This is a genomic window from Bacillus sp. AFS059628, assembly GCF_002571225.1.
Classification (GTDB): Bacteria; Bacillota; Bacilli; order Bacillales; family Bacillaceae_G; genus Bacillus_A.
This window is the reverse complement of record NZ_NVEC01000058.1, coordinates 57,672-112,637: the sequence shown is the minus strand read 5'-3', so window position 1 is coordinate 112,637 and position 54,966 is coordinate 57,672. Positions and strand designations below refer to the sequence as shown.

Genomic DNA, 54,966 nt, shown 5'->3' with positions numbered 1-54,966 from the left:
TTTACGGGCAGTTGATCTCCCGCCTCCCTTCTTTGATACAGTCGAATTTTGAGGTGGGAGTCTTACTGCCCGTTAATGCGGGGTAAAATGAACTTTTTTATATTTTTATCATTCCAAACAAAAGTTAATTATAACACGATTTTTCCTTTATTTGTCCAACTGCCCAAAATTCACTATAATAAAATGAGGTTACATGAATATAAGTATGAAAACACTTAAGTCTAAGCTCGTTTTCAGCTATACTTTAGTATGTACAGTACATAAAAAGATTAGAAATTTATTTGGAGGTGCTAACTATGGCAAAAGATAGTTCTTTTGACATCGTTTCGAAAGTAGAATTACCTGAAGTAACAAACGCAATTAACACTGCATTAAAGGAAATCCAAAACCGATATGACTTTAAAGGAAGCAAAAGTGATATTAAATTAGAAAAAGAAGTACTTGTTTTAACTTCTGACGACGAGTTTAAATTAGAACAAGTAAAAGACGTTCTTATTTCTAAACTTGTAAAACGTAACGTTCCAATTAAGAACTTAGATTATGGAAAAATTGAAGCGGCAGCTGGTAACACTGTTCGCCAACGTGCAACACTTCAACAAGGTATCGATAAAGATAACGCAAAAAAAATTAACAACATCATTAAAGAAATGAAGTTAAAGGTAAAAACACAAGTACAAGATGACCAAGTACGTGTTACAGCGAAAAGCCGTGATGACTTACAAGCAGTTATCGCTGCAGTTCGTAGTGCTGATTTACCGATTGACGTACAATTCATTAACTACCGCTAAAAAGAAAAACATCNNGGATGTTTTTCTTTTTAGCGTGTAAAAGTCTAAGCTTACGGGCAATCGGATAATTAGAATAAGGGTTTAATTATTATGCATAAATGAAGAAGGCCTTTTTAAAAATCGAGGCAACAGCCTCCTCCCCAATCAAATGTAACAAATTATGAGTATAAGAATATTTTCCACCCTTTCCTGTAATGTAAAATTAGTAAAGAATTTGTTTTATGAAAAATGTTAATTAAAAAGAGTTAGAAGTGGTTATTTGAAGAAATTAATACTATGTTTTTTATTAACTACATTCTGTCTATATATTACAGGGTGTTCTAATAATATAACTACACCTGAGGATACATCTAAAACTTCAACACCTGCGAATTGTAAATACATCAACAAAGCTTGGTATAAGAAACCTACGAACTGTAATAATTGATGATATAAGTCATAAAAAAAGACACCATAAGGTGTTTTTTTTATAGAAAATAATAAGATGTTCATCAGAAATTATGAGTGATTTTTTTATTTTGTTGTTCAAAATATTTTTCTTTAACTATTTTTATCAGATCTTCTTTTTCTGTTAGTTCAAAGATAAATAATGCTTTTTTCATATTATCAGCTATATCTTCTTCATTACATTGTTTCAGCTTTAGCATGTTCCAAGCTTTCCCATAGTATAATTCGCCTAATAAATATAAAGTATTTAGATTAATAGCTAATTTAATACCCATATCATTGTATTTTATTGCCTCTTCATGTTGATTTACATGACCTAACATTTTCCCTAAATTAAAAATGATTTTTAATTTAACCTCTTTATCTCTAGGGAAATCTAACGTATTAAAATTAGTTAAACATCTTCTTAATATAGTAATACTCTTTTCATATTCTTTATTTGCCCAATGAAATATAGCCATCGACTGCATAATATCTATTTCTCTTTCTGATAAAAAATCACCATTCGTTACAGTTAGTTTTAGTGCATTATTTAAAAGATTTAAAGCAGTTTTTATTGATTTATTCACATAAAATATAGCAATCGCTTCATGCCATATTAGAAATTGTTTATCTTCTTTTAACTGGAAATTATTTTCGTTTTTCTCTTGTTTCACTATTTCATAAAGTTCATTATATTGTTTTTGTTTTGTACAATCTCTCATTACACATTTTACATTTTCTACATATTTTAGTTTTTTGTTTTGAGTTAGTGCGAAAATATGATTTGGTTCAATACCAAGTCTTTCAGATAATTGATATAACAATATGCTAGATGGATAAATCATACCTTTTTCTATTTTGCTTATTTGACTTTGCGAACATATTCCATGACACAATTCAGATTGTGATATATTCTTTTTCATTCTAAGTTCTTTAATGGTAATACCCAAATCGTAAAATTCCATTTTTCCTCCTCAAATATAGCCCTCAATGAGTAACAGAATATTTTTCACCCTTTAATGTAATGTAAAATTAGTATATTTACAATTATTGTTTCCCCTATCGGTCTTTTCACTTTTTTACTCAGCTGCCTTTCGAGGTGTGAGCCTTACTTCACAGAAAAACAAGCTAGGGAGAAAGTTTTCTCCTTAGCCTGTTTCCCTCGAGATTTCGCACTTATTAAGAGCAACACCAAATTGCTTTATCAAATGATTTTTTAGGAATGTATACTTGATCATTTTCGATTTTATATTTTATATCGTTTCTCTTCAGAACTGCCGTATCAACAGAATGAACACTATCGCCCCACCGAACAAATTCCCCATCATCACGGTTGTCCCAAAAATAAAGTGAAACTTTAATCAGCCCTCACCAATCGGACNNATGGGCAGCCCGACCCCCACCTAACGTCTTTGCTTTCGCTGCATTTGGAGGCGGGGGTCTTACTGCCCATTAAAGTGGGATAAAAACACATAAGCATATAGCGAACCACTTCTTTTTTCGCAAATACCTCACCACCTTAAACTAAAGAAGAACTACTAAAAAAATGCTACTCATTTCCGTCTCTTTTTAACCGCAAGTAAAAATGCAATAAACAATACGTTCACACCGACGATTAAAGAAATAAATAGCCAATTCACACCTGTTTCTCCGTTAACTTTATACACATTTGACTCTTCACGTTTTAAAACAAGATAAAACTTTCCTTTTTCTTCTCTTATAATTTCATCTTCTAACAATCCTCTTAACTCTTGTTTTTCGCCAATTGCACTTACAGGTAAAGCAACTTTTTGTGTTTCTTTCGTATTATTAATCGCTACTACTGTCACTTCATCTTTATACTTTCTCTTTAGTACACTCATTCCATCTTTATCGTATAGAAGCTCAAACGTACCGCGGCGTAAAGATGGTCTCGCTTGTCTAAGCTCACCGAGTTTCGTTATGTGTTGCATAAACTTTTCATCTGATTTAAAGTCCATTAATCGTCTATTATCTGGCGTACCTCCTCCATCCAATGCAATTTCAGTTCCGTAATAAAAATTCGGAATACCTGGTGTTGTTAATAAATATGTAAGAGCTAGTTTCAAACGAGATGGTGGATAATTCATATTCTCTTTTGCAATACGAGCAAATCTTTTTGTATCTTGATCATCTAAAAATGTAGCGGCTGCTCCGTCTTTTTTACTCACATCATATAAAGGTTTCACCGATACGTCCGCTTTAGAAAACGCTCCTACTATTTTTTCGTTGTATTCACTATCTTCTTTTATCATAATACGAAAATCTTTCTTTATCGCTTGCATATCTTTTTGCGCATTATCCCAAAAGGAACGCGGCTTTTTTTCATTATGTATTACATAACTTGCATCTAAATCAACTTCTTTTATCCACCATTTCATTGCATCAATTACCTGTTGTTCATTCTCTCCAAGCGGAAATTGAAGTACAACTTTTATTCCTTTTGCGTGAGCTGCTTGTACAAGTTCTTTCACATCATTTTCTGTTCCGAAATGTTCATTTACCTTTTGAAAATTGCGTACGTCTAATCCATCGTACTTTCCACTTTCAAAAAGCGGAGAAAGCATAACAGCGGTAAAGCCCATTTCTTTTATGTAATCCAGTCTTTTTATAATCCCTCTTATATCTCCGCCCTGATATCCTTCTAAATTACCAACTTCTAACTGTTTGTCATTTTTCGGTTCTCCATTATTAAAGCGATCAATCATAATAGAATATATAACTTCGTCTCGCCACTCTCTTTTTTCATTTGCAAACGTATGTATTGGTACAAATAAAACGACAGCTAAACAAAAACAAATGAACAGTTTCCTAGTATGTATTTTCCCCACACGCATCCCCCATGTTTTTTAATTGTAAGAATATTATACCAATTATCCAAACGAATCGCATACGTTGATTTCATTCTTCTCAAATTATCACATGTTAGATTTTCTAACATTAATCAAGAAATTTTCTGAATTTTTAGTTGATTTTTCTTTTTATTTCGAATATGATATGAAACATAACGAATAGATGTTATTTTTTCTAACATTATAGGAGGAGAGAAAATGAATACGGGAGATACTGTTTTTATGTTTGTAACGACGGTAATGGTCATGTTAATGACACCAGGATTGGCACTTTTTTATGGGGGCATGGTTCGCAGTAAAAACGTACTTAGTACGACAATGCATAGTTACAGCGCAATGGCTATCGTTTCGATTCAATGGATTGTAATTGGTTATTCTTTATCATTTGGACCAGATTTACACGGACTAATTGGCACACTCGATTGGTTCGGTTTAAACGGAGTTACCTACGCACCAAATCCAGACTACTCATCCACTATTCCTCACAATTTATTTATGATGTTCCAGCTTATGTTTGCTATTTTAACTCCCGCTTTAATTTCAGGTGCATTCGCCGAAAGAATGCGATTTTCAGCTTTCCTTATCTTCATCCTTCTATGGACAACAATCGTATACAATCCTGTCGCTCATTGGGTATGGGGCGTTGGCGGATGGCTAAGAGAACTTGGCGCGTTAGACTTCGCTGGTGGTAATGTCGTTCATATTACATCTGGTGTCGCTGGCCTTGTATTAGCTATTTTCCTCGGAAAACGAAAAAATATAAACGGTCCTTCTCCTCACCATTTACCATTTACGATGCTAGGTGCAGGTTTACTATGGTTCGGCTGGTTCGGTTTTAACGTCGGTAGCGCATTATCTTTAAATGACGTAGCTTTAACCGCATTTATTAATACAAATATAGCCGCTGCTGCCTCCGCATTAACTTGGATGCTTTCAGAATGGTTCTTCCAATCAAAGCCGACTGCGATGGGAGCTGCTTGCGGAGTCGTTTCCGGTTTAGTCGCTATTACGCCAGCTTGCGGGTTTGTTACACCTTTCTCCGCTCTTCTTATCGGAGCAATCGGCGGCGTATTATGCTTCGGAGCGGTCTTTTTCTTAAAAACAAAATTCGGATACGACGACACACTCGATGCATTCGGATGCCACGGCATCGGCGGAACTTGGGGCGGCATTGCGACAGGACTATTTGCAACTACTACTGTAAATGCTGATGGCGCGAACGGATTATTTTACGGAAACGCCGCTTTACTGTTTAAACAAGTTGTAGCAATCGGCGCAACATATGCATTCACGATCATCATGACGTACGCCATTATTAAAGCGATCAACGTCTTCCTCCCTGTTCGGGTTGATGAGCATGAAGAACATATGGGACTTGATATTTCGATGCACGGGGAGAAAGCTTATGAATATACGGAGCGAGCGAACTAAAAAAGAGATGCAATCTATTAGTAGTAGATTGCATCTCTTTTTATTGTAGTTGTCGCCTCAACATACCCTATCTGGTATTCCGGCGATTATTCGGATATATCGACGATTTTTCAAATATATCGATTTACCAACGAATTACGACATGACGAAAATGAAAAATACCCCGGCGTGATTTTACATAAAAAAGACGACCGGTTCACAGTCGTCTTTTCCTATTTATTTCGGAGCATTTCCCACATATTGCGTAATATCAACATTTAACGCTTGCGCTAAACGCATACCGTATTCTTGATCCGCACGGAAAAAGTTACAAACAGCTAGTAATTTCGTACGTTCATTTACGTCTTTTAAGTCATTTGTTAAGTTTGCAATTAAGTTGTCTTGCTCTTCTTTAGAGAATGAACGGTAACGCTCACCTGCTTGTTTAAAGTCATTTGGTTTGTCAATTTTTTCACGAGATACGTAGCCTTCTACTTTCATAGTTGAATCGCGGTAAGCTTTGTCTTCAACTGGATTTTCAGCATGACGGCTCGGTTCGTAGTTGATTGTAGATGGGTTTTGATTGATTTGCATGGCACCATCACGTTGTTGGTTATGAACAGCTGCGTATGGGCAATTTACAGGAATTTGTAAATAGTTCGCACCAAGACGGTAACGCTGCGTATCTGGGTAAGAGAATAAACGACCTTGTAATAATTTATCTTCAGATGGTTCAATACCATTTACAGTTGCACTTGGAGAGAATGCCACTTGCTCTACTTCCGCGAAGAAGTTTTTCGGATTACGATTCAACGTCATTGTCCCTACTTCAATTAATGGGAAGCGATCTTCTGGCCATACTTTCGTTGGGTCTAATGGATCGAAATCTAAAGAATCCGTTTCTTCTAGTTGCATCACTTGTACGTGTAAATCCCACTTTGGATAATTTCCTTTTTCGATTGCATCGAACAAGTCACGAGTTGCATGGTTGAAGTCTTTTCCTTGTACTTCTTGCACTTCTTTTGCACTTAAGTTACGTACACCTTGCTGTGGTTTCCAGTGATATTTAATATAGACGATTTTACCTTCTGCATTAATCCATTTAAATGAATGGACACCGAAACCTTCCATTTCACGATAACTCGCTGGTGTACCGTAATCAGAAAATACCCACGTCATCATATGTGTAGATTCCGGACTTAACGTCATGAAATCCCAATAACGATCTGGCGTTTGAATGTTTGTATCAGGTGCTGGTTTTAAAGAATGCACCATATCAGGGAATTTAATTGCATCACGAATGAAGAAGACGGGTAAATGGTTCCCTACGATATCGTAATTTCCTTCTTCTGTATAAAATTTAACAGCGAACCCACGTGGGTCACGAGCTGTTTCTGGAGAACCTTGACCATGAATAACCGTTGAGAAACGAACAAATACAGGCGTTTCAGTTCCTTCATTTTGTAAAAATGCTGCTTTCGTATATTGCTTCATGCTGTTTTTCGTTACGAATACACCGTGAGCACCTGCACCACGCGCATGCACAACACGCTCCGGAATACGTTCACGATCAAAGTGCGCAAGTTTTTCTACTAAATGATAGTCTTCTAATAATACCGGTCCACGGCGACCAGCTGCACGAGAGTTTTGGTTATCTCCAACTGGAGCACCTTGATTTGTTGTTAAGCGATTATTTGGATTCATTTAGGGGGATCCTCCTCTTTATCTCATAGTAATTATTATTTATTTAAAATTATTATAAATTAATTATTATTCAAAACTAGTTTCTTGTCAACTATTTCTTTCATTTTTTTGGAAACAATTTCAGTTAAGCAATCAATAAATACAGATTGCGAATTTGGCATATTTGGTCTGAAATATGATACGTTTAATTCATCAGTTACAACTTTACACTCGTAATCATTGTCATATAAAACTTCTAAATGCTCTGCGACAAAGCCAACTGGGCAATATACGAAAGATTCATATCCACGGTCTTCAAATAAATCTCTCGTTAAATCTTGCACATCCGGACCAATCCATGGATCAGGTGTATTTCCGGCACTTTGCCAACCAATTGTATAGTTTTGAATCTTTGCAGCTGCTGCAATTAAATCCGCTGTATGCTGTAATTGTTCTACATAAGGGTCACCTGCCGCAATAATTTTTTCTGGCAAACTATGTGCTGAAAAAATTACGACTGCTTTCTCTTTATCTTCAATCTTTGTAAATGTTTCTTTTATTTGATCTGCCCAATACGAAATAAATTTCGGCTCATCGTACCATCGTTCAATTGGTTCAATAACTGGACCACCGATTTCTTCCGAGAGACGAATCGCACGGTCATTATACGCTTTAATGCTAAATGTAGAATAGTGCGGTGCTAATACGATACTAATCGCCTGCTCAATTCCGTCTTTCTTCATTTCTTCTACCGCATCTTCTATAAATGGGGCAATATGTTTTAAGCCTAAGTAACAAGTAAATTCATACTCTGTAAATATATTATTCATAGAATCTGTTAATTTATGCGCTTGCTCTTTCGTAATTTTTGCAAGTGGTGAAATTCCGCCAATCGCTTTATAGCGCCCGATTAAGTCTTGGAGTGCCTCTTCAGAAGGTTTACGACCGTGGCGAATATGTGTGTAGTACGCTTCTACATCATCTAATGATTCTGGCGTTCCATACGCCATTACGAGTAAACCTATTTTTTTCTTTGTCATCTATATAACACCTCAATTTTATAAATGAGAATCTTTTTCAAGAACATTTGTTTCCAATTATAACAACTAATAATAAGTACGTCAAAATAATTATTCTAAATAAGTATTTTTTCTAATATGATTTTGAATTTTATTTGACAATTTATTTAATAAAAAGCGACTTACGTAAAAGTAAGTCGCTTTTGTCCTATTCTTTAATGTTTACTCCATACTCTTTAAACCAAACATGAATTTGCGCTAAATGAGCTAAAAGTTGAGGGCCTGTCATTAATTGACCGAACCAAGGTGATTGAAATGCACTGCCGCCTGACTCAATTAATCCGCTTAGCTGCTCTTTATCAAACAGTTCGTGTAAAATTGATCCTTTATCCGTTAATAAATCTTGCAGCCATACTGTTACTGCTTTCGTATAGTGCGGATTATGTGTTTTCGGATACGGGCTCTTCTTTCTATATAAGATGTCATCTGGAAGTAATCCTTCTAACGCTTTACGCAATAGACCTTTTTCGCGATTTTTATACATTTTCATTTCCCAAGGAATATTCCACGCATATTCGACAAGTCGGTGATCCGCAAATGGAACGCGTACCTCTAAGCTTGCCCCCATGCTCATACGGTCTTTTCTGTCTAATAATGTTGTCATAAACCATACCATGTTCAAGTAAAATAACTGTCGTCTCTTTGCTTCAATTGGGCTTTCTCCCTCTAAAATAGGAACTTCTTGAATGGATTCTTCATAGCGCTGCTGTACATATTGTTGTAGGTTTAATTTATTTCTCCACTCTTTCTTTAACAGTTGTTCACGTGCTTTTGTAGAGCGCATCCACGGAAATGCACTCGATTGCAAATCATCTTCTCTATAAAACCACGGATAACCACCAAATATTTCATCTGCACATTCCCCCGATAAACCGACGACAAAATCTTGTTTAATTTCACGACAAAACCATAATAATGACGAATCAATATCTGCCATACCAGGCAAATCACGAACGAGTACAGCTTCTGTTAAATACTGTGCTAATTGTTCATTTGAAATGACGCATCGATGATGAATCGTTTGAAACGTCTCCGTCATCAAATGAATAAATGGTGCATCTGAATTTGGCTGGAACGCATTCGCTTTAAAGTATTTGTCATTATCTTCATAATCAACAGAGTATGTGTGTAATTGTCCTTTTCCTGACTTTGCGTATTCTTTCGCAGCTATCGCTGTAATGGCGCTCGAATCTACACCACCTGATAGAAAAGTGCACAGTGGTACATCAGAAACGAGCTGCCTTGTAATCGCATCTTGTAATAAAAAGCGTGTTTTCTCTACGGTTTCTTCAAAGGAGTCTTCGTGCTTTTTGCTTTCTACATTCCAATATCTCCATATGCATAAACCGTTCTTTGAAAATGTCATCGCATGACCTGGACGTAACTCTTTTATACCGGCATAAATACCGTGACCAGGGGTTCTAGATGGTCCAAGTCCAAATATTTCGGATAACCCTTCTAACGTTACTTCCGCCTTCACATCTGGATGCGCCAGTATCGCTTTTAATTCTGAACCAAATAGTAATCGCCTACTATCGTATTTATAAAATAGCGGTTTTACACCTAATCGATCTCGCGCGATAAACACTTGTTCTTTCTGTTCATCCCATACGGCAAACGCATATATACCGTTTAAATGATCGACACATTCTTCTTTCCATTCCATATACGACGCTAATAATACTTCCGTATCAGAATGACCTTTGAACGTATATCCTCTTCTTAATAATTCCTTTCGAATATCTTCCGTATTATACAGTTCACCGTTATAGCAAATTGCATAATTCGTTTCATCTTTTAAACAAGTCATCGGTTGTTTCCCACCCTCAGGATCAACAACGATTAACCGTTTATGTCCAAATGCAACATTACCTTTAATCCAAACTTTATTATCATCTGGACCACGCTTCGCTAACGTCTCAGCCATTTTTGTAACGACGTCCCGTTCTCCTTCTAATGAGCGTTTATAATCCACCCATCCTGTAATCCCGCACATATAAATCATCCTTCCATCTTATTTCTTTTCTTGAACGTGCAGTAATCTCCACCCTAAGAGTGCGGATTAAAAAATGAAAAACTTAACGATAACCTACTATCCTCATACGGAATAGCATTTTCACTCAGTAAAACGTGTTTTATTGTATGCCCACCTATGTCTAGATGTGTCTAGTTATAAAGAACGCATGAACTGTCTATAACAGAAATAACTACTTTTCATAAAGGAGAAATCATGTATGATACAACGTAACCATATTTTATATAACCAGCCCCGCGCTCATACAGTCGGTAATGTAGAATATATAAACAATGAATGGGTATTCTTTGATGATGAAAATGATGAAGCATTTTTATTAGAAGATATTGCCGGTGATGGCTTTGAAATTTTATATAACAACAACTGGCTACCAGCTCGTTTCTATGAACAAGATGTATTACAAATCGCCAACGAACAGCACCACCTGCAAAACGGGGAAATGATACGCATTCGAAAAAAATTACTTCTTAGTTATACGGAATGGCTTGAGGAGTTACCTGACTCTGTCTTTACATTATTAACGGAATCATTGCAATCCCTTCATTACTCTTTATATGATTGCATGTATTGTCATAATTATTTATCTTTCTTACCGAAAGAGGAGGCATGCGAAGGAGTAAATATTCTTTTATTTGATAACGAAGAGATGATTTGTACATTGCAGCACCATTTCGTTCGTCACGCTACGTCAAATAAAAATATGTTTCGTTTTACGAAAGTAAACGGAGAAGAGTTGCATATTGATGCGCCATAAAGTGAAACTTTAATTAGCAAGGCAATCCCACTGATTATTAGTCTTCAACAATCGGGTATTTACGGGATAAAGTAAAAAACCACCTTATCTCCCAAGTCTTTGAGATTATAAGGTGGTTTTATTTATTATTAGAACACTTTCCAACCAATTGGTAATTTTAATCCAAGGTAAAATACTGCTACTAGTGCAACAATAAATAATCCCCAAAATGCCCCTGTTGCTTTGTTCTTGCTCATTTTCACAAGAACCATTTCCATTCCAGCGATAACTAAAATACCAGCTAGCATTTTTAGACCGTACCACATGTGCATGCTACCTGTTGCTGTCTTCATAATACTCATGTACAACATGAAACCTGTCACAATAATGATAATGTACATAAGACGAAGCCCCATATGTACACCCTTACCTTTTCTTCCTGCTGAATAAAGTGAATACGCAACAAAGAATAAAATTAAACCTAACGCCCATGCTGTAATATGCATATGTACCATCGTATCCCTTACCTCCTCTTTTCACACTTTTTCACTCTATATGATAACATGTTCATTTATTTTCAGGAAATGTTTCGCTTTTTTACATTTAAATGATATAATATTTAGAGTATTTACAAACTTCTTGTAATAACAAAAGGGGGAACAATCATGATTCAAACTAAGGATATTATCGAACTTACAGACACATACGGAGCAAATAACTATCACCCACTTCCGATCGTTATTTCTAAAGCAGAAGGCGTTTGGGTAGAAGATCCTGAAGGAAACCGCTATATGGACTTATTAAGTGCATATTCTGCAGTAAACCAAGGTCATCGTCACCCAAAAATTATTAACGCTTTAATTGACCAAGCTAATCGTGTTACGTTAACTTCTCGTGCTTTCCATAGCGATCAATTAGGTCCTTGGTACGAAAAAGTTGCGAAACTAACTAATAAAGAAATGGTACTTCCAATGAATACAGGTGCAGAGGCTGTTGAGACTGCAATTAAAACAGCTCGCCGCTGGGCTTATGATGTGAAGAAAGTAGAAGCAAACCGTGCTGAAATTATCGTTTGTGAAGATAACTTCCACGGACGTACAATGGGTGCTGTTTCTATGTCTTCAAACGAAGAGTACAAGCGTGGATTCGGTCCAATGCTTCCTGGTATCGTTGTAATTCCTTACGGTGATTTAGAAGCGTTAAAAGCTGCTATTACACCAAACACAGCTGCATTCATTTTAGAGCCTATTCAAGGTGAAGCAGGAATTAACATCCCACCAGCTGGTTTCTTAAAAGAAGCTCTTGAAGTATGTAAAAAAGAAAACGTTTTATTTGTAGCAGATGAAATCCAAACTGGCTTAGGTCGTACTGGTAAAGTATTTGCTTGTGACTGGGACGGTGTAACTCCTGACATGTACATACTTGGTAAAGCGCTTGGTGGCGGCGTATTCCCAATCTCTTGCGTAGCAGCAAACCGCGACATTTTAGGCGTATTCGAGCCAGGTTCTCACGGTTCTACATTCGGTGGTAACCCACTTGCATGTGCTGTTTCTATCGCAGCTCTTGAAGTGTTAGAAGAAGAGAAATTAACAGAGCGTTCTCTTCAATTAGGAGAAAAATTAGTTGGGCAATTAAAAGAGATTGATAACCCAATGATTACTGAGGTTCGCGGTAAAGGTTTATTTATCGGTATCGAATTAAACGAACCAGCTCGTCCTTACTGTGAACAACTAAAAGCAGCTGGTCTGTTATGTAAAGAAACACACGAAAACGTAATTCGTATCGCACCACCTCTAGTAATCTCTGAAGAAGATTTAGAGTGGGCATTCCAAAAAATTAAAGCTGTATTATCGTAATAATAGAGAGGTTGTCCTACACGTTAGGACAACCTCTTTCTTTTTATATTGATTTATATTAAAATAAGTTTGTAATTTTCTGTATTTTAATTCCACAAAGGAGGTACGATATGTTATTGAGATATGGCAAACATATTAACTATTTAGCTACATCTTTTCTTTTAGTTACATTCTTTGGCTTCCTACTTTCCGTAACATCGCTTAGTCACTACTCAACTCCCACTACATTCACACTACTGAAAGCATCATTTTGGACTACTGTTATTCTTACTATCATTGGTTTTGGACGAGAAAAAAGCGCACTTACGGTTATACTATTTGGCATTTGTACACTTGCATTAATTGGTCTTTATACCTTTTCCGTTATCGATTACCTCTATCACCCAAGACCATAGAAAAGAGCTATCTATTAATAAGATAGCCCTTTTCTTCATTTCACTACATTTCGCAAAGTACCAATTCCTTCTACTGTAACGACCACTTCATCACCCGCATGCAAAAACTTCGGTGGTGTGAAACCTTTGCCGACTCCAGCCGGCGTTCCTGTTGCGATAATATCTCCTGGTTCTAACGTCATACCTTTACTTATCGTTGAAATAATTTCTTCTAGTGAAAAAATCATTTTATTTGTATTTGAAGTTTGTCTTATCTCTCCATTTACTACCGTTTCAATGTGTAACGCATTTGGCGTTTCAACCATTGATTTATGAATTAAATACGGTCCCATCGGACAAAATGTATCGAAACTTTTTCCAAGGAAAAATTGTTTATGCTTCCTTTGAATGTCGCGAGCAGTTATGTCATTTATAATGGTGTAACCAAAAACATGCTCAAGCGCTTTTTCTTTTTTTATTTGTTTCCCTCGCTTACCGATGATGATAGCTAGTTCGCCTTCATAGTCTAGTTCATTCGTTGCGTGGGGATGACTATTAATTTTTTCATCCATTCCAATAACTGTCGTTGGCGCTTTCGTGAAGATCATTATATTTTCTGGAATTGACTCTTCTCCGCCCATTTCTATCGCATGCTCACGATAATTTTTTCCAACGCACAAAATATTCTTCCTTGGCCTTGGAATTGGTGCTAATATTTTCACCTCAGTTAACGGGTAATACGCCGTTCCTTCATTTTCCTTTGCCCAATTTACAATATCACATATTTTTTCAAAACATTCGGTTCCTTTTTCAATACACTCTAACATTGTGATTGGAACTGTAACCTTTTCCCCTTTTTGCCTTTGCGCTTCTCTTAAGTGCAATACCTTCTCTTCCTCTTCATCCACAATACCTACAAATACCTTTTCATCTTTTTTCGCCGTTACAAAACGCAATATTTCCACTCTCCATCCTAAAACTCATACCCTTTAATTGTATTCGCATCCGTAAGAAAAAAACCTTCTCATACACGCTAATTTTTACAATATTCTTCTCATATCCTATTCGTTACTCCTATGCATTTGGCATAAAATGTAGAAATTTTACTTTTTTTAGCGAAGGCATTTCTTTTTTATGGTTTTTTTGTATAATATGTACTACATATATACTAAAAATTTCATTTAGAGATGGAGCCGATTTCAATGTTTGAGCAAGCGATTGAAAAAAAACGTGAAAAAATGATTTATTTTGCTGAACGCTATGGAATGACTTCTCAAAAAACAGTGGATTGTAGCCAGGAACTGGACAAGCTCTTAAATGTAATTTGGCATGTACATACGGATTTTCACCCTAATCAAACACTCGAAACACACACGCAATAACGTGTGTGTTTCTTTTATTTCAAAAAAACACACATTTTATTGAAAACGCCCATACAATAGTAGAAAAGAAAATTTTAAAAACGAAAGGTGTTTTGTATGCCAGCTATGGTCGGACATATTCGTATCGTCAATATTGGATCAAGTGGTATTTTTCATATTGGAGATGTATTTGCGATTAGGCCTATTAGTTATTCACGCGCTTTCGCTGGGGCCGGCTCTTTTAATGTTGGAGATAACGTTTCTGTCTACAATTATCAAAGTGCAACGACTGTTAATGATTCAGATGTCGTTGATCAAGCGATAATTGGTTCAACTTAAAGGGGGCGATTGTATTGAATTTTTATGTAAACCAAAGCATCATCATTAACAGCATTAAAATTGATAGCATTACAACCTCTTCTGTATTTCAAATTGGTACTGCTGGAAGTATTAAAGCTCTATCTAAATTCTCGAATACTGGCGGATTTACAGAGCCCCTTCGTCCATTGCAGGCGAAAGGACAAATTATTTCTATCAAACCATCAACTAGTTCTTCTTAAGACATCCTTGTCATAAATATATAGCAGGAATGTATTTACCCTCCCTATTGAAAAGGAGGTTTCACAAAATGAATCAAGATATATATACTTACTTACACCAACTTCAACAAGCTCTTCAAATACAACAAGCATCCATCCTGAATTTAGAGGATCAAGTGCGCCAACTACAAGAAGAGCTTAACGAATTAAAAAATCGCCCCTCCTCTTCTGTAGGAAAAGTGGAATACAAATTCGATCAATTAAAAGTAGAAAATTTAAATGGTACTTTAAATATTGGTTTAAACCCATTTTCAGCAAAAGGGCAACAAATCGAGGATTTTCAAGTTGATACAGAAACTTTGAAGGTCAATCCTGAAACTGAAACAAACCCAGACTTTTACCAAGGCATCCTTCAAGAAATGCATCGTTACTTAGATGAAGAAGCATATAGCCGAATTCTCCATTTTGAACAAGAAGAGAGAACACCGCTCGATGAAATGTATCGACAAATGATGGTGGATGACATAAAAAAACAAATGGAGCATAGACTTCCTTATTATTTATCACAAGCGCAGTCATATGAAGGGATTTCAACAGATCCAGATTACTTACGAGATATCATTATTCAAGCAATGAAACAAGATATCGATAAAGCCTTTCTATCTTTTATTCAACACATACCGGGCAATTTCCGAAAGGAGTAAGTATGTATGAATGTTAACGTTGTAAATCGTGAATTGAAAGTCGGACAGATTAAAATGAACGGTGTATCGTCGTCCGCACTCTTTTTAATTGGAGATGCAAATCTCCTCATACTATCTTCTATTCTTGATACACCATTTGAAACTGTTACAGAGGGTCCGTTTGTACCGTTAGTTACAGATGTCCCTCCTACTCCAGGTTAAGGAGACTGAGAAATTATGTTACATCATGTATCTATTGTCGAAAATGTTTCTATTATTTCTTTAGGTATTGCTGCCGTATTTCAAGTTGGAGACGCAAATCAAATGGAATTAAAAAGTAGAGCTCTTGCTGTTCACCGAGAAATTCCTTGTTATATAAAAGACGAAGGTCGCTTAGATGCATTTGAAATCTTTACCGATGAATACATTACAATCCCGAAACGAACGACAGATGTAAAATTAAACATTATAAATGAGTGTCCTTTTATTGAAGTGAATAACGTTGAATTGCGCACACTTTTAAACTCTGGTGGATTTCAAATTGGAAATGTTGATTATGTTTTTAATAACTCTCGTATTATGCAAATTCGCCAATATATTACGGATGAACCTTCCGCTCAATAATTCATATAGTAATTACAAAGTTTAGTAAAGTAGGTGGATGGTATGCCTTCTGTTGTTGGAAATCTCGTCGTTCAAAACAGTAATGGTTCTTTCAATTTAGGAGATTTTTATAACGTGTCTCCGAAAGAAAATACGAAAGCTTATAATGGTTCCGGAGCTTCCAATGTTGGATTTGTCGTGAATACGTTTAACGGTGTTAGTGCAACAAATACGTTTGATTCTGATGTGGCCGATCAAGATCAAATTGGAACAGCGTAAAAAAAGTAGGAGAATATCTCCTACTTTTTTCTTTTACCTCATTCAAGTTTATCAAAAACTCCACTGTTTACTGTTTCATTTTATTTAAATGATAACCCATTCTCCTCCAAAGCCTTTCTAAGCTTCGGCATAGACGCAGGTCCCATACCATGTAGTTTTAAAATTTCTTTTTCACTATACTTTGAGAGTTCTTCTATCGTGTGAATTCCATGGTGCTCTAGCGCATTTCGTGCTGGTGATGAAAGAAGTGAAAGAAATCCTGTTTTTGGTTTCTTTTCTTTCTCACAAGTTGGGCAAGTTGGACAATCGCTACTTTTGTAGTATTCATGTCCTTTTTCACACGTTCTTAACGTTTTTTCCGTCACCATTTTCAAATCCCTCTATTCTTCAATTTTTACAACATGGTTGCCATCAAAGAAGTATAAGCATTTCTCTTTCACAGGATGTTGCAAGCTTTTTTCAAGTGCCTTTGCATATAAAGAAAGCTGCACTTTATATCGATCTTCTAAAATTGGTTTCGCCTGATCGAATCCGCCTGGGAACTTCCCTTCAATCGTATCCGTTTTAAAATCGATTAAAGTGATGCCGTCTTCCTCTTCAATCATGCAGTCAATAACCCCTTGGACAAGAATCGATTCTCCGCTCTTCCCTTGCCAATCTTGATATGCTTCGTCTGCTGCAAGCATCATCGTAAATGGCACTTCACGCTCAACGCTTTTCGCCGCTAATACCCTTTTACCTAAGTCACTGTCAAAGAATGAAATTACTTTTTCAATCGCTATTTCTTCCGCCTGCTCGAATGTTAATAATTCCTTATTTACCATTCCAGCAATTTGCTCTTGAAGAACTTCAATCGTAATCGGCTTCTTCAAATCAACATGCTGCATAACAGCGTGAACTGCGGTTCCACGCTCTGCGTACGTTAATCCCTTTTTCTCCATAAAACGAGGACGCGTTTTAATTGGTGCACGTAATTTTTTAATAAAGGCATTATCGCTACCTTCTTCAGATTGATAATTTCTCTTTATTTCTGTAACAGACTGTTTCGCACGATGAGATGTTGCTTCCTCATATCCGTACTTCCACATTAATCTGTCATACACTTCTTCTTTTCGTTCACTTTGCAGGGGAACAGCTTTTTTCTCACGAAGCGCTTCTAATAATTCTTGTTTCTCTTCTTGAACCGGTTCTGGCGCGAGTAACGTGTTACCGTCAACAACTTCTACTTTCCAGCTCGTGTCGTACCCATAAATTTCAGCCGGAATACTACCTTGTCCTAATTCAAGAAGCATCTCACTATCACGATGTCTATATAATGAAGGTGCAATCCAGTCTAAATAACAAGACGCTCCGGCACGTATATGGTCTGGTAATAACCATTCACTATGCTCTCTCGCATCAAGCCATTTTTCCATTTCCTTATTTGCATCCTTTACTGTACCGATTAAAATTAACTTTTCTTTTGCACGAGTTAACGCTACGTATAATACGCGCATTTCTTCCGCAATTAATTCCATCTTCATTTTACGTTTAATCGCAAGTTGCGATAATGTCGTATATTTAATACGTTTACGAGGATCAATAAATTGTGAACCGAAACCGAAGTCTTTATGCAGTAAGAAACGTTTCATTAAGTCTTGTGTATTAAAACGACGACCTAGCCCAGCTACGAATACGACTGGGAACTCTAGTCCTTTACTTTTATGAATCGTCATAATACGAACGACGTCTTCTTGTTCACCTAAAGCTCTCGCTGTACCCATATCATCACCGCGTTCTAAAATACGTTCAATAAAACGCAAGAAGCGGAATAATCCTCTAAACGATGTTGCTTCATATTGTCTTGCACGGTCATATAGTACGCGTAAATTTGCCTGTCTTTGCTTTCCAGCTGGTAAACCGCCAACGAAATCGTAATAACCTGTCTCACCGTACACTTTCCAAATTAAATCAGAAAGTGACTGTTGGCGTGCAAATTCACGCCATCCTTGTAGTAAGTTATAGAACCACTCTAATTTATCATGTAGTTCTCGTTCTTCTTCAAGCGGTGCTCCTTTTAAGAATGAGCTCATCACTTCATAAAACGAGCCTTTTTTCCCGTGAGCACGAAGCGTTGCAAGTTCTTCATCATTTAATCCAACGATTGGTGAACGAAGCACTGCTGCAAGCGGAATATCTTGCATCGGATTATCGATCACGCGGAATACGTTCATCATTATATTTACTTCTGTCGCTTCAAAGTAACCAGTCGCAAGATCAGCGTATACTGGAATTCCTTGCAACTTTAACTCTTCCATAATTTGCGGCGCCCACGGCATAGAGCGAAGCAAAATAACGAAGTCACGGTATTGTACAGGGCGCATACTATCCGTTTTACGGTCATACACTTCATAACCTGAATCAACCATCGCTTTAATACGCTGCGCCATAAGTCGAGCTTCCAGCTGTGCTTTTTCTACTTCGGCACCTTCTTCACCTTCTGGCACTTCTTCTTCCGTTTGCTGAATACATAGTAGTTCAGCCGCTACATCTTCACCTTCTGGATAGCTAGCACCTAACTTTAATTCAGCGTCAGCATCGTAGTCAATTTCTCCGACTTCTTCGCCCATAATTTGTTTGAAGATAAAGTTCGTACCTGCTAATACTTCATGACGACTACGGAAGTTTTTCGCTAAATCAATCTTCATTCCGCCGCCTAATCCTTCTTGTGTGAAGCGTTTATACTTTCCTAAGAATAATCCTGGTTCTGCTAGTCGGAAACGATAAATCGACTGCTTTACGTCACCTACCATGAATAAGTTTCCTTCACTCTCAGAATCTTTCGTTACGAATTTAATAATCGATTCTTGCACGAAATTCGTATCTTGATATTCATCAACTAATACTTCAGCAAATTTATTACGATATTGAAGCGCTACTGCAGATGGCTTCATTTCACCATTTTCACTTTGTTCACTTAAAATTTGTAAACAGAAATGCTCTAAATCTGTGAAATCGACCATTCCTTTATCTCGCTTCATTGCTTGGAAACGCTCGGTAAATACTTTTACAAGTTGAACAAGCTTCTCTAATACAGGATGCATATCTTGAAAATCTCGTAAGAAACTTTCAGGTTTGCGGCTAAATAGCTCTTCTTGTAATTTCTTCACTTCATCTTTCGCTTTATTACGAAGAGAATCTACTTGTTTTACAACATCTTCATTGTAATCACTTTTCTTAATACGCTTTAACGTTTGCCACGATACGTTTTGCATCGCTTCATACACACTTGTCCACGATTCACGAGCAGCTGATGATAGCGTTCCAAGTAAGGCTAAATCTGCTTGCAGTGTTTCAACGCGAGGCGCTGGACCGTCAGGAAGCATTGCGAGGTCCGTCGCTTTACGAATATGCTGTTCCGCTGTTTCAAGCTGGAATCTTACATCTTCTAATAAATAAGAAGCGTACACTAAATCTTCAATTGTCTTTCCTTCCACGTCGTATGCTTCTACTAATTTATCGAGCCATTTTTCCGGATTTGGATGTGCCCTTGATTCTGTATGAAGTGCTAAAATCATACGCTGTAAATCATCATCGCTACGGTCACTCGTATAACGGTCAACGAGTTCAAAGAATATCGTATTATCTTCAATTCCATACTCTTCTTCTAATATGTCATCTAGCACTTCTTCTTTTAACAATTCATTTTCCGTTTGATTCGCAATGCGGAAACGAGGATCAACATCAAGCATGTAATAGTATCCTCTAATTACTTGTAAACAAAAGGAATGGATCGTCGAAATAGAAGCTTTATTTAATAGGCTCAGCTGCTTTCTAATATGCTGAGAGCCTGGCTCATCAATTAATACTTTTTCTAACGCTTCCCCAATTCTGTTTTTCATCTCTTGCGCCGCTGCATTCGTAAATGTTACAACGAGCAGGCGGTCGACATCGACTGGATTTTCTTCATTTATAATCTTTTTAATAATACGTTCAACCAATACTGCTGTTTTCCCTGAACCAGCTGCTGCCGCGACTAAAATATCACGTCCGTTCGCTACAACGGCTTTCCACTGGTCATCTGTCCACTGACTACCTTCTGGTTTTTTAGGCCAATTTTCTATCATTCTCCGCCAACCTCCTCTCTAATTTTCTCCATCGCTTCGCTATCTTTCATATCTTTTAGCGTACGGAATTGGTTATCTTCAAGTGATTCATCGAACTGACAAACAGATTTGAAGTTACAGAACGTACACGCCGCTTTATTCCCTTTTTTATAAGGAGCAATATCGATCACGCCTTCTGTAATATCTTTTCCGATGTTTTCAAACGTATGGTGTACATATTTTTGCAGTACGTTAAACTCTTGTTCACTTGCAATGCTCGAACGCGCACTAAAGCTACCGTCTTTTTTCAGACCAGCAGAAATAATATCAGAGCTTCCTGTTGAAAGTTTGTTATCCATTAAACGAACAACGTCAGTGTCTCCTAGTACGAGTCCTTTCATTTTAAATTTCTTTAAAATCTCTTTCTCAATTTCCGCTTCAGATGCGTCACCTTTCACCTCAACGATCGGGTTATGAATATGGAAGTACAGCACACCAGCCGGTGATGCCGTGCCGCCTTTTTTCATCCACGTATGTGCATTTGAAGTAACAACATCTAAATACGTTAACATTTGAAGTGCTAATCCGTAGTACACTTCCGTTAAATCTAACGCTTTTGAGCTCGATTTATAATCAATAATACGGAGGTATGTCCCGTTTGCATCTTCTGCCTTATCAACACGGTCAATACGGCCAACTACTTCCATCTTCACACCATTTGGTAATGAGAATTCCATCGGCGGAAGCGATCCTGTACCGCCCATACCGAACGGTACTTCTAAATCAACTGGTACGAAACCACTTGATTTCGCGTGCTCACGAAGAATGATTGACGTACGGAAAATGATTTGTTGAAGTTTTTGTTTTAAATAGAAATGACGGTTTGAACTTAATAAAATTTGTCTTTGTAATAACGGTGCAATCTCTTCTATTACTAAAACAGAAAGATGCTCACACTCTTTTATCGATAAATCCGCCCAAGTACGGTTTTCACGTAACAACCTGTCCGCAATTCTCTTCAACGCTGCATGGAATAATTCTCCGATATCTGGCGCATCCAGTTTGAAAATGTCGCGCTCTCTTAACGATAAACCGTGCTGCGCGAAATGAGCGTACGCACAACGGTTAAATAATTCCATACGAGAAACGCTTCCTTTTATTTTATCTCCGTATAAATCTCTACTTACAGCTGTACTTAGCTTTTGCGCACGATTTCGGTAGAATAAGCTTGATAATACGCGGCTACTTTTTTGTTTCCATTCATCTGAAGTAACGTAGAAATTATAGACATCCCACCAAAAATCTAAATTCCCTTCAAATCCGTATCGCTTCCACGTCTGTAGTTGCTGCATTACATATGACAACGTTACTTCTGGCGTTGCTACATATGAAATTTGTTCCGAACGTGATAAATCATTTACGTCATTTGTAATAAATGTATCTTTCACATCAGGGAACATTCTCTTTATTTTCTTAATAAAGCTAGAAGCAAGTAACGTTTTTCCTTCCTCATCTGCAAGCGGGCATGAAATGTATAATTTCTCAGTTGCTCTCGTTACCATTTGATACATAACGAACTGTTCTTCTAATAAAGTTTGTCTCGTCGTTGGTGCTAATTCGATACCTGCTGCACTAAGAACGTCTCTTTCCTCATCAGAAAGCATCCCTTCATCCATCGGTGCCGCTGGAATCACACCTTCATTTACGCCAATAACAAATGTTGCTTTCACATTTGATAATCTTGAACGATCAATATTCGCAATTAACACTTGATCTAATGACGGCGGAATGTTGGCAAATTGAAGTGCCTCAAGACCTGTCGACATAACGTCGGTGAACATAGAAAGTGACATTTTTTCTTCGCCAAGCATCTCAACGAACGTATCAAGAAGACTCATTACTTCTTCCCATACTTGCTCGTGATCTGTCGCGAATAAGAAATCTCCGCTCTCTTCTGCACGAATACGTAATGCTTCTAGTTTTTTCGGAACGTCCAGCTCTTCTAAAAATAAGTAAACAGCTTCGCACATTTGCATAACTGTTCCCGCGCGCTTCAGTCTTTTTTGCATACGAATAACAGGCGTCCTTACAACGTCACGCAATCGATTTATTTTCTCTTCCATTTCACGTTCACTGTCTGTAATCATCCCGTCCGTATCGTCAAGAGAACGATAGCGGCGATACATCCATGGATCTTCAGAAGTCCATCTCTTTCCTTGTACACCGTACGCTAAACAGTAGTTTTCAAATTCATCCATCTCTTCGCGCATCGTTTCTTTTCTTACGTCTAATGGATATAAAAGTTCTGTTTTTACGCAGCGAAACACTGCATCATAACGCCAATTCCCGCTAATAATCTCGAGTGCAGAACGAATGCATTCTACTAGCGGATGATGTGACATCGGGCGTTTTTCATCGATGAAATGCGGGATATTATAATCTGTAAATAACGTTCGCATTACATCGTAATAACTTTCTCCGTTACGAAGAAGAACCGCAATATCTCGGTAACGATAGTCTTCATCTGCCACAAGCCTACGAATTTCACGAGCAACGCCTTCTACTTCCGCTCGTAAATTCGCGGCTGTATGAATCGTTACACTTGCTTCTCCATGAAACTTTTCATTTGGTCGTGCTTCGTAGTGCGCTTCTAAATGCGCTAATGATTGCGAATGAAAACGTGGCTGTTCCATAAGTGGAATTGTTTTTTCAATTTCTATCTTCTCTTCACGCGCTACTTGTTTTATTTTTTCATACGTTAACGTCGTTTCATAAAATAAATCTAGTTCATTTACTGGCTGCGCTAACGTTTTTTCATCTAGTGTTAACGTGATTGTCACTCTCGCACCGCAAATCATAAGCTGTCTTACAATTTCTAGTTCTTGCGGTGAGAAGGAATGAAATCCATCTATATAAATTTCAGCTCCATTTACATATTCAGACTGCGGAAGCTTTTCCACTAGTAATTGCAAATAGTCTTCTGAATCTAAATATTTTCCGATTAAAGCACGCTCGAAATCATCATATAGTAGTTGTAAATCATACACTTTATTCGCTAATAGTTTTTGTTCGGCACTGCTACTATGTGCATCTAATTGTTGCCACATTTCATATACGTTAGATGGCGTCACATTGTAACGTTTAAACTCCGCAATCATACTGCCAAGATGTTCAAAGAAACCGTTTTGCTCCGCTGCTTTTTGGAACACCGACAATCCATCTTTACGAGATTCTACAATTTTACGAAGTAACATATGTACGCCCGCTTCATCAATGTGAAGACGACTCGCTCCACCAACTTCTTGCAGCACCTTCCACGCTAATCGTGAAAAACTAAAAACTTGTGCCCGAATAGAACCTCTTACATCCTCACTACTAATTAATGCCTGCTGCGTTTGGAATGTCATCTGTTCTGGCACAAGATATAATATTGTTTCCCCTCTTGGACGTTGCTTTAACTCTTCTTGCACTTCGTGTAAACAAAGTGTACTTTTTCCACTTCCCGCTCTACCAATCACAAATCGAAGTGACATGTAACCCCACCTTTCACTTACATAACGAACGTTAGTTTGCTACTATAATTGTATTATAGGACACGAAAAAAGACAAACGGAGTAGTTTGCCTTTTTCTATACTTCTACCTATTATATCAACCTTTTGAAAAATTCGTTTGCACCTCTTGAATTGGCCAATATCGTAAATCAACTTTACCGACAACTGTATCAGCTTTTACAAATCCAAAATGTCTACTATCCCAGCTCCCGAGGCGGTTATCACCTACTACAAAAATATATCCAGGTGGCACCGTTTTTTCCTTCGTTAACTCTTCTAACGTAAAGTCACCTGTTAGTTGTCGTCCATTTATCTCTTTCTTATATCTCTCTAAATAAGGTTCATCCACGAATTGTCCGTTTATATATAGTTTATCATGCTTATATTCAATTTGATCTCCAGGTAAACCAATAATTCGTTTTACGTAGTCCTCTTTTTTATTCGCATGAAACACAACAACATCAAACCTATTCAAGTCCCCCACTTGATAACTCACCTTATTTACAACGAGCATATTGCCATCTTGCAATGTCGGCATCATTGACTTACCCTCTACAACGTACGTTGAAAAGAAAAACGTTCGAAAAAATACAGCTAATAATATACCAATTAAAATTGTTCGTATCCACTCTATGCCTTCTTTTTTCAAAGTTTTCTTCATCCGCTTCTCCCCTTATCCTTTAATAATGAAGCTTTCCTTTACAAAGAAGACTATTCTTAATGCAGTTCTAATTTTACTTCGATTTTCTTACCGACATACCATAAAATAAAAATACCAATTGCTACAATGACTGATTTCAACGGATTATGAATAAATGACATTAAATCATGACCGATATACGTTAAAATAAAAATCATCACAAGCTTTCCGAACGCGAGCGCAAGGCCAAACTGTTTTACACTAATGCGAGATAAACCAGCGACAACATTTATAAGCGCAGACGGTGTAAACGGAAAACAAAAGATGACGAAAATCGGCGCGAATCCTTTCCTTTCAATCCATCCCATTGCCTTCCGTACTCTCTCATGCTTATTTACAAAAGAAAAGAAACGACTGCGGCCAAAATGGCGGATAATGAAAAAGACAAGTAAAGCACCCATTACTGATCCAAGCCAAGAATAAAGAAAACCGAGCCAAAATCCAAATGCAACAGCATTCGCCAGTACAAATACGATGAGTGGCAATGCTGGAATCAACGCTTCTATCATCGGTAAACCAATACCAAGAAGTGGTCCGAATGCTTTATAACTTTCAACAATATGATCCATATTTTCTGGTGAAAAGTACTCTTTGATTGTCTGAAAATCCATTCTACACTTTACCCCTTTACTCTAAGTACTACCTCTACTGTATCATTGCCTATATGAAAGAGGAAATGGTAGATACGACATATGGAGATGTAATTATTAAGTTTCCATATCTCCCATTAGAATTCCTTCATTATTATGCTATGATAATCTATCAATATTCGACAGGAGGTTTCGCATTTTTAGAAGTGACCCTTGCACATTCCTCAGTCAGTGAAATTATATCGGCGATTTCTCGAATATATCGACTTACCGAAAAAAACTGAAAAACAAAAAAGATGGGGGGGTGCCCCATCTTCTTAAACTTCGCCTTCTTTCACAAAATATACTTTCTCGTATGCTGGTTTTAATTTAGATTGTTCAATTTTATCAATCTCTTTAAAACAAGGGCTCCCTTGCTTTTTCCTACGATCTTCATATTCAGTACGCAATTTTGCCGTACGATTTAGTTGATTTTCAAAACTACTTTTTGATATTTCTAATTTCACAGCAAAGCCATTTATAAATCTAACAATAACATTTCCATCTTTTGACTCTTTATTACTTTCAATATAAAAATGAGACAACCAAGCACACTCTTTTCTAGAGTATGAATAAGTGGGGAAAAAATAAAGTTGATCTGTCGGACTAATCGCAATCGGTGCTTTATGTGTAATATGAGTTAACTCTTTCGTTCCTTCTTTTCTGCCTAAGAAACTAGAACCATGCTTACGACAACTTCTTTCTATAATATCTAGGGGCTTTTGAAATACGAAAAAGGAATCTCCCATTTCAACAACTCGTGTAACAATTTTCTTCTCACTTAGAATAACAGGAAGTAAGGCCATTGTATTTTTATTTACCACATAGTTTTCGACATAGCGTTCTACTTTACTTTCCATATTCTACTGTCTCCTTTTTTCCATTTATATTAGCAGCTGCATATATAATTTTAGCATCTATGAAAAGGAAATGGCTTACAGATTACGCTTTTTTACAATACTTTATCATTTGTCAAATATCTTTCAAATTATCAAATAAAAATATAGCAATTTAAAAAGAAATGAGCTATACAAAATGTCTTTATACTACCTATAAATATTTACAACTACTTCCTCATTTCGCATCATTACAACAATTAACTTTGCTATAATGAAAAGGAAAATCCAATATATGGAGGTCCACTATGGAAGAAAAAGAAATGCAACCAACGATTCAAATGAAAAATAGTAGCATTGTGATCGTGAAAAACTCAGCTAGCATTATATTCGGACTTTTTTTCATTCTACTATTCTTCGCAAAGCCTTTTCGAAAATCAAAATGCTCTGAATGTAAGAAATGCGCGAAAAAAAGAGTTGAAAAAGAAGAGTAAAAGGCCTTCCATTTTGGAAAGCCTTTTACTCTTCTTCCTATTTTCTTCCGAGTGCCCTTATATCCCCTTTTTAATATTACTACATACAAAAAACATGATTAAAAATGATCCACTATGTTAAAAAGTACTTGTACGTGTTACCCATTTTTATTAAGAACTTCAACTTTATACATCACTAGCAACTTTTTAATTCGTTAAATCTGCAATATAGATTTTGTATAGAATTCCATTTCAAAACACAAAATATGTAAGTGATTATTTATGATTACATTAGTTTTTTATCTAATTCCAAAAAGGAGCTGTATAATATGGAGAAAAAAAGTCTATTAAGACAACAGATTAATAGCGTCCCATCAGATGCTCTGAATACCCCTAGTAAAGAGCAAGAACAAATGTTAGAAACGTCATCTCAAAACGAACAAAATTCTAACAACAATACTAATAAAAAAGATATTACTCAAAGCCTATATGGCGTAGATTTACCCATTTCGGATGTAGACAGAACAACAAATAAACAATGAATTGTAAAGAAAAAAATTAAGAACAAATAAAGTGAAACTTTAATCGGTCCTCAACAATTGGGCGTTAACAGACAGTTGGTCTCCCGCCGAATTTTGAGAGGAGAAGCCAACTGCCCGTTAATGCGCATGATAAAAGGACGACCATTATTTTCACAGTTATAAGGACGTAATTTTTCTTCAATGAAATGAAAACGAATTGTTACTTCAATCGTACGTAGAAAATGATCCTGCAGAACTAATTCTTCTATAGAAACTGATACGCGTTCACCCCGATGATTTTCGAATACCTCCATCATAAGAAATCTCTTCTTTTCCATCAATTTTGACATAAAAAAAGAGATGGAAAGACTTGCTCCACAACATAAAAAAAGGATGGCAGCAGCCATCCTTTTTTCTATCATCAACTATAAAATTATAGTTTGATTACGTTTTTAGCTTGAGGTCCACGGTTACCGTCTTCGATTTCGAAGCTAACTTTTTGACCTTCTTCTAGAGATTTGAAACCGTCAGTTTCGATTGCAGAGAAGTGTACGAATACGTCGTTTCCGCCTGGAACTTCGATGAAACCGAATCCTTTTTCGTTGTTAAACCATTTTACTTGTCCTGTTACTGCCATAATTATTTCCTCCTAAGAAAATACACATTTTATTTTTTTAGTTTTCCTATCTAAAAAAAGAATCCACACATTATCAAATACGAAACATAAACTAGTTCTCACATACTTTTTCTCGTTCGTTTTCGGCACTTGATAACATATGGATTGCTTAATTTAACTATTCAACTGACATTATCATAGCACATTAAAATAAAATGTACAATCTTTTTTGAAAATAACTGACAAATTAAATTGATTGTACATTCGTAAATATTCGATTTTAACACGTGCAGCATTTACTATAAAATGAACACATACATTATTTGAATGCGATTACATCCCTTGTTCTGAGGTGGTACAATATACTCAAGCGGTCGCGATATTGGAGGGAATTATATGTCAAACTATACAAACGAAGAAAAGCTTACAGGGGGAAACGTCTCAAATGTACACCGTTCTGCAAATACTGTTCGGCGAGAATTAAAGCCTGGCAGCGCACGAATTCATCAATTATTACAGCACTTAGAAAAGAAAGGATTTCATCAAGCTCCAAAGTTTTTAGGGGTAGATGAAAAAGATAGAGAGATTTTATCCTTTATTGAAGGAGAAGCTGGAAATTATCCGTTAAAAGAATATATGCGGTCTAACGATGTTTTAAAAGAAATCGCAAGGATGCTTCGCCTGTACCATGATGCGGTAAGTGATTTTCCGTTAGTAGCTGATTGGAAACCGATGGATCTTACTCCAAATAACATGGAGGTTGTATGCCATAACGATTTTGCCATATATAACATTATTTTTCATGACGAGAAACCAGTTGGCATTATTGATTTCGATGTTGCTGCTCCTGGCCCAAGAATTTGGGATATCGCTTATACGCTTTATACTTGTATACCTTTAAGTAGAGTGTATTATACAGAATCGGGCGAGGCAGTTCATTATGAACCTGCGCAACATGCCAATCGCATAAAAGAAAGAGTGAAATTATTTGTCCATTCCTACGGGAAAGGTATGGACGAAGATTACATAGGTATGGTACTAATACGCCTAGAAGCGTTATGTACGTATATGAAAAGAAAAGCAAACGAAGGCGACGTAAATTTCCAAAGAATGATTGATGATGGACATTTAAAGCATTATGAAAAAGATATGCAATTTATTCGTGATCATGGAACTGAATGGATTTAATCATATTGTCTTTTTTTGTCGGTAAGTCGATATATTTTCATTTACTCCTCGAATCGTTCGAAAAATAATAAGGGGCACCCTTCAAAAAGGGGCCCCTTCCTTTTATCCCGCTTTAATGGGCAGTAAGACCCCCACCTCAAAATTCAGCGAAAGCAAAGAATTTANNTAAAGTTTCACTTTATTTCGTAAATTGTGCTTCTTCTGTAGATCCTTTTAACGCTGTTGTTGATGAAGTACCGCCTGTAATGACTTGTGCTACTTCATCAAAGTAACCTGTTCCTACTTCGCGTTGGTGACGAGTTGCAGAATAGCCGTGCTTTTCTGCTGCGAATTCTGCTTGTTGCAGTTCAGAGTATGCTGCCATACCGCGCTCTTTATAGCCACGTGCTAATTCAAACATACCGTAGTTTAATGAGTGGAATCCAGCAAGTGTTACGAACTGGAATTTATAGCCGTAAGATGCGATTTCTTTTTGGAAACTCGCGATTGTTTTTTCATCTAATTTTTGTTTCCAGTTGAATGAAGGTGAACAGTTGTATGCAAGCAATTTCCCTGGATGCTCTTTATGAATTGCGTCCGCAAATCGTTTTGCATCTTCTAAATTTGGTTCAGACGTCTCGCACCAAACAAGGTCTGCGTATGGAGCGTATGCTAAACCACGTGCAATTGCTTGATCAAGGCCCGCCTTCGTACGATAAAATCCTTCTGGTGTTCTTTCTCCTGTAATAAACGCTTTATCAACCGGATCAATATCACTCGTAATTAAATTAGCTGCATCCGCATCTGTTCTTGCAACGATAATTGTCGGCACTCCCATTACGTCAGCAGCAAGGCGTGCTGAAATTAAATTACGTACCGCTGTTTGCGTCGGTAGTAATACTTTTCCGCCTAAATGCCCGCATTTTTTCTCTGAAGATAATTGATCTTCGAAGTGCACACCTGATGCACCTGCTTCAATCATACCTTTCATTAGTTCAAATACGTTTAATTGTCCGCCAAATCCAGCTTCTGCATCTGCTACAATCGGTACGAAATAATCTGTATCACCGCTTCCTTCCATATGCTGAATTTGATCCGCACGTTGCAGTGTTTGATTAATTCGTTTTACTACAGCAGGTACGCTGTTCGCTGGATATAAACTTTGGTCTGGATACATATGTCCAGAAAGGTTCGCATCCGCCGCTACTTGCCATCCACTTAAATAAATTGCTTTTAACCCAGCTTTTACTTGCTGCATCGCTTGGTTTCCTGTTAATGCGCCAAGTGCGTTAATATAATCTTCCGTATGAAGCGACGCCCAAAGCTTTTCAGCACCGCGGCGCGCTAATGTATGCTCAATATCAATTGATCCGCGCAGGCGAATTACATCTTCTGCCGAATATGGACGTGTGATTCCTTTCCAACGCGTATCTAATTCCCAGCTCTCTTGTAATTTCTCGATTCTTTCATTTTTCATTTGTTCCATCCCCTTTTCATTTTTATAAAATTTCATAACCCGGTAATGTTAAAAATGGTACGAATTCATCATTCCGAACGAGATTTGTAAATAACGTTGTCGCCTCTTGGAATCTCCCTTTCTTAAAGGCTTCCTTACCAATCTCTCTTTCTATTTTTGCTAACTCTTCTTCTTTTAGCTCTTCCATTAATTCAAGTGTAATATTACGGCCATCATTTAATTTTCCACCTTCATGGTGAATCCATTGCCATACTTGTGCCCTAGAAATTTCCGCTGTTGCCGCATCTTCCATTAAGTTATAAATTGGTGCCGCTCCCCGTCCGCTTAACCAAGATGCAATATATTGAATACCTACGCTAATATTTAGGCGAAGTCCCTCTTCTGTAATCGTTCCCACTGGTACTTCTAATAAATCCTTTTCTGTAACATGTATTTCTTCACGTTTTCTAAAAATTTGATTTGGTGTTTTCATAATGTGATTAAATACTTCCATCGCGACTGGTACAAGTCCCGGGTGGGCAACCCAAGTCCCATCATGACCATCTAAAGCTTCGCGCTCTTTATCTGCACGCACTTTTTCAAAAGCTGCTTCATTCGCTTCTGGATTGTTTTTAATTGGAATTTGTGCCGCCATTCCTCCAATAGCTGGTGCATTACGACGGTGACACGTTTGAATGACTTTCAAAGAATACGCGCGCATAAACGGCGCCGTCATCGTGACTTGCGCTCTATCTGGAAGTAAAAATTCATTATGATTACGGAAACTCTTTAAAAAACTGAAAATATAATCCCACCTTCCGCAATTTAACCCAGCAGAATGGTCTTTAAGCTCATACAAAATTTCATCCATTTCAAATGAAGCATGAATCGTTTCCAATAACACCGTTGCTTTGATCGTTCCATTTGGAATACCGACATACTTTTGAGCAAATACGAAAACATCATTCCATAACCTTGCCTCTAAATGACTTTCCATTTTCGGTAAGTAAAAGTATGGACCACTTCCTTTTGCTAAAAGAGCTTTCGCATTATGGAAAAAATAAAGTCCGAAATCTACTAAACTACCAGACATATTCTTTCCTTCAACTTGCATATGTTTTTCTTCTAAATGCCATCCTCTTGGACGCACAATGAGTACAGCTGTTTTACGATTTAAATGATATTCTTTTCCGTTTTCATTTTTATATGAAATCCTTCCCTGTACTGCATCTCGTAAGTTTATTTGACCTTCAATCGCATTCTCCCAAGTTGGTGAATTCGAATCTTCAAAGTCTGCCATAAAAAGATGTGCTCCTGAATTTAAAGCATTAATAACCATCTTTCTATCTACTGGTCCAGTAATCTCTACGCGGCGATCCTCTAAATCTTTTGGCAATTTTGCAATTGTCCAATCCGCTTCACGTATGTGCTTCGTTTCTTCTAAAAACTTCGGAAACTCCCCTGCATCAATTCTCTTTTGTTTCTCCGCACGCTTTTGTAAAAGTTCTATGCGGCGCTCATTGAAATTTCCATGTAGTTCCTTCAAAAAACTAAGCGCCTCAGGTGTCAATATTTCGTTGTACGCTGGCAACATTTCTCCGGGCAATGTAACCCGTGAAGTTTGCGTCGACATATTAGCATCCCCTTTTTAAACTGTTTTATAACAGATTTGATTTTATGTTTTATATTATATAACAAATCTTCAGAAAAGGAAGTTTTTTTTGAAAATTTAATTGATTTTTTACGGAACTGTATTCTTTCACCGGCATTACACATAAAAAAGAAGCCGGTGTTGTATAACACCGGCTTCTTTTTCTATTATTTATTCAAAAATTGTTTTAAATAAGAACTGCGCATATTGTTCACGTGTTACTTTCATGTTTGGAGCGAAGTTACCATTGCCATCTCCTACTGAAATACCATTTGAACCTACTGCATTAATCGCATTTTCTGCCCAATGTCCTTTTGGTACATCTTTAAATCCTTTTGTTTCTTTTACTTCTAATTCATATGCTTCTGTAAGTACTTGAGCCATTTCTGCGCGTGTTAATGTATCTTTCGGTCTAAAGTTCCCAGTTCCATCACCATTAAAGATACCTAATTCTGTTAATACTAAAATTTCTTCTAAGAACATTGTTGATCTTTCATTAATATCTTTATATGGATTTTCAAGAATATCGCCTTCCTCGAATGTTTCACTGAAATCCATTGTGCGATAAATTAAAGCAGCTACTTGTTCACGAGTTACGTTATGTCCAAAACCGAACACACCATTTCCATAACCAAGCATAATTTCTTGTTCTGCTAAAGTTTGAATTGCTTCATAAGACCAATGTCCTGCTGGTACATCTTTAAAGAATGCTTGACTTGCTTGTTGTGGCTTTGCAGCTAATTCAGCTTTTGCTGTAGTCCCTTCAGCACTAAATGCTACTCCACCCATAATTGTTAAAGCTGTTGCTACTTTTAAAACTTTTTTCTTCAAAGTATTCTCTCCCTAAAAACATATTTTTTTCTAATATAAAGAATTAATGGAAGCGTAACAATACGATTCCCATATAATTTGTGTCTAATTTATGAACTATATTTCATATACTTTCATTTACACTCTATTAATAATAAAGTTACTAAATCGTATATTTAAACAGTAAAAAGTTACTTTATTCAATCTATTCTTATCCACTAAATTCCAAAAAATAAATTACGAATAGAAAATCTATATAATTATAAATAATTTAAAATAAGAAAAAAGCGTGGAATTCCCGCGCTTTTTTCTCGACATATATTATATTAGTATAATTTAAATGTCCTTATATTTTAACTTTTATTCATAATCCTCATCTTTTACTGGAAAATAAAAAACAGCTTTATTTAAAAACGTTGCATATTGCTCTCGTGTTACAACTTTATTCGGTTCAAATTTCCCATTTCCTGTTCCTACTATGACATGATTAGACTGCAGTGCACTAATTGCATTTTTTGCCCAATGATTATTTGGTACATCTTTAAATGTATGGTTCTTCTTCACTTCAAATGTAAATGCCTTCGTAAGAATTTGCGCCATTTCTGCACGTGTTACTGGTGCGGCTGGTCTAAAATTTCCTTTTTCATCACCTTCAAAAATACCATGCTTTGTTAATACTAAAATTTCATCTAAAAACATTGTTGCCCTCTCAGAAATATCTTTGTATGGATTTTTTAAAGGTCCTTCTTTTTTCAAATTCAATGTACGATAGAGTACTGCAGCTACTTGTTCTCGTGTTACATTATCTCCTACACCAAACTTACCATTTCCATAGCCTAACATTACTTTATTGTATACTACGTCCATTATATCGTCATATGCCCAGTGGTTTACTGGAACATCATCAAACACAATCATTTCTGGATATTCTTCTGCTTTTACGTTTGGAACATTCATACTTATAAACAAGCCGCCCATAATAGTTACCGTTGCCATTATACGTAACATGTTCTTCTTCATTGCCCTCTCCCCTTTACTTCCATTAAAAAAATGGAAAATAATAGACTAAAATCCTTTCCAATATTACATATGTTACCTTCGCACCCATTATGCAATATATTACATTTAAAAAATCTATTATTGTGAGAATCACTACTAAAGGAGAGCCAATTCGCTCTCGATTTCAACTTTTATACCGAATTGTACGCAAATCAATTTTCTTTCCTGTATTCATGTAAAGGTGTTTCTATAATATAAATATTCTACTTTTTTTAAAAGAAATCCTTCACATTTTAAGAGTTCATTTTATAGACAAAAAATGCAATTATATCGACATTATTTACAATTAAGAATAGAATTTTTCTTCTACTACTATTTTTTCCTCCTTCGTTTTCCGAAAAGTAAATGCCATTCCTACAAATATAAGAACAATTCCTACTACTTGCATACTAGTCGGCCTAAACCCGGTAAAGACTGTATCTAATAGTATCGCAACCGCAGGATCTAGAAACACTAATACAGAAATTAATCTCGTCGATAAATCTCTTAAACTGTCAAAAAATAAGTAATATACAAATCCGGTATGTATAAGACCTGTCGCTGTAATCATCATCCAGTTCATCTCTGTTAACCCTTGAAACTTGCCAAAGTCTACGAATGGTAGCAATAAAAATATACCTAAAAGCGTTTGTAAAAATGTCATCGCATATGCGCTCGTATGCTGAATTCCTTTTCCTAGTAAAGTGGTAAAAGCATAAAATAGTGCTGCAAGAAGTGCCCATACCATTCCAGACGACATCAATTTTTCGAGCGATAGACTTCCATCTACTCCAGCTACTAAAACGGTTCCAATAAAACAAATGACAATGGACATAACTGCAAACATTGTAAGTCTCTCTTTAAATACGATACTACCAATCATTAATACGATAATGGGTGCCAGATGGTAAACTGAAATCGCAATTGTAATCGACATAACTTCAAACGCTTTAAATAGAAATACCCAGTTAAAAACGAGAAATATACCGCATGCTAATATTTGCATAACTTCCTTTTTGTTCCATTTCTCACTTTTATACTGTCCTGTTACGAGCCAACATAATGCTAAAAATAGAGTCGCACAAATGCAACGAACGAATACTAATTCGAAAGACGGTAAACCTGTTTGAACAGAAAAAAATCCAATTGATCCGAAAATAGACATCGAAAGGATCATTTTTATAGCCGGCATTGATTTTTTATTAAACACCCTTTCTCTCCTCCTATAACCTATCTTTACAAATGAGAAATCTCCAAAACATTACGTATTATTATATATTACAATCGGAAAATTGTAAAAAATTAGAATATAAAAGATGACAGCCGCACAAAATTCCCATAAAAAAATCATCCTTTTTTATATAGGATGATTTTTTTATTATTGAGAGGAATTTCTCTATATTAAAACTTAAATATACTACTACTTTTGAAGAGTAAATTGGGCAACTATTTGTTTTAATTCTCCTGCTGCGTTATGCATATGTTCAATTGAAACCGAAATCTCTTGAACAGATTTTTCTTGTTGGTGAATAGACTCTTTTACCCTATCAGTTCGGTCAGATGATCTTTGGGAAATTTGAGCTATGTCTTCTGTAGAAGCCGAAATCTCCTCACTGCTCGCTGCAATTTCATCTGTAGACATAGATACCGTTTGAATTTGCTCAGATACTTGTTTTACTTTTTCTGTAATTGTTCCAAATACTTTTTCTGTGTACATTACTACTTGTGTACCTGCCTGTACCTCATTATCTACTTTCCCCATCATGTCCACGGTGTGGTTCGTTGTTCCCATAACTTGAGTAATAAGCTTCTCAATTTGTTTTGCAGAATCACTAGATTGTTCTGCTAATTTTCTTACTTCATCTGCCACAATTGCAAATCCTCTACCACTTTCCCCAGCACGTGCAGCCTCAATTGCGGCGTTTAATGCTAATAAGTTAATTTGAGCGGTAATACCTTGCATAACATCAATAATTTTAACAATTTCTTCTGATTGTTCTTTCATAGTCTCTACTTGTTTCACACCGTTATGTACTGAATTTTGGATTGTATCCATCTGTTGAATCATTTGTTTCATTAATTTGTTACCACTCTCTGCATCTAATGCTGATTGAGCAGACAATTCATTTACAGAGGATGATGTATTCACTATACTCTGCATTCCTTGTGTCAACTCTTCCATCGCACCCGCAGTTTGCTCCATTGCTTGCATTTGACTCTCTGCGCCATTTGCAACTTCTTCAATATCTATAGTGATTTTCTTCGCTGCACTACTAGATACTTCCGATGCAGATACTACTCCGTCTGCATGTTGGAATAAAAGCTGAATATTATTCTCTACTTCTTGCATATTTGTTCTTAGCCCTGCAATCATTTCGTTAAAATCACTTACTAATACACCTAATTCATCTTTAGCATTATACTCACCATGTACAGTTAGATCCCCATCTTTTGCTCTTTCCATCATACGACTAACAGTTTGTAAAGGAGCAACTATAAGCTTGCTAATAATATAACTTATTATACATATAATGATTGTAGTAACTACTACAAGAATGATAAAAGTGACAACAGATCGATCTATCATTTTTTGAGAATCTTTAAATACTTGATTAGCTAATTTTGAAACATACGATTCTAGATCTACCGCATGTCCAGCTAACTCTACCCCCTTCGGTTTTAATTCCTTCTGAAATTCGTTTACCATTTGTGGCTCGTTTGTTATCTTCGCTTTTTCAAACAACTTCTTATATGTCTCCATATAATTTGGCAAAGATTTCTTCATCTTCTGAAACAGTTCATCCTCTTGCTTACTTAAATTAAAGCCATCATCATATTCTTTTAATAATGACTCATATTTTTTAAGATCCTTTTCAATATTATCAATAATACCTTCTTTATTTGTCCCCTCATTTTGTGACGCTGTAATTAATTCTAGTAAGTTATACTCTAGTGAATTTTGTGTACGGAGCATTCCTTCTAATAAAACTACAGAATGTTGATAATCATCTACTACAACCTCTGCATCACGCTTAATCTTATTAATAGAATTAATTGCTATACAGCTCATAACTATCATGCTCAATACTGCTAATGAAATAAGCGATAATAATTTATATTTCACTTTTAAATTTTGTAAAAAATACATTTTTTAACCTTTATTCCTTTATATATAGATTTTTAGAATTTTATAGCTTATTATTTACAAAATCACAATAAAAAGCAATGATAAATATTCCCAATATAAAACTTATATCTCTATAAAAAGAAGTAGCATAATAGCTACTTCTTTTTGCTTTGTTTCCCATATTGTTCAAACGTATGAATTCTTTCGAAAATTGGTGGATGTGTATATAAGAAAAACTTTACTAACGCAGGCGGATTTACTTGACTTAAACTTGTTTTTGATAAATATTGAAACGTTTTTACACCAGATTTCCCGTCCTTCGTCATGTCTAAAGCATATTGATCTGCCGCTCGTTCTTCTATACGAGAAACATAGTTTGTTGCTGGCTGTGATGCAAAAGAGAGTACAGAAGAAATTAAGAAAAATAAAGGTAAAATTGAAAAACATGCTGCTTTTGAAATTTGCAGCGTATTCCCCCATTTTCGAATACACATATTGATAATACGACTAATGAGATACATCCCTATAAACGATAGCAACATATAACTCGCAACGCCCCAATATATATGTTTCATAACATAATGCCCCATTTCATGGGCCATTATAAATAAAATCTCTTTATCTTTTAATTGCTTAAGCGTTGTATCCCACATTACAATACGAGCGTTAGGGCCAATTCCTGTTACATATGCATTTAACGCATTTGTTTTCTCTGACATATTTACTTCATACACGTGTTTAGCAGGAATGTCCGCTTTGTCTGCTATCGCTAAAATTTTCGTTTCTAATTCTTTATTTTTCAGCGTCGAAAAGTCGTTATAAAGTGGATCAATAACGACAGGCTGTATAAATGTTAAAAAAATTGTAAATGGTACAGAGAGCGCCCACCCTGCTAGCCACCATCTCTTCGGGAATTTACGGATAAGCCACAACAGAACGGCAACTACAATTAACATCGTCGCATAACTTTCCCAAAAACCGATAACGTGATCTTTTATCCAGCTTTGTGTACTTTGCGTTGAAATGCCGTAATCAACGGACACTTTTCGGCTAATCCATTGCATCGGCAGGGCAAGAACTGTTGTGAGTAGTGATAAATAAAAGAAATAAATCGCAACTTGCAGGACACTTATTTTCGTCGTTTCCTTCGACCATTTCTCAAACTTTCTTGAAACACCGAGCACAAGTACAAATAATAATATAATCCATTCCAGAGGCGTCGCTAAAAAGTACAGTAAATTTTTCACGCGCGAATAATCTTGGCTTAGCGTAAGCTCTCTTGCGTTCATAAACGTTTCTGGATCTGCACTCGTTCCTTTATACATGTCCGGAATCAGTTCATGATTCCATCCAAATAAATACCAATATATAAGCAATGCAAACCCAACGTACAAAAAAAGCGACCACCCAATAACCTTCCTCACGCTATTCCCTCCTCTATGCTGCCTGTCTATTATTATTGTAAGTTCGTACATGCTAAATTAGAACAAGCTTATTATGCGAATTGCTCGAGATCCTTTTATTTACCAAAAAAAACTCTTCTACAAATAGAAGAATTTTACCTACCTTTAGACACTTTCTTCGGTTCATACTCTGGGATAAGAAACGTACTTACAACCCAGCATATTAAACCAGCGCCTTTTATATAGCGTATATATTCATAGTCTTGAAAAAATAAAGTCGTTACAATAAGCGTAAAAAATCCAATTAAAACTAGTACATATCCTATTTGCTTCTTAGATAACATAACGTTCCTCCTTAAGGAAGTACATCCACTAACAAACTAAAATCTTGTAAAGAAAAAGAACTATATTTCATAATACCTTGTACAGCTAAAAGTAAAATAAGACCGGTCACACACATATAATTAACGCTTTCTTCACTCTTTTTTTCAGCAACTATTCCGCCGCTTATACATAATATTCCTAACAAATGGAGTGCTAAATACATAAAGAAATAAGCTTCCTCCCAGCGAAGAATAACATTGACTGTCGTTATCAGCACAATACTAAGCAAAATCAAATAAAAAAACTTATTTGATGATATTGTTTCATTCATATAATTTTATACATCCCTTTCAAATTTAGAATTAATGATGTTTCAAAGCTATAAAGTAAATGATTGTTTTCATACTATAAAACAAAAGGAAAGCCACTATTACTTTCTCGAATACGTTATGAACCCACATATACTTCTCTTCATTCTTTCTGAAGATGCGCTTCATCATTTCTTCTACTATTAGACCAAATAGTAGTAAAACCCCTAGCACAATAAGAAGAGAAATAATATTTTCTTTTAAATGATTACTAGAGAACAAATAATACTCTGGAAACACAATCGTATCTACTACAGGTTGAAGCCAATGACAAACGCTTTTATCACACATATCTGTAATAGACGTAGCATCTATAATGTCTTTCAATATTTTTTCAATCGTCTTCTTCATCTCATTTATCCCCCACTACATGTGAAAAACTCTCTTCTTGTTCTACATATATAGCTGGCATTTCTTTACTCCAATACTTGCGGTTAACAAATAAAAAGATGAGTACTAAATTTAATCCTATTATAAAAATAAGAAGTCCTGGAAAGAACGTCGTATAATTTGAGAAATCTGCAAAACTCATTATCTCTTCTTTATTTATTAAAAAAGAAGCACCGATTACAAATGCATTGTTTAGCATGTGAATAGCAATTGGCATGAGTAAACTATTTGTACGAATATATACGATTGATAGTACAACGCTAAATACAACTGCGCCTAGGAAATCAACATGTAACAACGCAAACAACATCGCTACTACAATGATCGCTATACTCGTTCCCCATTTTGCTGCAAAGCGTTGCAGTAAAAATCCTCGAAAAACAAATTCACCAATAATTGGTGCGATGAACACGACCATAATAATTTGATATACATATCCCCCTGTGCTATCAATAACCGGTTCACGTAATGCGTTCATAATAAATTCCGGTGTAATCCATGCAAAACTATACATGTACAAAATAAGATATCCATAACTAAACACAGCTAACATAAGTGCAATGTATAAAACTTGCACCAGGTTAAATGTTTCATTTTTATTAATAAATAATGAAAATGAAACACGGTGTTTTCTATACGCAAAAAAAATCCATGTAATCGGAAGGATATAGAATATAAGAATATTTATAAAAGTAGAATTTTGCATATGAAATGTATTTTCTATCAATTCATTACTGACCCTTGCAACTAAAGTTAATAGTGCAAATACAATTAAAAAATACCTAACTCGCATCGTTTGAAACGGATTCACACTCATCTCCTCCCCTATGTTACTTTTATCATATCATTTGATTCTTAATTTTTTGAGAAAGAAAACCTTAAAATTTCCTTAAAAATTCCATAAGTTACCGAAAGATGATATGATATTCGAGGAAATTAGGAGGGATTTTTATGTATGAAGCAAATATTTTGCTCGTTGATGATGAAACAGCAATTTTACAATTACTAACTACCATTCTTGAAAAAGAAGGTTTTTCTCATATTACAACTGCAACATCCGCTGAAATAGCTTTATCTCTCACCGAGCAAAACGATTACGATTTAATTATTTTAGATGTCATGCTTCCTGGTCAGTCTGGTTTTGATATTTGTCCCATCATTCGCCAGAAAACAGATTGTCCTATCTTCTTCCTCACAGCTAAAACATCTGATTTAGATAAAATATCTGGATTTTCACACGGTGCAGATGATTATATTACGAAGCCATTTAATCCACTTGAAGTAGTAGCTCGTATGAAAGCACAACTCCGCAGACATATGAAACAAGCAGTACCACACGAACAAAAAGCACAATCCAGTTCATTTGGCAGATTTGAAATTGATCGATATTCCGCAGAGCTTACAGTAAATGGACATGTTGTCGAATGTTCCGCCCAGCTATTTCAGCTATTACTCTTCTTTTGCGAGAATCCGAACTATGTATTTTCGAAAGAAGAAATATACGAGAAGGTTTGGGGAGCACCTGCCTATAATGGCGATGATAATACCGTTATGGTCCACATTCGAAAACTACGTGAAAAAATTGAACAAGACCCAAGTAAACCAGAATATATAAAAACCGTTCGCGGGCTTGGCTATAAGTTCATTACAAAGTAGGGTGACGATATGAACTTTAATAAACGACTTATTATCCAGTTTATCATGCAACACGTATTTGTTTTAGTTACATTACTGATTGCTGTAGTAGCGGCTTTCACTTATTTATTTTTTCTTGTTACGAGTACTTCATACGAACCGAACATTCCAGATTCTGATAGTTTTACGATTTCCAGATATATCTCTTCAGAAGATGGCGAAATTTCGTTAAAGGCTGAAGTAAAAGACTTAATTAAAGAAAAAAATGATTGGATTCAAGTTGTAGAGGAAAACGGAAAAGTTCTCTATCGCTTTAATACGCCTAGTGACGTGCCAACATCTTACACGGAAACATCATTATTCTCTTATATACAGAATCACATAGAAAGCCCTTATACGTTTACATATTGGGAAATTGAATTAGAAGAAAAGAACGTATTTGTTATTTACGGCGGTACGGTAAAAAGCAATGTGTTACTGAAATCAATCCAGAAAGAGCACCCTTCTGTATCTACGGATACGTTCACATTAACAGAAGAAGAAAAACAGTTACTTTCTAAAGAAAAGGCTACTCTTCAAATCTTTAATAGTGGCGGCGAAGAAGTATTCTCCTATCCGAATGAAAAGAAAAAAACGTTTTCTGGCATACAGGCTGCTCTTAACGCAAAAGAACCGTGGAATCATAAAGAAAACACGTCTAGTTTTTACGATACAAATAGCAATCATCTTCTCGTTATAACTGCAAAAAATGAGCACTACTACCCAGATGATGAAATAGACGATGTATTTGCTAAAAAGTTTCTAATCGGATGCGGATTAATCCTTCTTATCGTATTTGTTTATTTAGTCATTCTTTCTATTTGGTACGGTAATAAATTCGGAAAACCGTTATTACATGCGATGCGCTGGCTTAAAAACATAGCTGGCGGAAAGTACGAAGAGCCCGTTAATAAAAAAGGGAAACCTGTCAGGTTCCGGCGATCTGGTAAAGAAAAATGGTCATTCCGCTTGTTTCGAGACGTAACAAGTTCACTAGAGCACCTTTCCATTACACTCAAAAAAAATGATGCAATGAGGCAAGTACTGCAGCAAACACGTGAAGAATGGATTACCGGTCTCACGCATGATTTAAAAACACCACTTAGCTCTATTTATGGCTACGCATTATTACTAGAATCAAAGCAGTACAACTGGACTGATCGTGACATTCAACAATTCGGCAGCGTTATGAAAGAGAAATCGCAATATATGACGACATTAATTGATGACTTAAGCTTAACGTATCAATTAAAAAATAACAGTCTTCCTGCGCAGCAAGTAAACATTGAAATGAATCAATTCGTTCAAAAAGTATTATTACAATTCATTAATAATCCGACACTTCAAAATCAAAATATTGAATTCGTACCAAGCTCAAACAAAATTCAATATTTCATTGAAGAAAAATGGTTCCAGCGTATTATCGAAAACTTACTCGTAAACGCTGTAAAACATAATAATGAAACGACAAACGTCATCGTAAAACTTTCGCAAAATGAAAATTCATTTACACTCTCTATTTCAGATAACGGAAAAGGAATGGATGATAAAACGAAAGAACTTCTTTTTGAGCGATATTATAGAGGAACAAATACAGAAGAAAGCAACATCGGAACGGGACTTGGCCTCGCTATTACGAAACAGCTCGTTCATGCTCATAACGGAACGATTTCTATTGATAGCGAACTCGGAAAAGGAACGACGATTATACTCGTGTTTCCGTTTCATTCGTAGAAAAGGCGCTATGTGGCGTCTTTTCTTTTTTCTCTTCTGGAAGAGTTCAGCGGTATATGAAATTATGAGGATCGTTTTTTTTGAGGTGTTTTGGCGGTATATGAAATTATATCGGCGATTTTTTGAATATATCGACGCAACTCAAAATATATCGACTTACCGACAAAAATCGACAAAGCTAAGCTACTTCCCTACTATACAAAGTAAAAATAAAACTATTAACAACTACATTTCTAAACTGTTATACTATAAATAGAAATATAAACTAACTAAGTTTTGCATAAAATGAAGTAGACTAGGTGCTTCCAACACCCCGTCACTGCAACTAAAGCTTATTTGCGCTTAGAAGACTTCCCACGCTTCGCAGGCAGACGGGTGGTCTTCTTTTTGCGCTTTTTTGTCGTTAATTTCTTAAATCCCATCACTATACCTTCTCTAGCTATAGTTTTTGTGATTTTCAACGAGGTGGGGTTCTTACTGTCCATTAAAGCGGGGTAAAAATAACCTTTCACAACTCACTATGAAAGGTCATCCCCATATTTTAGCTATTTCCCTACTAACACAAACACATTCTCATCAGGTGCTTCCATTACTGCAACATGCCCTGATTCTGTTGGAAATGGTTCGCGAATCCATTTCACATCTTTATTATCTTTTAAACTATCATACGTTTGTTGCACATCTTCTACTAATACTTCGACTTCCATAAAGTTAATATCTGGATGATTGCTTATTATTAACTCCGAACTTTTCGCATCTGGAAACTTCAATCCTATTAACGTCCAAATAACCCCTTCTTCTAATTCTCTTTCTATAACCCCATTCCCATTTCTTTATAGAAAGAAACTGATCTTTCTATATCCTTCGTATGTATAGATACACATTCTAGTTTTTTGAACATCTTCCCATTTCCTCCTTTATAAAAAAGCGAACCATTTCTCAATGACTCGCTTTCAAACTATTATTTTTTCTTCACCGGTATCCAAAGTTCCACTTGAGCGAACTCACTCTTATCTTCGTGGCAACGCTCATCGTATAATTCAAACTCTGTAACGCCGCAATGTTCATATCCTGAATGCGGGAACCATTCTGAGAATACAGCATTCCACGTTTGGTGAATAGACGATACCATTTCTTCATGAGGAACTTTCGGCGTTGTAAATACAGCATATGTTGCTGCTGGGAACGTACGCTTTGCAATTTCATTTGGTACATTTTCAAAGTCTGTAACTTCCATTCCGATAATATAAGTGAAGTCCCCTGTTTCTAAATTAAAATCAGTACATAATCCAAGCTCTACCCATTGGCTCGTATCTTTACGATTCGGAATCGTTGTTCCAAGATCTTTTTGTAAATATTCTTGCCAAAATGCTGGGATGTCTTGATGGTTTTTCCCTTCTTTACTTGTCGTCTTCAGTTCATAACCCGCCATTAAAAATTCTGGTTTATTTACAATACGATATTCCATTTGTATGCCTCCTAAATACGGATTTAATTTTCTTTGTTTTACATTCACGCTGTAATACATCGGTGTTTCAATTTCTTGTTTTCGATATTCACTTGGTGTCATTTGAAATAATTTTTTAAAGGCTCTCGTGAACGTTTCGTGAGATTGAAAGCCATGCTCAAATGCGATGTCAATAACTTTTTCATCCGTATGAGAAAGTTGATAAGCTGCCCGGGCTAACCTCCTCTTTCGAACATACTCCATTACTGTATCACCTACTAATGCCTGAAATACACGATGAAAATGTGACTCAGAAAAACCTGCAATACGTGCTAAATTACGCAGCGTCTGTTTTTCCATGACATCTTCCTCAATATAATCAATTGACCTTTGAATTTGTGTTTCATAGCTTTCCATCTCTGTTCACCCGCCTTATATGTATTATGATAAAAGAGAATCCTATCCAATTCTTGACGTTTTTTACTATAATTCCATAAAACATTGTAACTTTTTTATATGTATTTCGTTGTTATGTATGAAGGGAGGGAAATGTAGTGAAACGCAAACAATCATTAGAAGACATTTACTCCGAGCATATGCACGACTTATCCCGCTTTAATGGGCAGTAAGATCCCCGCCTTAAAATTCAGCGAAAGCAAAGAATTTAGATAGGGGATCAACTGCCCATAAANNAAAGTTTCACTTTATTTCGCTATCTTCTCTCCCTTACCGGAGATTCCCACTACGCGGAAGATCTCATGCAAGAAACGTTTTACCGAATGCTCGTCCATATTGACTATTATAAAGGAGAAGAAATTAGGCCGTGGTTATTTACAATTGCCTACAACGCCTTTATCGATTGGTATCGAAAAGAAAAAAAATATAAAACAACGACAATCACAGAATTCCATTTACCAAACGTACCAAGTACAGAGCACTCTTATTTTATAAAACATGAGATTGCTAATTGGTTAGACAGTTTATCTTCTCTTCCTCTTGAAAGACGAAATGTCCTGTTACTACGAGATTACTACGGATTTTCATATAAGGAAATAGCAGAGATGACCGGTCTCTCACTAGCGAAAGTGAAAATTGAATTACACAGGGGACGAAAAGAAACGAAAGGCATAAAGGAGTGATTAGGATGGGTTGTACAAAGTTTAAAAAACTGTGGGAGAAATACGAAAACGGAACGCTCACGCATGATGAACAAGAAGAGTTAGAAAGTCATATTGAGACTTGTGAAGAGTGTGAAGCGCATTTGGATGAATTGCTTGCGAAAAGTGAGCCGATAAAGAAAAGGTTACTACCACAAAATTTGAAAGTCCCGTTTTGGAAAATAAAATGGAAACAGCGTTGGCAAACCGTTAGTTTTGTCCTTGCAGTTTGTATTGCAATCTATTTTGTTGGTCATTTTTCATCTTCTTTTTACTTCTATAATATGAAAAAGTTAGTCGAAGTAGATGAGATTCCAGCACTCGCACTAGAAGCGACAATACCAAATAGTCATTCCGCTGGAGGCAGTACAAAGATTAAACCCTTTTTCCGTACAGAAAATGAAATGAATTTATTTAAAACGGTCGGCAAAAAAGAAATGCCAATTGGCACAGTAACAACGCGTAGTTTCTTATCATCTGTAACTATCACAAATCAACCTTGGGCAAACAGAGCCTATTCAAAAAAACTTTCCTTTGTTCATCCAAAAATCAAGGAAGAAGCTTCTTTGAAAGAATCATCTAAAAAAGTTTGGGATACACTTGGAAAGATACATGAGGGGACCGTTGCAGAAGTAGCGCTATCTTTCGATAAAGCTTACACTTTACAAGAAGTAGAGTCAATTCTATACAGCGCATTTGAAGCACAAGAAATGCCGCCAACTCCTTTATGGTACGCTTTAGACACAGGACAGGAAAGAATAGATGAAGACGATTTTATCTTGCATAGCGGAGAGGTTATCGGATTTCGAGAACATTTAGATCTTCCTGGTAGTGAAGCCGAACAACCGAAGACAAAAGAAGATCAAGTAATCGAAATGATGCGCATTCTTTCTAAACATAAAAAAACTGTGAGTGAAGCTACTCGGACTCCTGAAAAAGAGCTGAATTTAGATAAGCGCTATCAGTATGTAAAAGATAACGGCGTTAAAGTATACGGCATGGTCATTACTGGTCCATCGAAAGAGTTATTAAAATTACAAAACTCGTCGCACGTTCGTTATGCGACTCTTGGAGATATTGAGGTTTGGAGTTGGTTTGATCAGTGATGTGGGAAAAGAAGAGCCTCTAGTGATGCTCTTCTTTTTATTCCCGCTCCACAAACTTCCAAACTAAAAATGCTGCACATAGATAGGAAAGCCCAATAACTAAAAAGCTATAGCTTGCCCCTCTGTACCAATTGAATGATTCATTTAAAATGATTCCCATAATTGCTATACCGACTAATGCACCGATTTGACGATTTACATTTAAAGTTGCTCCAGCCATATTCCCATTTTCACGACCGGCAGATTTCATTACAATTGTAGTCATGGCAGGTACCGCTATACCGATTCCAAGATTAACAACACTATAAATGATTGCAATTCCTATATAACTCACATTATTTACTAGAAGCATTAATAATAAAGACCCTATACTAGCTATAAATAACGCTATGAATAATAACGATTTTGAGCTAAACTTAGTCACCATTTTTGCAAATAATACATTCCCAATAACAAATACGCTCATCATCGGCAATAGTTGTAATCCTGCTACAAACGTGCTTGCTCCATATGCTTTTTGCAAAAAGAGTCCGAACATAAATATGCCACCAAATAACGCAAAGTTTATTAGAAATCCAACTATATTCGCCGAGCTAAATGTCTTGTTTTGGAACAATACTCTTGGTACAACCGAGTTTTTTGATTTTCGTTCTGTATAAACAAAGAGAATAGTAGTTAATACCGTTCCCACTACTCCTCCTAAAATTTGAAACGAGGACCATCCATAACTTGGACCTTCAATTAAAGTAAAAGCTAATAATGTTATTGTAGTTATACCGATTAAATGATTTAATACGTTTATTTTCTCCTTTTTCGGTAATACATTAGGAATAATTACAAAGGCCATTAGAACACCGATAACCCCAATTGGAAGGTTTATAATAAAAATGCTCCGCCAACCAACTGTATTTACTAAAAGACCACCAATAAAAGGACCTGTACCAGAGGCGATAGAGACAATTGCCGACCATATCCCAAACATTTTAGCTCTCTTCTTTTCATCTGGAAATGATACTACTAATAAACTAAGTGAACTTGGCATAAATAAAGCCGCTCCAATACCTTGAAGTACCCGGCCGATAATGAGGGTGTTCCCATTTGTGGCAATCGCACATAAAAGAGATGCGAATACAAAAATGATTAAACCAACCATATACATATTTTTTGCTCCATATTGGTTAGCCAATGCCCCTCCAGCGAGTAATAATGCCGCAAAAGATAAAATATATCCGTCAACAATCCATGCTGAACTATATAATGTCATTCCTAATGTTTCCTGAATATTCACCACCGCAACATTTACTACTGTCACATCTAACGTAGCCATAATAAAACCCATTGCCAAAGTTATTAAAATGACGATACCTGATTTCTCTTTTGTTTGAACATCTAAATTTCTACTAGCCACCCCATTCACTTGCTTACTCCCCTTTCAAAAATTAGTAATTTACCTATATATTCCTTTAGAACTATAATAAAGAAAGTACTTTATTTATAAAAGTACTGATTTTTTATATAGTACCTATACTTTTATATAGTAAGGAGTGTTTATATGGAAAATGTAAATGAAGAGATTTTATTAAAATGCCCCATTGAAAAAACAATGTCTGTAATAGGTGGTAAGTGGACTTTCTTAATTTTAAGAGATTTGTTCTATGGTCCTAAACGTTTTGCTGAGCTTGAAAGACGGCTAAATGGCATTAGCCCACGCACACTATCTCTTCGCTTAAAAGAACTTGAACGAGAAAATATTATAAAGAGAACAATCTATTCAACTATGCCACCTCACGTGGAATACTCACTAACAAAAAAAGGGGAAACACTCCGTCCTATTTTTGACGCGATGAAGGACTGGGGAAATGAGTGGAAAATATTAGATGAATAAAAAGAAGGTATCATCACATAAGATGATACCTTCTTTCTATTCATCCGAAATCACTTTCACATACATCCCTCTCACCGCTTTTTCATAAGCGATCTCGCTCATCTGTCTTATGTTTTCTGATATGACAGATGATGAAACAACTTCACCTTCACGAAGTAACGGAGGATCAATGAGACGGACTTTATTTTTCTGATACAAATCATAATCTATTCTATCTTCTTTTGCTTTTACATTCGGATGAACTTTTCTTAATAAAGCATGTACTTCTGGATCATTACATTGCTGCAATTTCGAAATTAGCTCATTATCTTCAAGGAGAAAGTCATCTGCATGAATAACCCTTTTATGAAGTGCTAACTTTAGCGTTTTCGCTAACATTTCGTTTCCGTAAATATTCATTGGTTTCATAAAGAAATCGATGACTTCTTTGTAATACGTTTCTGTAAACCACTCTGCCATTTCGATACTTTGAAGGACCATTTTCCCCTCTACTGCGATGACATCTTCTAAAAAACTATGAACTTCTTCTAAAGAAATATCCCCATATGTATACATATCTCGTAATGTATAATCCACTCTGTCTGCGCATAATTCTGGTGCTGACCTTTCGAGTAACGTCCATCTCGAATCATCTAACAAAATATCTTCATAGTTATAACCATACTTTGAAAGGATCGCCGGAATTTCTGAGTTTTTCACGACAGAACTAAATATCTCTTCATGATAGCTTTCACCCTCATTATGAAAAACGTAATCAATCACGTGGGAAAAAGCAGTATGTGATACGTCATGCAGTAAACCTGCAATTTGTTCTTCAACTGAACCACCGAGTTTTTTTACCAACAACATAACGCCAACTGAATGATCAAAGCGCGTTACATTCCATTTCTCGTTTATTAAGTAGCTTGCGCCATTTTGATGAATACCTTTTAGTCTTTGCACAGACTTACTGACAATTAATTCTTCTAACACTTGATCCACTTCAAACTCACCGTATAGTACATCTGATATAACCACTTATAATCCCCCTTCATTTCAGCAGCGTCTTCTAATCGTACCTTTTTTATAAAATTGATATCAATACAAATTATAAATCTAAATATATTTATATAATGCATTTAGTGTTATATGTTATACATGTCTGTTATTTCTTTTCATTCATTTATTTTTATTGGGTGCTCCTTATGTGGAACCTTTTTTTATTGAGAAATATGGGAACTTTCATCCCAAACCGTGAACAGGACGCTAGAAATAGAAACGTACACATTCCGGCGATAAAAAGGATAAGATTGCCATTTTTACTCTTCTTTGATTTAATACAAGTATGGCCGTTAAGGGAAAGAGGGGAAACATGAAAAAGATTTTCTTCACCATTCTATTCATCATTATTGTATTCATTAGTTTAGGATATTGGAAATTCTTCACTTTATCTGGGGTTTCAGGCGGTGAAAAGATTCAATCTATACACTCGCCAGATAATACGTATACTTTACATATATACAGACATAATGGCGGTGCAACGACTAGTTTTGCTATAAGAGGAGAGCTTGTAGCAAATAATAAAAAATTTATGAACACGAAAAATATATACTGGAATTATCGTGAAGAAGATGCAACTGTACAATGGTTAGACGATCATACAGTAATGATTAATAATCATAGATTACATGTAGAGACGGACACGTATGATTTTAGAAAAAACTAAAGAGGAAAGGACCAACTTTTATTAGTTGGCCCTTTATCCTGCTATTCAAAAGTAACCTCCACCTGTACAATCTCAGATCGACTTCCAAGTCTAAGCGGCGGTCCCCAGAATCCGAAACCAGAAGAAACAATCGCGTGGAATGCACCTTTTTGTGCGTATCCCCAGTCTAATTCGTACATTCTTCTCGTTACAATATGATTCGGCGCCATTTGTCCGCGGTGCGTGTGGCCGGATAATAGTAAATCAACACCCGCCTCCGCTGCTTGTTTCAACTCGAATGGTTGATGATCCATTGCGATAACTGGCATAGATTTATCTACCGTACTCATTAGATTTTCAAAGCTTTGACGATCGCGCTCTGTTTTATCTCTTCTTCCGACGAGGTAAAATTGATCTTCAATTGTAATCACTTCATCTAACAGAATACGAATATCAATCTTATCCATCTCTTGTAAAAATTCAGGAACTGCTCGTCCATAATATTCGTGGTTTCCTAACACACCATATACGCCTAATGGAGCTTTCATTTGTTTCATAATTGGTCCCATATTTTTTTGAATGAACACACCTGGATGATCATCGATAATATCACCTGGCAGTAAAATAATATCAGGCTCCATCTCATTTACATGACGGACAAGTCTTTTTAAATGCGAAACGCCAGATAATTTACCGAAATGCATATCAGAAGCCATCGCAATGCGTAAGCTTTTACGTCCCTCTATTTTTTTCGGTATGTGCACCTCGTACTTTCTAACTACTGGGCTATATGCGTTGAATACCCCATATGCAAAAATAAAGATAAACGCAAGTAACACGGCCGTTCCTGTCCAAATAATTGCCGCATCTTTCTCCACTGAAAACTGTAAAAGAAAGACCGTAATATTTGCTAACGGCAGTAACATAAGCGCATATTGTATGACCGCAAACCAAATTGAACCTATCGTTCGTAGAAATGGCAAGAACTTAAACACTTGCACGAGAATGTACGCATATGAAATAAATCCGACTACGAAAGCGTAATATCCCCAAGATTCCCAGCCAAACACCGCATGAAGCCAAACCCAACCGTTCCAGCCGATGTAAAACATGAGTAGTGTATATACAAGTAACATAGTAAATATATTGAAATAACGAAGATTTTTCACAGTCAGCCTCCTTCTTGATTTCTTCTATTATATCTTGTTATGCACGTTTAACGTAAATATTAAGCACAACGATCTTCACAATAAAAACCTCTAACTGCTAGATGCAAACCTAACAATTAGAGGTGCAATTCAAAACAAAATTACTTTTACAGATTTTCATTATAGAAACTTGTTAATTTTTCAACTGCAATTTTTACTGGTTCTGGTTGGTCATATAAATCGTAATGACTCGCACCTTCCACAACAAGTAAATCTTTTTTCTCTGAAGCTGCTTTCTCATACAGCTCATGACCATCTTTATAAGAACCGAATGCACCTTGCTTACTGCCGACAATAATTTGTAACGGCTGTGTTAATAATGTATCTGCTAAATGGAACGCATCAAAACCAATTACCGATCCCATGCTCGTAAAGTTTAACTTATTTGGAGAATTAACACTTTGCCCACGCGGTGTTGTATAATACTCAACTGCTTCTACAATATCTATATCCGTCATACCTGCTGCCTTTAATTCCTCCTGATTTTTAGGAATCCAGTTTGTAATCATTGCCTCTGCTCCGCGCGCTTCAGCAGTACGTTGTTTACCAATCGCCTCTAACACCCCAATCGGATCCGCTTCACGGTTTAATCGGCCAATATTTGCACCGACAACTGTGCCAACTGCTTTAATACGGCGCTCCGTCATTGCGGCATTTACCGCATAACCACCGCCTGCACAAACGCCTAACACACCGATACGTTCTTCATCTATATAAGAAAGAGTAGTCAAATAATCTACCGCTGAGCGAATATCTTCAACGCGCGCAGCTGGTTCTTCCATATATCTCGGTGCCCCTTCACTTTCACCTTGATACGATGCATCAAACGCAAGCGTTACATAACCTTGTTCTGCTAATTTCTCTGCATATAATCCTGCCGTTTGATCTTTACAGCTACTACCTGGATGCACACAAACAATCGCTGCATTTTGTTTCTTTTCCTCAGCACCTACAGGAATATTTAAAATACCTGCAACTCGTAATCCTCTTGCATAAAAATGAACATTTCTCTTCGTAACTGCCATATATAAAACCACCCTTACTTTATTTTTCATTTACACTTGTGAGAGTTAATACTCACGTGTATATTTATAATAAAGCGAGCAACCACTTGTTTCAATGACCACATTTACGCATTTGGGTGATAATACACACATAACGAAATATGTGTATCAATAACGGAGGAACACCATATGGAGAAAATCGATCGAAGAATTATAAAATCACAAAACGCCATTCAATCCGCATTTATCGAAATGCTAATTGAAGATGGCTTTGACGAAATTACAGTAAAAAACATTACAGAAAAAGCAAACATCGGAAGAAAAACTTTTTACTTACACTATCTAGATAAGTACAATTTATTAGATAAAATTGTGGACGATCATTTAAATCAATTAAGAGCAATATGCGATATAAAACAAACAAAAGGCTATATAGAAGGAACTGTTATATGGTTTGAATACTTCAAAGAACACAAACCATTTTTCGCAGCGTTATTTAGAAGCAATAGCACATTATCATTTCAGAAAAAATTCCTAACGTTCATCATGGGTGAACTAGAAAAAAAATTAAACATAAATACGTCAGTAAATAAAAACATTGATACACAAATCGTTTTAAAGTTTTTAGGAACAGCTGTCATGGGCATTTTGGAATCTTACGTATTGGATGAAATTGATAATGATGTTGAGTATGTTGCGACGCAGGTTGGGGAGTTGATGAGGAGGAATATATAACAATGCAAAAAGGAAAATTTGAAGTTCAAATTTTCCTTTTTTATTTATGCTAAATCTAGTATACATTTTCATTTATTTCTTCAACTTATCTGCCTTCGCAATAAATTGTGCTGCTTCCGCACGGCTTACCGCTTTATCTGGAGCCCAACCATTATCTGTTCCAATTGAAATATTTTCTTGGATTAAAATATTGGCATACTTTGCACCCCAATGATTATTTAAGTCAGGAAATTCTTTCGGTAGTTTCATATTTTCATTTCTTTCTAATTTATATGCATTTACTAGCATAGAAGCCATTGATGCACGATTAATTAATCCACTTGGATTAAAGTTCCCCTTCTCATCACCTTTTACAATACCTGCCTTTTCAACAGCAGCAATGTACGGTGTCGCCCAATGATTTTGTGCATCACGGAATGATGGCTTTGCATCTTTCTTAATTTCTAACCCTAAAACAGTTGCTAATATTTTCGCAGCTGATCAACGATCGATATTTTCAGCTGGAGCAAATGTACCGTCTGGCTTGCCGTGTACTGCTTCTTTATCTACTAAATATTGAACTGATTCTTGTACCCAAGCTGGTACATCTGAGAATTTAGCCTTCTGTTCAATTGCACTCGCATCAATTTCAAACTGTACTTGATATTTATGATCATATTTAATTGCTGGAATTAATATATGCATTTGCATATTATATTTTTTCGAGAACTCACCAATTTCAAATTGAACAACTTTCGTGCCGTTATTCGCTTTATCTTCGGAGATTACTTTTATATCATGGAATGTCCCTATTTTATTTGGATCTTCTACTCTAAGATACTGAAAATATCTACTATCTTGAACTGTTAACGTAATTCCTTTTGCTCCACGTACATCCCCTCCTTATTAGTCGTATTACGGTTTAAATATATGGGGTTATAGCTTAACCAATTCTAAAAAGTACAAAGGCAACCATCTTCGTAAAGATGGTTGCCCCTATTTTTATACTTGCATCGCTTTTTCTCTCAAAGCTCTTCTTAACAATTTACCCGTTGTATTCTTCGGTAGCTCTGTTAAAAATTCAATACTTTTTGGCACTTTATATTTCGCTAAATGTAACGCACAGTAATGCATCAGTTCTTCTTCTGTTACGTTCGTCTGTTTCAAAACGACGTAAGCTCGCACTGCTTCTCCTAAGTTTTCATCAGGAACGCCGATTACGACAACTTCTGCTACAGATTCGTGTGTGTACAATACTTCCTCTACTTCACGAGGGTATACGTTATAACCGCCAACTAGGACGATATCTTTTTTACGATCAACGATATAGAAGTAACCTTCTTCATCCATCTTCGCTAAGTCTCCTGTATATAGCCAGCCGTCTTTCAATGTCGCTGCTGTATCTTCCGGCGCGTTATAATATCCTTTCATAACGTTAGGCCCGCGAACAATTAATTCACCGACTGCACCGACAGGTACTTCTTC

The 54,966-nt window shown here is 36.1% G+C and carries 54 protein-coding genes and 4 pseudogenes (1 of these 58 cut by a window edge); 22 read left to right on the top strand and 36 right to left on the bottom strand.

Annotation, left to right across the window (positions count from 1 at the left end; genetic code table 11):
• Window positions 1-296 precede the first annotated feature (296 nt).
• The gene (locus COL05_RS19790) at window positions 297-788 is read left to right on the top strand and encodes a YajQ family cyclic di-GMP-binding protein (protein ID WP_074543150.1); all 492 of its coding nucleotides are present in this window, start codon (window positions 297-299) and stop codon (window positions 786-788) included.
• Between the two features lie 491 nt (window positions 789-1,279).
• Here the strand turns inward: COL05_RS19790 and COL05_RS19780 are convergent, their stop codons facing one another.
• From COL05_RS19780 to COL05_RS19770, 3 genes are all read right to left on the bottom strand, one after another.
• Complete coding sequence (locus COL05_RS19780) at window positions 1,280-2,182, bottom strand: helix-turn-helix domain-containing protein (RefSeq protein ID WP_098669842.1); 903 nt, start codon at window positions 2,180-2,182, stop codon at window positions 1,280-1,282.
• A 214-nt stretch (window positions 2,183-2,396) separates the two neighbouring features.
• Window positions 2,397-2,582: a hypothetical protein gene (locus tag COL05_RS31970; RefSeq protein ID WP_098669848.1), complete on the bottom strand. Its 186-nt coding sequence runs from the start codon at window positions 2,580-2,582 to the stop codon at window positions 2,397-2,399.
• A gap of 188 nt (window positions 2,583-2,770) precedes the next feature.
• Entirely contained in the window at window positions 2,771-4,066 is a 1,296-nt protein-coding gene (locus COL05_RS19770) for an alpha-amylase family glycosyl hydrolase (RefSeq protein ID WP_257152583.1), read from the bottom strand.
• Between the two features lie 219 nt (window positions 4,067-4,285).
• Between COL05_RS19770 and COL05_RS19765 the strand changes: the two genes are divergently transcribed.
• Window positions 4,286-5,518, top strand: coding sequence for an ammonium transporter (locus tag COL05_RS19765; protein WP_098669840.1), 1,233 nt, complete (start codon window positions 4,286-4,288; stop codon window positions 5,516-5,518).
• 216 nt (window positions 5,519-5,734) lie between these two features.
• Here the strand turns inward: COL05_RS19765 and katB are convergent, their stop codons facing one another.
• The 3 genes from katB to asnB all read right to left on the bottom strand — a co-directional run bounded on the left by katB (window position 5,735) and on the right by asnB (window position 10,255).
• Window positions 5,735-7,201 carry a catalase KatB gene (gene katB, locus COL05_RS19760; protein WP_098669839.1) on the bottom strand — a complete coding sequence of 489 codons (1,467 nt, stop codon included), beginning with the start codon at window positions 7,199-7,201 and terminating at the stop codon, window positions 5,735-5,737.
• A gap of 59 nt (window positions 7,202-7,260) precedes the next feature.
• Window positions 7,261-8,220: a ferrochelatase gene (gene hemH / locus COL05_RS19755; RefSeq protein ID WP_098669838.1), complete on the bottom strand. Its 960-nt coding sequence runs from the start codon at window positions 8,218-8,220 to the stop codon at window positions 7,261-7,263.
• Window positions 8,221-8,407: 187 nt separating this feature from the next.
• Window positions 8,408-10,255, bottom strand: a complete 1,848-nt coding sequence (gene asnB / locus COL05_RS19750) for an asparagine synthase (glutamine-hydrolyzing) (protein ID WP_098669837.1) — start codon at window positions 10,253-10,255, stop codon at window positions 8,408-8,410.
• A 238-nt stretch (window positions 10,256-10,493) separates the two neighbouring features.
• Between asnB and COL05_RS19745 the strand changes: the two genes are divergently transcribed.
• Entirely contained in the window at window positions 10,494-11,048 is a 555-nt protein-coding gene (locus COL05_RS19745; protein ID WP_098669836.1) for a DUF2777 domain-containing protein, read from the top strand.
• Between the two features lie 128 nt (window positions 11,049-11,176).
• On the opposite strand, the gene COL05_RS19740 is transcribed toward COL05_RS19745, so the two are convergent.
• Entirely contained in the window at window positions 11,177-11,542 is a 366-nt protein-coding gene (locus tag COL05_RS19740; RefSeq protein WP_098669835.1) for a YisL family protein, read from the bottom strand.
• A 150-nt stretch (window positions 11,543-11,692) separates the two neighbouring features.
• Between COL05_RS19740 and rocD the strand changes: the two genes are divergently transcribed.
• Together rocD and COL05_RS19730 are read left to right on the top strand one after the other, a co-directional pair.
• The gene (rocD, locus tag COL05_RS19735; protein WP_000616655.1) at window positions 11,693-12,883 is read left to right on the top strand and encodes an ornithine aminotransferase; all 1,191 of its coding nucleotides are present in this window, start codon (window positions 11,693-11,695) and stop codon (window positions 12,881-12,883) included.
• 110 nt (window positions 12,884-12,993) lie between these two features.
• A complete protein-coding gene (locus COL05_RS19730) occupies window positions 12,994-13,278 on the top strand; it encodes a hypothetical protein (protein WP_098669834.1) in 285 nt (94 codons plus the stop codon).
• A 35-nt stretch (window positions 13,279-13,313) separates the two neighbouring features.
• On the opposite strand, the gene COL05_RS19725 is transcribed toward COL05_RS19730, so the two are convergent.
• Entirely contained in the window at window positions 13,314-14,213 is a 900-nt protein-coding gene (locus COL05_RS19725; protein ID WP_180233471.1) for a fumarylacetoacetate hydrolase family protein, read from the bottom strand.
• A gap of 246 nt (window positions 14,214-14,459) precedes the next feature.
• Between COL05_RS19725 and COL05_RS19720 the strand changes: the two genes are divergently transcribed.
• The 7 genes from COL05_RS19720 (at window position 14,460) to gerPF (ending at window position 16,722) form a co-directional block, all read left to right on the top strand.
• Complete coding sequence (locus COL05_RS19720; protein ID WP_098258255.1) at window positions 14,460-14,639, top strand: aspartyl-phosphate phosphatase Spo0E family protein; 180 nt, start codon at window positions 14,460-14,462, stop codon at window positions 14,637-14,639.
• 96 nt (window positions 14,640-14,735) lie between these two features.
• Window positions 14,736-14,957, top strand: a complete 222-nt coding sequence (gene gerPA / locus COL05_RS19715; RefSeq protein ID WP_001111188.1) for a spore germination protein GerPA — start codon at window positions 14,736-14,738, stop codon at window positions 14,955-14,957.
• A gap of 14 nt (window positions 14,958-14,971) precedes the next feature.
• Window positions 14,972-15,178: a spore germination protein GerPB gene (gene gerPB / locus COL05_RS19710; protein ID WP_001012508.1), complete on the top strand. Its 207-nt coding sequence runs from the start codon at window positions 14,972-14,974 to the stop codon at window positions 15,176-15,178.
• A gap of 68 nt (window positions 15,179-15,246) precedes the next feature.
• Window positions 15,247-15,861, top strand: a complete 615-nt coding sequence (gene gerPC, locus COL05_RS19705) for a spore germination protein GerPC (RefSeq protein ID WP_001070752.1) — start codon at window positions 15,247-15,249, stop codon at window positions 15,859-15,861.
• Window positions 15,862-15,867: 6 nt separating this feature from the next.
• Complete coding sequence (gene gerPD / locus COL05_RS19700; protein WP_001102342.1) at window positions 15,868-16,062, top strand: spore germination protein GerPD; 195 nt, start codon at window positions 15,868-15,870, stop codon at window positions 16,060-16,062.
• 15 nt (window positions 16,063-16,077) lie between these two features.
• Entirely contained in the window at window positions 16,078-16,464 is a 387-nt protein-coding gene (locus COL05_RS19695; protein WP_002194453.1) for a spore germination protein GerPE, read from the top strand.
• A 42-nt stretch (window positions 16,465-16,506) separates the two neighbouring features.
• The gene (gene gerPF, locus COL05_RS19690; RefSeq protein ID WP_001141566.1) at window positions 16,507-16,722 is read left to right on the top strand and encodes a spore germination protein GerPF; all 216 of its coding nucleotides are present in this window, start codon (window positions 16,507-16,509) and stop codon (window positions 16,720-16,722) included.
• A gap of 80 nt (window positions 16,723-16,802) precedes the next feature.
• Here gerPF and COL05_RS19685 read toward each other — a convergent pair whose 3' ends face one another.
• The 6 genes from COL05_RS19685 to COL05_RS19655 form a co-directional block, all read right to left on the bottom strand.
• Window positions 16,803-17,090 (bottom strand): RNA polymerase alpha subunit C-terminal domain-containing protein, encoded by a 288-nt coding sequence (locus COL05_RS19685; RefSeq protein WP_098669832.1) that lies wholly within the window; start codon window positions 17,088-17,090, stop codon window positions 16,803-16,805.
• A gap of 12 nt (window positions 17,091-17,102) precedes the next feature.
• Window positions 17,103-20,828 carry a helicase-exonuclease AddAB subunit AddA gene (gene addA, locus COL05_RS19680; protein ID WP_098669831.1) on the bottom strand — a complete coding sequence of 1,242 codons (3,726 nt, stop codon included), beginning with the start codon at window positions 20,826-20,828 and terminating at the stop codon, window positions 17,103-17,105.
• Complete coding sequence (addB, locus tag COL05_RS19675; RefSeq protein ID WP_098669830.1) at window positions 20,825-24,340, bottom strand: helicase-exonuclease AddAB subunit AddB; 3,516 nt, start codon at window positions 24,338-24,340, stop codon at window positions 20,825-20,827. The genes addA and addB overlap by 4 nt, the downstream gene beginning before the upstream one ends.
• A 116-nt stretch (window positions 24,341-24,456) precedes the next feature.
• Entirely contained in the window at window positions 24,457-25,020 is a 564-nt protein-coding gene (lepB, locus tag COL05_RS19670; RefSeq protein ID WP_098669829.1) for a signal peptidase I, read from the bottom strand.
• A 56-nt stretch (window positions 25,021-25,076) separates the two neighbouring features.
• Window positions 25,077-25,670 (bottom strand): TVP38/TMEM64 family protein, encoded by a 594-nt coding sequence (locus tag COL05_RS19665; RefSeq protein ID WP_098669828.1) that lies wholly within the window; start codon window positions 25,668-25,670, stop codon window positions 25,077-25,079.
• A gap of 296 nt (window positions 25,671-25,966) precedes the next feature.
• Window positions 25,967-26,548 carry a competence protein ComK gene (locus COL05_RS19655; RefSeq protein WP_098669826.1) on the bottom strand — a complete coding sequence of 194 codons (582 nt, stop codon included), beginning with the start codon at window positions 26,546-26,548 and terminating at the stop codon, window positions 25,967-25,969.
• A 284-nt stretch (window positions 26,549-26,832) separates the two neighbouring features.
• Between COL05_RS19655 and COL05_RS19650 the strand changes: the two genes are divergently transcribed.
• The gene (locus COL05_RS19650) at window positions 26,833-27,018 is read left to right on the top strand and encodes a hypothetical protein (protein WP_098669825.1); all 186 of its coding nucleotides are present in this window, start codon (window positions 26,833-26,835) and stop codon (window positions 27,016-27,018) included.
• Between the two features lie 308 nt (window positions 27,019-27,326).
• Entirely contained in the window at window positions 27,327-27,539 is a 213-nt protein-coding gene (locus tag COL05_RS19645) for a hypothetical protein (protein ID WP_142337577.1), read from the top strand.
• 128 nt (window positions 27,540-27,667) lie between these two features.
• Here the strand turns inward: COL05_RS19645 and COL05_RS19640 are convergent.
• Both COL05_RS19640 and cspA read right to left on the bottom strand, forming a co-directional pair.
• A pseudogene (locus COL05_RS19640) lies at window positions 27,668-27,835 on the bottom strand (IS5/IS1182 family transposase); the annotation flags it as partial.
• Window positions 27,836-27,951: 116 nt separating this feature from the next.
• The gene (cspA, locus tag COL05_RS19635; protein WP_000301523.1) at window positions 27,952-28,155 is read right to left on the bottom strand and encodes an RNA chaperone/antiterminator CspA; all 204 of its coding nucleotides are present in this window, start codon (window positions 28,153-28,155) and stop codon (window positions 27,952-27,954) included.
• Window positions 28,156-28,530: 375 nt separating this feature from the next.
• On the opposite strand from cspA, the gene COL05_RS19630 reads away from it, so the two are divergent.
• On the top strand, window positions 28,531-29,322 hold the full coding sequence (locus COL05_RS19630) for a phosphotransferase (protein ID WP_098669823.1): 792 nt from the start codon (window positions 28,531-28,533) through the stop codon (window positions 29,320-29,322).
• Window positions 29,323-29,500: 178 nt separating this feature from the next.
• On the opposite strand, the gene aceA is transcribed toward COL05_RS19630, so the two are convergent.
• The 12 genes and pseudogenes from aceA to COL05_RS19575 form a co-directional block, all read right to left on the bottom strand.
• Window positions 29,501-30,778 (bottom strand): isocitrate lyase, encoded by a 1,278-nt coding sequence (gene aceA / locus COL05_RS19625; protein WP_098669822.1) that lies wholly within the window; start codon window positions 30,776-30,778, stop codon window positions 29,501-29,503.
• A 22-nt stretch (window positions 30,779-30,800) separates the two neighbouring features.
• On the bottom strand, window positions 30,801-32,390 hold the full coding sequence (gene aceB, locus COL05_RS19620; protein WP_098669821.1) for a malate synthase A: 1,590 nt from the start codon (window positions 32,388-32,390) through the stop codon (window positions 30,801-30,803).
• 189 nt (window positions 32,391-32,579) lie between these two features.
• The gene (locus tag COL05_RS19615; RefSeq protein ID WP_098669820.1) at window positions 32,580-33,239 is read right to left on the bottom strand and encodes an S-layer homology domain-containing protein; all 660 of its coding nucleotides are present in this window, start codon (window positions 33,237-33,239) and stop codon (window positions 32,580-32,582) included.
• A 339-nt stretch (window positions 33,240-33,578) separates the two neighbouring features.
• Window positions 33,579-34,238: an S-layer homology domain-containing protein gene (locus COL05_RS19610; protein ID WP_098669819.1), complete on the bottom strand. Its 660-nt coding sequence runs from the start codon at window positions 34,236-34,238 to the stop codon at window positions 33,579-33,581.
• 325 nt (window positions 34,239-34,563) lie between these two features.
• Entirely contained in the window at window positions 34,564-35,466 is a 903-nt protein-coding gene (locus COL05_RS19605; RefSeq protein WP_098669818.1) for a DMT family transporter, read from the bottom strand.
• 210 nt (window positions 35,467-35,676) lie between these two features.
• Window positions 35,677-36,468 (bottom strand): methyl-accepting chemotaxis protein, encoded by a 792-nt coding sequence (locus COL05_RS32465; protein WP_483861169.1) that lies wholly within the window; start codon window positions 36,466-36,468, stop codon window positions 35,677-35,679.
• A 156-nt stretch (window positions 36,469-36,624) separates the two neighbouring features.
• Window positions 36,625-37,404: pseudogene (locus COL05_RS32460) on the bottom strand (MCP four helix bundle domain-containing protein); the annotation flags it as partial.
• Window positions 37,405-37,538: 134 nt separating this feature from the next.
• Entirely contained in the window at window positions 37,539-38,807 is a 1,269-nt protein-coding gene (locus COL05_RS19595) for a M48 family metallopeptidase (RefSeq protein ID WP_142337576.1), read from the bottom strand.
• A gap of 134 nt (window positions 38,808-38,941) precedes the next feature.
• Window positions 38,942-39,130, bottom strand: coding sequence for a hypothetical protein (locus COL05_RS19590; RefSeq protein ID WP_016088942.1), 189 nt, complete (start codon window positions 39,128-39,130; stop codon window positions 38,942-38,944).
• 11 nt (window positions 39,131-39,141) lie between these two features.
• Window positions 39,142-39,441, bottom strand: coding sequence for a hypothetical protein (locus COL05_RS19585; RefSeq protein WP_001006046.1), 300 nt, complete (start codon window positions 39,439-39,441; stop codon window positions 39,142-39,144).
• Window positions 39,442-39,472: 31 nt separating this feature from the next.
• Window positions 39,473-39,829, bottom strand: a complete 357-nt coding sequence (locus COL05_RS19580; protein ID WP_142337575.1) for a hypothetical protein — start codon at window positions 39,827-39,829, stop codon at window positions 39,473-39,475.
• Window position 39,830: 1 nt separating this feature from the next.
• Window positions 39,831-40,685: a CPBP family intramembrane glutamic endopeptidase gene (locus COL05_RS19575; RefSeq protein ID WP_098669815.1), complete on the bottom strand. Its 855-nt coding sequence runs from the start codon at window positions 40,683-40,685 to the stop codon at window positions 39,831-39,833.
• A 134-nt stretch (window positions 40,686-40,819) separates the two neighbouring features.
• On the opposite strand from COL05_RS19575, the gene COL05_RS19570 reads away from it, so the two are divergent.
• Both COL05_RS19570 and COL05_RS19565 read left to right on the top strand, forming a co-directional pair.
• A complete protein-coding gene (locus COL05_RS19570; RefSeq protein WP_097908052.1) occupies window positions 40,820-41,524 on the top strand; it encodes a response regulator transcription factor in 705 nt (234 codons plus the stop codon).
• A gap of 9 nt (window positions 41,525-41,533) precedes the next feature.
• Complete coding sequence (locus COL05_RS19565) at window positions 41,534-43,276, top strand: sensor histidine kinase (RefSeq protein ID WP_098669814.1); 1,743 nt, start codon at window positions 41,534-41,536, stop codon at window positions 43,274-43,276.
• A gap of 545 nt (window positions 43,277-43,821) precedes the next feature.
• Here the strand turns inward: COL05_RS19565 and COL05_RS19555 are convergent.
• Together COL05_RS19555 and COL05_RS19550 are read right to left on the bottom strand one after the other, a co-directional pair.
• A pseudogene (locus COL05_RS19555) lies at window positions 43,822-44,177 on the bottom strand (VOC family protein).
• 60 nt (window positions 44,178-44,237) lie between these two features.
• On the bottom strand, window positions 44,238-45,140 hold the full coding sequence (locus COL05_RS19550; RefSeq protein WP_000446843.1) for an AraC family transcriptional regulator: 903 nt from the start codon (window positions 45,138-45,140) through the stop codon (window positions 44,238-44,240).
• Between the two features lie 251 nt (window positions 45,141-45,391).
• Here COL05_RS19550 and COL05_RS19540 point away from each other — a divergent pair, with 251 nt between their 5' ends.
• Window positions 45,392-45,862: an RNA polymerase sigma factor gene (locus tag COL05_RS19540; RefSeq protein ID WP_098669813.1), complete on the top strand. Its 471-nt coding sequence runs from the start codon at window positions 45,392-45,394 to the stop codon at window positions 45,860-45,862.
• 5 nt (window positions 45,863-45,867) lie between these two features.
• Entirely contained in the window at window positions 45,868-46,986 is a 1,119-nt protein-coding gene (locus COL05_RS19535) for an anti-sigma factor (RefSeq protein WP_098669812.1), read from the top strand.
• 37 nt (window positions 46,987-47,023) lie between these two features.
• On the opposite strand, the gene COL05_RS19530 is transcribed toward COL05_RS19535, so the two are convergent.
• Window positions 47,024-48,403, bottom strand: a complete 1,380-nt coding sequence (locus COL05_RS19530) for an MFS transporter (RefSeq protein WP_098669811.1) — start codon at window positions 48,401-48,403, stop codon at window positions 47,024-47,026.
• A gap of 135 nt (window positions 48,404-48,538) precedes the next feature.
• On the opposite strand from COL05_RS19530, the gene COL05_RS19525 reads away from it, so the two are divergent.
• Window positions 48,539-48,871 (top strand): winged helix-turn-helix transcriptional regulator, encoded by a 333-nt coding sequence (locus tag COL05_RS19525; protein WP_098669810.1) that lies wholly within the window; start codon window positions 48,539-48,541, stop codon window positions 48,869-48,871.
• A 36-nt stretch (window positions 48,872-48,907) separates the two neighbouring features.
• On the opposite strand, the gene COL05_RS19520 is transcribed toward COL05_RS19525, so the two are convergent.
• Complete coding sequence (locus COL05_RS19520; RefSeq protein ID WP_098669809.1) at window positions 48,908-49,888, bottom strand: HD domain-containing protein; 981 nt, start codon at window positions 49,886-49,888, stop codon at window positions 48,908-48,910.
• Between the two features lie 334 nt (window positions 49,889-50,222).
• On the opposite strand from COL05_RS19520, the gene COL05_RS19515 reads away from it, so the two are divergent.
• On the top strand, window positions 50,223-50,576 hold the full coding sequence (locus COL05_RS19515; protein WP_098669808.1) for a DUF5412 domain-containing protein: 354 nt from the start codon (window positions 50,223-50,225) through the stop codon (window positions 50,574-50,576).
• 41 nt (window positions 50,577-50,617) lie between these two features.
• On the opposite strand, the gene COL05_RS19510 is transcribed toward COL05_RS19515, so the two are convergent.
• Both COL05_RS19510 and COL05_RS19505 read right to left on the bottom strand, forming a co-directional pair.
• On the bottom strand, window positions 50,618-51,724 hold the full coding sequence (locus COL05_RS19510; protein ID WP_098669807.1) for a metallophosphoesterase: 1,107 nt from the start codon (window positions 51,722-51,724) through the stop codon (window positions 50,618-50,620).
• Window positions 51,725-51,870: 146 nt separating this feature from the next.
• Entirely contained in the window at window positions 51,871-52,788 is a 918-nt protein-coding gene (locus COL05_RS19505; protein WP_142337572.1) for an alpha/beta hydrolase, read from the bottom strand.
• Between the two features lie 168 nt (window positions 52,789-52,956).
• On the opposite strand from COL05_RS19505, the gene COL05_RS19500 reads away from it, so the two are divergent.
• Window positions 52,957-53,502: a TetR/AcrR family transcriptional regulator gene (locus COL05_RS19500; protein WP_098669806.1), complete on the top strand. Its 546-nt coding sequence runs from the start codon at window positions 52,957-52,959 to the stop codon at window positions 53,500-53,502.
• A gap of 72 nt (window positions 53,503-53,574) precedes the next feature.
• Here the strand turns inward: COL05_RS19500 and COL05_RS19495 are convergent.
• Window positions 53,575-54,363: pseudogene (locus COL05_RS19495) on the bottom strand (S-layer homology domain-containing protein); the annotation flags it as partial.
• Window positions 54,364-54,483: 120 nt separating this feature from the next.
• Window positions 54,484-54,966 carry the end of a fatty acid--CoA ligase family protein gene (locus tag COL05_RS19490; RefSeq protein ID WP_098669805.1) on the bottom strand. It continues 1,050 nt past the right edge of the window, so 483 of the gene's 1,533 nt are visible here — the last part of the coding sequence; its start codon lies off the right edge, out of view; the stop codon is at window positions 54,484-54,486.

Coding starts and splice junctions, on each gene's coding strand:
- COL05_RS19790 (WP_074543150.1), top strand. CDS start 297: ATGGCAAAAGATAGTTCTTTTGACATCGTTTCGAAAGTAGAATTACCT.
- COL05_RS19780 (WP_098669842.1), bottom strand. CDS start 2,182: ATGGAATTTTACGATTTGGGTATTACCATTAAAGAACTTAGAATGAAA.
- COL05_RS19765 (WP_098669840.1), top strand. CDS start 4,286: ATGAATACGGGAGATACTGTTTTTATGTTTGTAACGACGGTAATGGTC.
- katB (WP_098669839.1), bottom strand. CDS start 7,201: ATGAATCCAAATAATCGCTTAACAACAAATCAAGGTGCTCCAGTTGGA.
- hemH (WP_098669838.1), bottom strand. CDS start 8,220: ATGACAAAGAAAAAAATAGGTTTACTCGTAATGGCGTATGGAACGCCA.
- asnB (WP_098669837.1), bottom strand. CDS start 10,255: ATGTGCGGGATTACAGGATGGGTGGATTATAAACGCTCATTAGAAGGA.
- COL05_RS19745 (WP_098669836.1), top strand. CDS start 10,494: ATGATACAACGTAACCATATTTTATATAACCAGCCCCGCGCTCATACA.
- COL05_RS19740 (WP_098669835.1), bottom strand. CDS start 11,542: ATGGTACATATGCATATTACAGCATGGGCGTTAGGTTTAATTTTATTC.
- rocD (WP_000616655.1), top strand. CDS start 11,693: ATGATTCAAACTAAGGATATTATCGAACTTACAGACACATACGGAGCA.
- COL05_RS19730 (WP_098669834.1), top strand. CDS start 12,994: ATGTTATTGAGATATGGCAAACATATTAACTATTTAGCTACATCTTTT.
- COL05_RS19720 (WP_098258255.1), top strand. CDS start 14,460: ATGTTTGAGCAAGCGATTGAAAAAAAACGTGAAAAAATGATTTATTTT.
- gerPA (WP_001111188.1), top strand. CDS start 14,736: ATGCCAGCTATGGTCGGACATATTCGTATCGTCAATATTGGATCAAGT.
- gerPC (WP_001070752.1), top strand. CDS start 15,247: ATGAATCAAGATATATATACTTACTTACACCAACTTCAACAAGCTCTT.
- gerPD (WP_001102342.1), top strand. CDS start 15,868: ATGAATGTTAACGTTGTAAATCGTGAATTGAAAGTCGGACAGATTAAA.
- COL05_RS19695 (WP_002194453.1), top strand. CDS start 16,078: ATGTTACATCATGTATCTATTGTCGAAAATGTTTCTATTATTTCTTTA.
- gerPF (WP_001141566.1), top strand. CDS start 16,507: ATGCCTTCTGTTGTTGGAAATCTCGTCGTTCAAAACAGTAATGGTTCT.
- COL05_RS19685 (WP_098669832.1), bottom strand. CDS start 17,090: ATGGTGACGGAAAAAACGTTAAGAACGTGTGAAAAAGGACATGAATAC.
- addA (WP_098669831.1), bottom strand. CDS start 20,828: ATGATAGAAAATTGGCCTAAAAAACCAGAAGGTAGTCAGTGGACAGAT.
- addB (WP_098669830.1), bottom strand. CDS start 24,340: ATGTCACTTCGATTTGTGATTGGTAGAGCGGGAAGTGGAAAAAGTACA.
- lepB (WP_098669829.1), bottom strand. CDS start 25,020: ATGAAGAAAACTTTGAAAAAAGAAGGCATAGAGTGGATACGAACAATT.
- COL05_RS19665 (WP_098669828.1), bottom strand. CDS start 25,670: ATGGATTTTCAGACAATCAAAGAGTACTTTTCACCAGAAAATATGGAT.
- COL05_RS19655 (WP_098669826.1), bottom strand. CDS start 26,548: ATGGAAAGTAAAGTAGAACGCTATGTCGAAAACTATGTGGTAAATAAA.
- COL05_RS19650 (WP_098669825.1), top strand. CDS start 26,833: ATGGAAGAAAAAGAAATGCAACCAACGATTCAAATGAAAAATAGTAGC.
- COL05_RS19645 (WP_142337577.1), top strand. CDS start 27,327: ATGGAGAAAAAAAGTCTATTAAGACAACAGATTAATAGCGTCCCATCA.
- cspA (WP_000301523.1), bottom strand. CDS start 28,155: ATGGCAGTAACAGGACAAGTAAAATGGTTTAACAACGAAAAAGGATTC.
- COL05_RS19630 (WP_098669823.1), top strand. CDS start 28,531: ATGTCAAACTATACAAACGAAGAAAAGCTTACAGGGGGAAACGTCTCA.
- aceA (WP_098669822.1), bottom strand. CDS start 30,778: ATGAAAAATGAAAGAATCGAGAAATTACAAGAGAGCTGGGAATTAGAT.
- aceB (WP_098669821.1), bottom strand. CDS start 32,390: ATGTCGACGCAAACTTCACGGGTTACATTGCCCGGAGAAATGTTGCCA.
- COL05_RS19610 (WP_098669819.1), bottom strand. CDS start 34,238: ATGAAGAAGAACATGTTACGTATAATGGCAACGGTAACTATTATGGGC.
- COL05_RS32465 (WP_483861169.1), bottom strand. CDS start 36,468: ATGCAAGCAATGGAGCAAACTGCGGGTGCGATGGAAGAGTTGACACAA.
- COL05_RS19590 (WP_016088942.1), bottom strand. CDS start 39,130: ATGTTATCTAAGAAGCAAATAGGATATGTACTAGTTTTAATTGGATTT.
- COL05_RS19585 (WP_001006046.1), bottom strand. CDS start 39,441: ATGAATGAAACAATATCATCAAATAAGTTTTTTTATTTGATTTTGCTT.
- COL05_RS19580 (WP_142337575.1), bottom strand. CDS start 39,829: ATGAAGAAGACGATTGAAAAAATATTGAAAGACATTATAGATGCTACG.
- COL05_RS19575 (WP_098669815.1), bottom strand. CDS start 40,685: ATGAGTGTGAATCCGTTTCAAACGATGCGAGTTAGGTATTTTTTAATT.
- COL05_RS19570 (WP_097908052.1), top strand. CDS start 40,820: ATGTATGAAGCAAATATTTTGCTCGTTGATGATGAAACAGCAATTTTA.
- COL05_RS19565 (WP_098669814.1), top strand. CDS start 41,534: ATGAACTTTAATAAACGACTTATTATCCAGTTTATCATGCAACACGTA.
- COL05_RS19550 (WP_000446843.1), bottom strand. CDS start 45,140: ATGGAAAGCTATGAAACACAAATTCAAAGGTCAATTGATTATATTGAG.
- COL05_RS19535 (WP_098669812.1), top strand. CDS start 45,868: ATGGGTTGTACAAAGTTTAAAAAACTGTGGGAGAAATACGAAAACGGA.
- COL05_RS19525 (WP_098669810.1), top strand. CDS start 48,539: ATGGAAAATGTAAATGAAGAGATTTTATTAAAATGCCCCATTGAAAAA.
- COL05_RS19515 (WP_098669808.1), top strand. CDS start 50,223: ATGAAAAAGATTTTCTTCACCATTCTATTCATCATTATTGTATTCATT.
- COL05_RS19505 (WP_142337572.1), bottom strand. CDS start 52,788: ATGGCAGTTACGAAGAGAAATGTTCATTTTTATGCAAGAGGATTACGA.
- COL05_RS19500 (WP_098669806.1), top strand. CDS start 52,957: ATGGAGAAAATCGATCGAAGAATTATAAAATCACAAAACGCCATTCAA.